The sequence below is a fragment of the Chlorobaculum sp. 24CR genome, assembly GCF_004118635.1.
GTDB lineage: Bacteria > Bacteroidota > Chlorobiia > Chlorobiales > Chlorobiaceae > Chlorobaculum.
Genome location: NZ_SDGU01000005.1, coordinates 92045 through 146246 on the forward strand (window position 1 = coordinate 92045; position 54202 = coordinate 146246).

49 protein-coding genes (1 of these 49 only partly in view) are annotated in these 54202 nt (G+C 59.2%); 24 read left to right on the top strand and 25 right to left on the bottom strand.

Annotated elements, in window-relative coordinates; translation table 11 throughout:
- The 3 genes in view from EST62_RS00865 to EST62_RS00875 are tightly spaced (each overlapping or abutting the next) and all read right to left on the bottom strand, a layout consistent with a single transcriptional unit that may run on beyond the window.
- Positions 1-487 carry the start of a tyrosine-type recombinase/integrase gene (locus EST62_RS00865; protein WP_129050227.1) on the bottom strand. The gene continues 524 nt to the left of window position 1, outside the view, so the window shows 487 of its 1011 coding nt (coding positions 1-487); it begins with the start codon at positions 485-487; its stop codon lies beyond the left edge, outside the window.
- Positions 484-1323 carry a DUF4905 domain-containing protein gene (locus EST62_RS00870; RefSeq protein WP_129050228.1) on the bottom strand — a complete coding sequence of 280 codons (840 nt, stop codon included), beginning with the start codon at positions 1321-1323 and terminating at the stop codon, positions 484-486. The genes EST62_RS00865 and EST62_RS00870 overlap by 4 nt, the downstream gene beginning before the upstream one ends.
- Positions 1320-2054, bottom strand: coding sequence for a methyltransferase (locus EST62_RS00875; protein WP_129050229.1), 735 nt, complete (start codon positions 2052-2054; stop codon positions 1320-1322). The genes EST62_RS00870 and EST62_RS00875 overlap by 4 nt, the downstream gene beginning before the upstream one ends.
- Positions 2055-2253: 199 nt before the next feature.
- On the opposite strand from EST62_RS00875, the gene queF reads away from it, so the two are divergent.
- Positions 2254-2607 (top strand): preQ(1) synthase, encoded by a 354-nt coding sequence (gene queF, locus EST62_RS00880; RefSeq protein ID WP_129050230.1) that lies wholly within the window; start codon positions 2254-2256, stop codon positions 2605-2607.
- 76 nt (positions 2608-2683) lie between these two features.
- Here queF and EST62_RS00885 read toward each other — a convergent pair whose 3' ends face one another.
- Positions 2684-3304: a photosystem P840 reaction-center cytochrome c-551 gene (locus EST62_RS00885; RefSeq protein WP_129050231.1), complete on the bottom strand. Its 621-nt coding sequence runs from the start codon at positions 3302-3304 to the stop codon at positions 2684-2686.
- 208 nt (positions 3305-3512) lie between these two features.
- Here EST62_RS00885 and EST62_RS00890 point away from each other — a divergent pair, with 208 nt between their 5' ends.
- Together EST62_RS00890 and EST62_RS13615 are read left to right on the top strand one after the other, a co-directional pair.
- A complete protein-coding gene (locus tag EST62_RS00890) occupies positions 3513-6278 on the top strand; it encodes a phosphoenolpyruvate carboxylase (RefSeq protein WP_129050232.1) in 2766 nt (921 codons plus the stop codon).
- A 139-nt stretch (positions 6279-6417) separates the two neighbouring features.
- Positions 6418-6573, top strand: coding sequence for a M15 family metallopeptidase (locus EST62_RS13615; RefSeq protein WP_245153381.1), 156 nt, complete (start codon positions 6418-6420; stop codon positions 6571-6573).
- A gap of 135 nt (positions 6574-6708) precedes the next feature.
- Here the strand turns inward: EST62_RS13615 and EST62_RS00900 are convergent, their stop codons facing one another.
- Positions 6709-7269 carry a hypothetical protein gene (locus EST62_RS00900; protein ID WP_129050233.1) on the bottom strand — a complete coding sequence of 187 codons (561 nt, stop codon included), beginning with the start codon at positions 7267-7269 and terminating at the stop codon, positions 6709-6711.
- Between the two features lie 503 nt (positions 7270-7772).
- Here EST62_RS00900 and EST62_RS00905 point away from each other — a divergent pair.
- Complete coding sequence (locus EST62_RS00905; protein WP_129050234.1) at positions 7773-9329, top strand: YifB family Mg chelatase-like AAA ATPase; 1557 nt, start codon at positions 7773-7775, stop codon at positions 9327-9329.
- 116 nt (positions 9330-9445) lie between these two features.
- Here the strand turns inward: EST62_RS00905 and sppA are convergent, their stop codons facing one another.
- Complete coding sequence (gene sppA, locus EST62_RS00910; RefSeq protein WP_129050235.1) at positions 9446-11254, bottom strand: signal peptide peptidase SppA; 1809 nt, start codon at positions 11252-11254, stop codon at positions 9446-9448.
- A gap of 16 nt (positions 11255-11270) precedes the next feature.
- The gene (locus EST62_RS00915) at positions 11271-12254 is read right to left on the bottom strand and encodes an ABC transporter ATP-binding protein (RefSeq protein ID WP_129050236.1); all 984 of its coding nucleotides are present in this window, start codon (positions 12252-12254) and stop codon (positions 11271-11273) included.
- Positions 12255-12354: 100 nt separating this feature from the next.
- Between EST62_RS00915 and rsmI the strand changes: the two genes are divergently transcribed.
- From rsmI to acs, 5 genes are all read left to right on the top strand, one after another.
- Complete coding sequence (gene rsmI / locus EST62_RS00920; protein WP_129050237.1) at positions 12355-13089, top strand: 16S rRNA (cytidine(1402)-2'-O)-methyltransferase; 735 nt, start codon at positions 12355-12357, stop codon at positions 13087-13089.
- On the top strand, positions 13073-13927 hold the full coding sequence (gene panC / locus EST62_RS00925) for a pantoate--beta-alanine ligase (RefSeq protein ID WP_129050238.1): 855 nt from the start codon (positions 13073-13075) through the stop codon (positions 13925-13927). Before rsmI ends, panC begins: the two co-directional genes overlap by 17 nt.
- A 205-nt stretch (positions 13928-14132) precedes the next feature.
- On the top strand, positions 14133-16346 hold the full coding sequence (locus tag EST62_RS00930; RefSeq protein WP_129050239.1) for a polyribonucleotide nucleotidyltransferase: 2214 nt from the start codon (positions 14133-14135) through the stop codon (positions 16344-16346).
- 116 nt (positions 16347-16462) lie between these two features.
- Entirely contained in the window at positions 16463-18883 is a 2421-nt protein-coding gene (gene leuS, locus EST62_RS00935; RefSeq protein WP_129050240.1) for a leucine--tRNA ligase, read from the top strand.
- Between the two features lie 157 nt (positions 18884-19040).
- On the top strand, positions 19041-21020 hold the full coding sequence (acs, locus tag EST62_RS00940; protein ID WP_129050241.1) for an acetate--CoA ligase: 1980 nt from the start codon (positions 19041-19043) through the stop codon (positions 21018-21020).
- Between the two features lie 104 nt (positions 21021-21124).
- Here acs and EST62_RS00945 read toward each other — a convergent pair whose 3' ends face one another.
- The 4 genes from EST62_RS00945 to EST62_RS00960 form a co-directional block, all read right to left on the bottom strand.
- Positions 21125-21280 carry a hypothetical protein gene (locus EST62_RS00945; protein ID WP_129050242.1) on the bottom strand — a complete coding sequence of 52 codons (156 nt, stop codon included), beginning with the start codon at positions 21278-21280 and terminating at the stop codon, positions 21125-21127.
- Positions 21281-21310: 30 nt separating this feature from the next.
- A complete protein-coding gene (locus EST62_RS00950; protein WP_129050243.1) occupies positions 21311-21601 on the bottom strand; it encodes a helix-turn-helix transcriptional regulator in 291 nt (96 codons plus the stop codon).
- 53 nt (positions 21602-21654) lie between these two features.
- Complete coding sequence (locus EST62_RS00955; protein WP_129050244.1) at positions 21655-21957, bottom strand: ferredoxin; 303 nt, start codon at positions 21955-21957, stop codon at positions 21655-21657.
- Positions 21958-22039: 82 nt separating this feature from the next.
- On the bottom strand, positions 22040-22576 hold the full coding sequence (locus EST62_RS00960; RefSeq protein WP_167599093.1) for a hypothetical protein: 537 nt from the start codon (positions 22574-22576) through the stop codon (positions 22040-22042).
- Between the two features lie 100 nt (positions 22577-22676).
- On the opposite strand from EST62_RS00960, the gene EST62_RS00965 reads away from it, so the two are divergent.
- Positions 22677-23228: a hypothetical protein gene (locus EST62_RS00965; RefSeq protein WP_129050246.1), complete on the top strand. Its 552-nt coding sequence runs from the start codon at positions 22677-22679 to the stop codon at positions 23226-23228.
- Positions 23229-23320: 92 nt separating this feature from the next.
- Here the strand turns inward: EST62_RS00965 and EST62_RS00970 are convergent, their stop codons facing one another.
- Positions 23321-23797, bottom strand: coding sequence for a TspO/MBR family protein (locus EST62_RS00970; protein WP_129050247.1), 477 nt, complete (start codon positions 23795-23797; stop codon positions 23321-23323).
- A gap of 227 nt (positions 23798-24024) precedes the next feature.
- Between EST62_RS00970 and EST62_RS00975 the strand changes: the two genes are divergently transcribed.
- Both EST62_RS00975 and EST62_RS00980 read left to right on the top strand, forming a co-directional pair.
- The gene (locus tag EST62_RS00975) at positions 24025-24834 is read left to right on the top strand and encodes an inositol monophosphatase family protein (RefSeq protein WP_129050248.1); all 810 of its coding nucleotides are present in this window, start codon (positions 24025-24027) and stop codon (positions 24832-24834) included.
- A gap of 397 nt (positions 24835-25231) precedes the next feature.
- On the top strand, positions 25232-26635 hold the full coding sequence (locus tag EST62_RS00980; RefSeq protein WP_129050249.1) for a bifunctional UDP-3-O-[3-hydroxymyristoyl] N-acetylglucosamine deacetylase/3-hydroxyacyl-ACP dehydratase: 1404 nt from the start codon (positions 25232-25234) through the stop codon (positions 26633-26635).
- A 306-nt stretch (positions 26636-26941) separates the two neighbouring features.
- Here the strand turns inward: EST62_RS00980 and EST62_RS00985 are convergent, their stop codons facing one another.
- The 3 genes from EST62_RS00985 to EST62_RS00995 are packed head-to-tail and all read right to left on the bottom strand — an operon-like array spanning position 26942 to position 28852.
- Positions 26942-27496 (bottom strand): CDP-alcohol phosphatidyltransferase family protein, encoded by a 555-nt coding sequence (locus tag EST62_RS00985; protein ID WP_129050250.1) that lies wholly within the window; start codon positions 27494-27496, stop codon positions 26942-26944.
- 30 nt (positions 27497-27526) lie between these two features.
- On the bottom strand, positions 27527-28093 hold the full coding sequence (gene ruvC, locus EST62_RS00990) for a crossover junction endodeoxyribonuclease RuvC (protein ID WP_129050251.1): 567 nt from the start codon (positions 28091-28093) through the stop codon (positions 27527-27529).
- Positions 28094-28096: 3 nt separating this feature from the next.
- A complete protein-coding gene (locus EST62_RS00995; RefSeq protein WP_129050252.1) occupies positions 28097-28852 on the bottom strand; it encodes a YebC/PmpR family DNA-binding transcriptional regulator in 756 nt (251 codons plus the stop codon).
- 194 nt (positions 28853-29046) lie between these two features.
- On the opposite strand from EST62_RS00995, the gene pheA reads away from it, so the two are divergent.
- From pheA to rpe, 5 genes are all read left to right on the top strand, one after another.
- A complete protein-coding gene (gene pheA, locus EST62_RS01000) occupies positions 29047-29889 on the top strand; it encodes a prephenate dehydratase (RefSeq protein ID WP_129050253.1) in 843 nt (280 codons plus the stop codon).
- Positions 29886-32759: a DNA polymerase I gene (polA, locus tag EST62_RS01005; RefSeq protein WP_129050254.1), complete on the top strand. Its 2874-nt coding sequence runs from the start codon at positions 29886-29888 to the stop codon at positions 32757-32759. Before pheA ends, polA begins: the two co-directional genes overlap by 4 nt.
- Positions 32760-32977: 218 nt before the next feature.
- The gene (locus EST62_RS01010; RefSeq protein ID WP_069808813.1) at positions 32978-33205 is read left to right on the top strand and encodes a DUF2795 domain-containing protein; all 228 of its coding nucleotides are present in this window, start codon (positions 32978-32980) and stop codon (positions 33203-33205) included.
- A 59-nt stretch (positions 33206-33264) separates the two neighbouring features.
- Positions 33265-35463 (top strand): BamA/TamA family outer membrane protein, encoded by a 2199-nt coding sequence (locus EST62_RS01015; protein WP_245153377.1) that lies wholly within the window; start codon positions 33265-33267, stop codon positions 35461-35463.
- A 33-nt stretch (positions 35464-35496) separates the two neighbouring features.
- Positions 35497-36159 (top strand): ribulose-phosphate 3-epimerase, encoded by a 663-nt coding sequence (gene rpe, locus EST62_RS01020; protein WP_129050255.1) that lies wholly within the window; start codon positions 35497-35499, stop codon positions 36157-36159.
- Between the two features lie 110 nt (positions 36160-36269).
- Here rpe and trpC read toward each other — a convergent pair whose 3' ends face one another.
- The 4 genes from trpC to purD form a co-directional block, all read right to left on the bottom strand.
- Positions 36270-37040 (bottom strand): indole-3-glycerol phosphate synthase TrpC, encoded by a 771-nt coding sequence (trpC, locus tag EST62_RS01025; protein ID WP_129050256.1) that lies wholly within the window; start codon positions 37038-37040, stop codon positions 36270-36272.
- A complete protein-coding gene (gene carB, locus EST62_RS01030; protein ID WP_129050257.1) occupies positions 37037-38521 on the bottom strand; it encodes a carbamoyl-phosphate synthase large subunit in 1485 nt (494 codons plus the stop codon). Before carB ends, trpC begins: the two co-directional genes overlap by 4 nt.
- A gap of 171 nt (positions 38522-38692) precedes the next feature.
- Positions 38693-39124, bottom strand: coding sequence for a Mov34/MPN/PAD-1 family protein (locus EST62_RS01035; RefSeq protein WP_129050258.1), 432 nt, complete (start codon positions 39122-39124; stop codon positions 38693-38695).
- A gap of 31 nt (positions 39125-39155) precedes the next feature.
- Positions 39156-40433 carry a phosphoribosylamine--glycine ligase gene (gene purD, locus EST62_RS01040; RefSeq protein WP_129050259.1) on the bottom strand — a complete coding sequence of 426 codons (1278 nt, stop codon included), beginning with the start codon at positions 40431-40433 and terminating at the stop codon, positions 39156-39158.
- Positions 40434-40615: 182 nt separating this feature from the next.
- Between purD and EST62_RS01045 the strand changes: the two genes are divergently transcribed.
- Positions 40616-41245 (top strand): DUF374 domain-containing protein, encoded by a 630-nt coding sequence (locus EST62_RS01045; RefSeq protein WP_129050260.1) that lies wholly within the window; start codon positions 40616-40618, stop codon positions 41243-41245.
- The gene (lpxK, locus tag EST62_RS01050) at positions 41238-42290 is read left to right on the top strand and encodes a tetraacyldisaccharide 4'-kinase (RefSeq protein ID WP_129050261.1); all 1053 of its coding nucleotides are present in this window, start codon (positions 41238-41240) and stop codon (positions 42288-42290) included. The genes EST62_RS01045 and lpxK overlap by 8 nt, the downstream gene beginning before the upstream one ends.
- Positions 42291-42576: 286 nt before the next feature.
- Here lpxK and EST62_RS01055 read toward each other — a convergent pair whose 3' ends face one another.
- Positions 42577-43122, bottom strand: coding sequence for a hydrolase (locus tag EST62_RS01055; RefSeq protein ID WP_129050262.1), 546 nt, complete (start codon positions 43120-43122; stop codon positions 42577-42579).
- A gap of 123 nt (positions 43123-43245) precedes the next feature.
- On the opposite strand from EST62_RS01055, the gene EST62_RS01060 reads away from it, so the two are divergent.
- The gene (locus tag EST62_RS01060) at positions 43246-43737 is read left to right on the top strand and encodes an isoprenylcysteine carboxylmethyltransferase family protein (protein WP_371414664.1); all 492 of its coding nucleotides are present in this window, start codon (positions 43246-43248) and stop codon (positions 43735-43737) included.
- Between the two features lie 48 nt (positions 43738-43785).
- On the opposite strand, the gene EST62_RS01065 is transcribed toward EST62_RS01060, so the two are convergent.
- A complete protein-coding gene (locus EST62_RS01065) occupies positions 43786-44367 on the bottom strand; it encodes a fibrobacter succinogenes major paralogous domain-containing protein (RefSeq protein ID WP_129050264.1) in 582 nt (193 codons plus the stop codon).
- Between the two features lie 170 nt (positions 44368-44537).
- Between EST62_RS01065 and elbB the strand changes: the two genes are divergently transcribed.
- Positions 44538-45194, top strand: coding sequence for an isoprenoid biosynthesis glyoxalase ElbB (elbB, locus tag EST62_RS01070; RefSeq protein WP_129050265.1), 657 nt, complete (start codon positions 44538-44540; stop codon positions 45192-45194).
- An 86-nt stretch (positions 45195-45280) separates the two neighbouring features.
- Here the strand turns inward: elbB and EST62_RS01075 are convergent, their stop codons facing one another.
- Positions 45281-46150 carry an ABC transporter permease gene (locus tag EST62_RS01075; RefSeq protein ID WP_129050266.1) on the bottom strand — a complete coding sequence of 290 codons (870 nt, stop codon included), beginning with the start codon at positions 46148-46150 and terminating at the stop codon, positions 45281-45283.
- A 137-nt stretch (positions 46151-46287) separates the two neighbouring features.
- Here EST62_RS01075 and ppdK point away from each other — a divergent pair, with 137 nt between their 5' ends.
- Positions 46288-49038 (top strand): pyruvate, phosphate dikinase, encoded by a 2751-nt coding sequence (gene ppdK, locus EST62_RS01080; protein WP_129050267.1) that lies wholly within the window; start codon positions 46288-46290, stop codon positions 49036-49038.
- A 208-nt stretch (positions 49039-49246) separates the two neighbouring features.
- On the opposite strand, the gene EST62_RS01085 is transcribed toward ppdK, so the two are convergent.
- Positions 49247-51856, bottom strand: a complete 2610-nt coding sequence (locus tag EST62_RS01085; RefSeq protein ID WP_129050268.1) for a plasma-membrane proton-efflux P-type ATPase — start codon at positions 51854-51856, stop codon at positions 49247-49249.
- A 289-nt stretch (positions 51857-52145) separates the two neighbouring features.
- Entirely contained in the window at positions 52146-52334 is a 189-nt protein-coding gene (locus EST62_RS01090) for a DUF2892 domain-containing protein (RefSeq protein ID WP_129050269.1), read from the bottom strand.
- A gap of 39 nt (positions 52335-52373) precedes the next feature.
- Here EST62_RS01090 and EST62_RS01095 point away from each other — a divergent pair, with 39 nt between their 5' ends.
- Positions 52374-52610 (top strand): hypothetical protein, encoded by a 237-nt coding sequence (locus EST62_RS01095; protein WP_129050270.1) that lies wholly within the window; start codon positions 52374-52376, stop codon positions 52608-52610.
- 50 nt (positions 52611-52660) lie between these two features.
- Positions 52661-53287, top strand: coding sequence for a metal-dependent hydrolase (locus tag EST62_RS01100; protein WP_129050271.1), 627 nt, complete (start codon positions 52661-52663; stop codon positions 53285-53287).
- A gap of 60 nt (positions 53288-53347) precedes the next feature.
- Here the strand turns inward: EST62_RS01100 and EST62_RS01105 are convergent, their stop codons facing one another.
- Complete coding sequence (locus EST62_RS01105) at positions 53348-53548, bottom strand: hypothetical protein (RefSeq protein WP_129050272.1); 201 nt, start codon at positions 53546-53548, stop codon at positions 53348-53350.
- Positions 53549-54202: the final 654 nt, after the last annotated feature.

The following is a 54202-nucleotide window of genomic DNA, read 5'->3' on the forward strand; positions in this document are numbered from 1 at the left end:
GCGCTTCACCCTTCTGTCCCTCTTCTCTGCCGACACTCTGTTGAGATGACGGCGGAGGCTGGTCAAAAAGCCTCGAAGCCTCGTCTTCGCTCAGAAAGTCGGGCATTTTCCGGTCGAGCCTCGGCGTCATGACCAGTGAAAGCGGCGAGCGCTCGATTCTGCCGGTGTCGAGCAGATATCGGTAAAAGCTTTTGATCGAGGCGAGCTTGCGCGCGATCGAACGAGGCTTGATGCCGCTGTCGAAGAGGTGGCCCATGAAACGCCTGACATCGGGGACTTCGACCAGCTCCGGATCGACGGCGGACATTGCTTCGAGCCCACTCTCCTGTTTCAGAAACCCGAAAAACTGGATAAGGTCGGTGGAGTAAGCCGTCACCGTTTTGGGGGAAACGTTGCGAGCCGATTGGAGATGCGCGAGAAACTCGTCGAGCCACCGGCAATCGGCGGAACTCTTTTGTGCGGATTGACTGGAACTGCTTCTCTTCATGAAACTTCGAGGCTGACGAGCACCTCTCGCTCTTTGATGTAATACAATCGTTTGTCCTTCATCAGAAAACCGTTGAAAACCGGCATCGGTTCCCCGGCGGCCATCACGGCCTCATGGACAAGGCGATCACCTGCGCGGACGCTCAGCGTAGCGACCCAGCCGGGAACACCCTCCGCGCCGCTCTTCATCCGATGGCGCACGGTGACGCTCGTCGCGCCGAGGGCGATGCGCTCGACGTGGCCTGCCTCGTCGAGCGCGGCATCGGGAAGCAGAATGCCCTGCCACGCCTCTTCGCTTTGCGCCGCGTCGCGGAGCTGGTTGGGGCGCTCGTGCGCCGTGCCGAAGTGTTCGAGTTCGCGCCCGGTCTCAGGATCGACGAGCCAGTAGTCCCGCTCCGGAAAACCCGCGAAGACGAGTGACCGATACGTGAGTAACGCATCGCCGAGATTTGCGGTGAAGACCAGATCGGGACGGCTCCACGCGACGCGGCCCGCAGCCAGATCAACCGCCCAGATGCCCTGATGCTCCGGGCTGCCCGGCTGGTAGGTGTGACAGAAAAGCAGGCCACCGTGAACCGTTTCGAGTCCGATCATCCAGCCGTCTCCAACCAGAACCTCGTCTTCGCCACTCTTGTGAGTCAGCACGAAATCGTCGCACAGCACGCGGCCCGTGGACGCTTCGAGGCAAAAGAGCGAGGCCTTGCGCTGCTCCGGAAAGCGCTTGATGCCCATCACCGTATCGTTGCCGAACATCAGTTGCCAGACAAGAGCGCCGTTGCCGCCGCTCCACGACCACTGCTTTCCGGCTTCTGGCTGCCCTGAAACTTCAGTGTTCATACCTTCGCCCGTTGCAGTTTGTAAATCGTCACGGCCACGGTCTGGTCGCCATCGGCGTCGAACATGCGCGTCTCTGCGACTTCGAATCCATTCTCGTGCACCAGTTCGAGAAACTGATCGGCAAGCCGCCGCCTCGGATCGGCGATGTACGCCGAGCCGCCCGGAGCCAGCAGGGCGTTGATGGCCGTAACGATGGGCAGCAGATTGAGCCGCTCGTAGAGCACGTCGGCAGCAATGACGGCATCGAACTTCTCGTCCCCCTTGACCAGACGCCAGTCGAGGCGGCAGGTATCGAGCTGCACGCGATTTTTCAGCGCGTTGAAGGCGACGAACTTCAGCGCCTCGGTCGAGTAATCGGTGCAGAGCACACGCGCGCCGGTTTTGGCGGCGGCGATGCTCGCCATGCCGACCCCGGCTCCGAGTTCGAGCACCGACTTTCCCGCCAGCTCCCCGGTCTGTACGATCTGGCGGGAGAGCGTCACGGCAGCGGGCCAGATTTCCGCCCAGTAGGGCATCTGTTCATCCTTCACGAACGCTGCAGGATCAATGCGATCAAGGAGTGCGTAACTGTCGAGCACGGAGAGAAAGGTAAAATCGCTCTGGCCGAAGCGGTGCGAGACCTCCCGCAGATCGTACTCGGCGACAAGCTCCGCTCGCAGGCGGGCCAGTTCATCGTCGATAGCCGCATCCAGGCGACCCATCACCGGCACGGTATATCTTTCAAAAGGCATGGATTGTACTCAAAATTGCAAAGATTGAGACGAAGCTAAAAACTTGCCGGACACCCCGATTGCCGCGTTCTCCCGGCAACTGTCGGGACTCACTCGAACCGCTCAAGACACTTTTTAGAGTCGCCCTGTCATGAAAGTCACTTCCGTTTTCTATTTTGCAGCGCTATCGCGAACCACTTCAACCCACACCGCAAAACCCATGAACAAAGAGATCATCGAAGTTTTCGACAACACCTGGCCCGGCAGGGACTACACCATCGAGATCGTCAACCCCGAATTCACCTCGGTCTGCCCCAAAACCGGCCTGCCGGACTTCGGCACGATCACGATCAACTACGTACCCGACAAAAGCTGCATCGAGTTGAAGTCACTCAAATACTACTTCCTCGAATTCCGCAACGCCGGAATCTTCTACGAAAATATCACCAACAGGATTCTCGACGACCTGGTCGAAGCCTGCCAGCCAAAGAGGATGACCGTCAAAACCGACTGGAACGCCAGGGGCGGCATCACCGAAACGGTCACCGTAAGCTACAGCAAAAGCGAAGAGTAACCCCCACCAATGCAGAACGCCCCGGAAATCCGGGGCGCTGCTGAGATGAAACCTCTGTTCTGAATTCCGCAGGGAATCAGTACTTCTCCTGAAGCCAGGTTCCGATGGTATTGATTTCTTCCGCGGTTATGCCAGAACCAGGGAACTCCTGCATTCTCTTGACGATAAGCCTGACCTGACCAGTTTTCTTGAACTTGGTGCGAAAAGCGTCAGCGACAGAACCAAGGGTATGGCACTTGTTGCACTTTGCATCGGTCAGCTTCTCGGCTGCGGCGAAATCGAAATCAGCCGGAACCGGAGGGAGATCGCTCGTTGCAGCCGGCTTGTTGAGGAATTCGCTGAGTTGCTCGACGCTGCGGATGGACTTTCCGTCCAACGTAGTGGTACGTCCTCCCTCCCAGTAAAACCTGAGGCTGAAGAACATCACCATGACGATCACGAAAATGCTCAGTGGGAAGCTCAGGAACCACTTGTCGCTGATGGCTCCGGACATCTTGCCAAGACCCATGATAATGAGAGAAGCGCAGAAAATGAGGAGGAACCATCCCATGAATGACTTCAGCGGAACCAGAGCAGGAATAGAATTCGGCGCCGGAATATAGCCGGTCAGGAAAGAAACAGCAAAAAACAAGGTTCCCATTAAGACAGCCCCGATTATTGCCAAAGCAATAAGCTTACCGTTTGACTTTTTGTCCATGACAGGTAATGGATTAGGTGTTAGCCGCTTTCAAGATTTATTGAGAAAGATAAACATTATTGACAAAGAGGACAAACATTTAAACCTAAAAAGCGTCAAACATTATCGAGCATCCCGCCCGTCGTGAATTTGGCATTTTGCTTGCAGCCGCGCGATACGTAAGTTTCATGGCAGTCTTCGCCATTGACCAACCAGGATCCCCCGTACCATGATCACCTCAACGACCAGCGTCGTCGATTTCGACAAAGCCGCACTCGATTTCCGTTACCTGCTCGACTGCTTCATCGAGGTGCTGAACAGTCTCGGCCAGGAGGCGCTCGCCCAACACATCGGCGGCGAGAGCAACGCGCCGATCAGGGAGTTCAGCCAGGCCGAACGCGCCATCCAGGCCTGGTCGATCGTGTTCCAGCTCCTCAACATGGCCGAGGAAAACTCCGCGTCGCAATACCGCCGCCGCCTCGAATCGACCGAGGGGGTCGAGTCACTCAGCGGCCTCTGGGGCGAGGCGTTGCGCCACCTGAAAAACCTCGGCGTCACCGAAGCCGAGATCGCCGCCGAGCTTCCCGAAATCGAGGTCGAGCCAACCCTCACGGCGCATCCGACCGAAGCCAAGCGCCGCACCGTGCTCGAACAGCACCGCGAGCTGTACCTGTTGCTCGTCAAGCGCGAGAACCGCATGTGGACGCCCGCCGAGCGCGACAAAATCCGCGCCGACATCAAGGTGGTGCTCGAACGGCTCTGGCGCACCGGCGAAATCCTGTTCGAAAAACCCGAAGTGAGCACCGAGCGGCAGAACGTGCTGCACTACCTGCACACCATCTTTCCCGACATTCTGCCCATTCTCGACAGCCGCCTCGAAAAGGCGTGGGCCGTGGCGGGATTCGACCCGGCAATCACCGCCGATCCGCGCAACCTGCCGCGCCTGAGCTTCGGAAGCTGGGTCGGCGGCGACCGCGACGGCCATCCGCTCGTCACCGCCGAAACCACGCGAGAGACGCTCCGGGAGATGCGCCGCCATGCCATTGTGCTCGTTCGCAGCCAGCTCGAATGGCTCGCCTCCATGCTCAGCCTATCGGGCCGCTTCCAGTCCCCCTCCGGAGCTATGGAGGAACGCATGGAGACGATGCGCCACAAACTCGGCGATGACGGGTTGACGGCCTTCGAGCGGAACCTGCACGAGCCGTGGCGGCAGTTCGTCAATCTCATGATCGAGGCTCTTCCCGACGAGAGGGCGACGCCGCTCGACGGAACAACGGAATCCGGGCGCTACTGTTACCACCGCCACGCCGAGCTGCTCGCCGACCTGGAGCTGATGATGAGTTCGCTCACGGCCATCGACGCGCGGAACATCGCGCTTGGCGACGTCGCGCCGGTCTATCGCATCGTGCAGACCTTCGGCTTTCACCTCGGACGGCTCGACATCCGCCAGAACAGCCGCTTCCACGACCTGGCCCTTTCGCAGCTCATGACGGCGGCGGGCCTCGACGGCAAGGGCTTTCCCGAATGGAGCGAAGAGGTGCGTCTCGCGTTCCTCGACCGGGAACTGCTCTCGCCTCGCCCCTTCACCCACCCCGACATGCACACCGGCCCGGAGGCCGAAACCGTGCTTGCCTGCTACCGGGTACTCTTCGACCACTACCGGCAGTTCGGCCCCGACGGCATCGGCTCGCTGATCGTCAGCATGACGCGCAACCTCTCCGACCTGCTGGTCGTTTATCTCTTCGCCCGCGAGGTCGGCCTCATGACGCCGCACGGCGACGGCGACGCCTGCCCGATTCCGGTGGTGCCGCTCTTCGAGACCATCGACGACCTCGAACGCAGCCACGACATCCTCGACCGCTTCCTCGCGCACCCGGTCACCCGTCGCAGCATCGCCTTGCAACAGGAGCTGCACGGACGAAAGAAGCCGGTGCAGCAGGTGATGGTCGGCTACAGCGACAGCAACAAAGACGGCGGCATCGTCACCAGCCTCTGGAGCCTCTACCGCTCCGAGGAGCGGCTGATCGAAGCGGGCCGCAAGCACGGCGTCGATGTGCTCTTCTTCCACGGACGAGGCGGCAGCATCAGCCGCGGGGCCGGGCCGACCCACCGCTTCATCCGGGCGCAGCCGCACGGCTCACTCGACGCCGGACTCCGCGTCACCGAGCAGGGCGAAACCATTTCGCAAAAGTACGCCAACCGCATCAGCGCGGCGTATAATCTCGAACTCTTCCTGGCAGGAGTCGCCGAAGCGCGGCTCGACCACCGCAAGGAGGGCTACCGCCCGCACCCGCTCGAAAAGGTGATGGACACGCTCGCCCACAGCAGCAACAAAGCCTACCGGCAGCTCATCGAAGCCGACGGGCTGATCGACTTCTTCCGCCAGGCCACGCCGATCGACATCATCGAATCGAGCCGCATCGGCTCGCGCCCCGCCCGTCGCACCGGGCGGCAAAGCCTCGAAGACCTCCGCGCCATTCCGTGGGTCTTCAGCTGGAACCAGGCCCGCTTCGGCATCTCCGGATGGTACGGCGCAGGCACGGCGCTCGAAGAGCTTCGCGCCACCGATCCCGAAACCTTCGAGGTGATGCGCAAAAGCGACTTCTCCTGGGCGCCGTTCCACTATATTATAAACAACATCGCCACCAGCATATTGTCGGTCGATCCGTGGATCATGGAGCAATACGCCGCGCTGGTGGAGGATCGAGCCATCCGCGAAAACCTGCTCGGCATGATCCAGGCCGAATACCTCCGCACGATGCGCCTGATCGAGCTGATCTACGGCGGCCCGCTCAGGGAGAAGCACTTCAACGTTTACCGCTTCATCGAAACCCGCCAGGAGGGCCTCGGCAAACTGCACCGCTTGCAAATCGACCTGCTCAAAAGCTGGCGAGCCGCCAAAGCCAGCGGCGACGAAGAGCTGGCCGATTCGCTGCTCCCCGAACTGCTGCTCACGGTGAACGCCATATCGGGAGGATTGCGGACGACGGGGTGAAAAGAGCCTTGCCGGGCAAGCATTGAGCAATCCGGATACTCCAACCACAACTTCGGCATCGCCTTCGACATTGGCGTATTCGAGGGAAACAAATATCTGCCGGACTCGCCCAAATCACAAGGCCGTCGGCACGTTGGGAGTGGACTTGGGACTCGAATGGGGAGGAAACTGGAAAACCATCGTTGACCAGCCCCACTATCAGCTCCGGCCCGACTGGGCGAAAGAGATGCCCGAAAAGCAGATGCTCGCCGAACTGCGCAACAGGCACAATAGCGGAGGCGGCGATTACGTATAGCTGAACCGAGCGTCAAGCTGTCCGGCCAGCTCGGTGGGTTGGCCAAGACAGGTTGGCGGAAAGGTGGGAGGGGGGGGAACTGGCCGCTGGATCGCCCACAAACTCAACTCTTGGGCGATCAGACTGACTGAAAGATTATGTCTGACTCGAAAACCCCAAGTCTTTGAATAGAGCATTGATAGATTCAGTGATTCGATTTATGACAGCCATATAGCCCTCACTTTTCGATGCAAGCACTTCAGGTGCAGGATCATCAGACGCAAGCCAAAGTTCCATGTTCGAGCCCAGAGATAGTTGATAGCACAAGCGTTCAAAGACTGCGCGGGACGTCTCGGAGAGAAAGATCAGGTTTTCATCCAATAACGTTTCGATTTCGTTCCAGTGGCTGTTTATGGACTTGTTGTCGTTTGCATCAAGCTGATCTGGACGAGGAGAAAACTCACCTCCTTGTTCTGCACTCACGTGAGCATTGCAATATCGCTGAAGAGAAACCAGACGCTTTTGGATCAATTTGAAGGCGGCAAGTCGCTCCGAATATAGGATGTCAGTACGTTTCCATTCTGACTTGACCTCTTCAAGCTTTTTGTCATACTCGTGCTTGATGGAACCTTCAATACGTGACTTTGCCCAGTAACCAAAAACGGAATTCACTGCCGCAACAACAGCACCAATTGATAGAAGGTCGGAGATGTCCATAAAACCTTACAATATTTAGACTGATCTGCCTATTTCAGGAAATGAAGAAAGGCTCTTTCTGCATAAGACAACCTCAAAATCATAATCGCAAATCAGCCATTTAATTTATAAACAACTTAAATGGATTAACAACCACTTATTAATCCAGCAGTCATCCCACCACCAAAATCATTGACACCTGCTCCGTATCGACCCAATACCAGTATCTTTCCATGAACATGTGTCAGTTTATCGCCATTTTACTTCGTTTAATACCATTGAATAACCGTCGTTGCTCTTTCGTAAGAGGACGGCCACAAGAGCCGTCCCTACAGTTATGAACGACAGATTTTGCCGAAGAAAATCATGTTCATTATCCGTGTGCGGTATCGATCCTGATACAGGAGGCTCGCAAAGCGGAATTCACCGTATTTTTCCGTATAATCAGGCAAGAGCGGCGGTTATCCCCTTACCCTTTGTGACCGGCGCTGGCAGTGAATCAACCCCTACTCATTGTCTCATATATGCTTACCAAACTCTGCGCGGCTGCGCTGCTGGGCATCGATGCCCTGAAGGTCGAGATTGAAACTAATGTTTCCGGCGGCTTGCCCGCCTTCACGGTGGTCGGATTGCCGGACAGCGCGATCAAGGAGAGCCGGGAGCGGATTCTGACGGCTATCCGTAACTCTGGCTTCGAGTTACCGTCGAAGAAAATAACGGTCAACCTTGCGCCTGCGGACGTCAAAAAAGAGGGCACGTCGTTCGATCTTGGCATCGCCGTCGGGCTGCTCGGCTCGCTTGGCGAGATCAAGGGGCAGTTCGAGGAGACCATCGTGCTCGGCGAGTTGGCGCTCGACGGCTCGGTGCGGCGCATCAGCGGTACGCTGCCGATGGCCGTGATGGCCGCGAAGGAGAATATCCGCTGGATGATCGTGCCGAAGATGAACGCGGCGGAGGCGGCGGTGGCCATTTCGGCGACCGGCGCGGCGACGCAGGTGTTCGGCGTCGAAACGCTCGTCGAGGCCGCCGGGCTGCTCAACGGCTCCATCACGCCCGAACCGGTGAGCGTGAACGTTGCGGAGCTGTTCGACTGCGAGCCGGAGTACCCGGTCGATTTCGCCGAAATCAAGGGGCAGCTCGCCGCCAAAAAAGCGATCGAAATCTCGGCGGCAGGCGGGCACAACCTGCTCATGATCGGCCCGCCCGGCAGCGGCAAAACGCTGCTGGCCAAGGCGATTCCGGGCATTCTGCCGCCGCTCGGCTTTGAGGAGTCGCTCGAAACGACCAAGATTTACTCGGTCTCAAGCCTGCTCGAACGCAATCGTCCGCTCATGATCACGCGCCCCTTCCGCAACCCGCACCATACGAGCAGCAACGTCGCCCTGATCGGCGGCGGAGCGCAGGCCAAACCGGGCGAGGTGAGCCTGGCGCACAACGGTGTGCTCTTTCTCGACGAGCTGCCGGAGTTCACGCGCAGCGCGCTCGAAGTGCTGCGCCAGCCGCTCGAAGACCGCGAAGTGACCGTCTCGCGCGCGGCGCTGACGACGCGCTACCCGGCGGGCTTCATGCTTGTGGCCGCGATGAACCCCAGCCCCGCCGGGCCGCTCAAGGATCGCGACGGCCTACCGACCGCCTCGCCGGAGCAGATCCGGCGCTACCTCTCCAAAATCTCCGGCCCGCTGCTCGACCGCATCGACATCCACATCGACGTGCCGAAGGTCGAAAACATCGAGCTGTTCTCGAACAATCTGGCCGAAAGCTCCAGCGCTATCCGCAAGCGGGTGATCGCGGCCCGGGCCGTGCAGCACGAGCGCTTCGCCGCGCTGGCGTCGCCGCGCATTTTTACCAACGCGCAGATGAACTCGAAGCTGATCCGCAAGTTCTGCAAGCTCGACCAGCAGAGCGCCGAAAAGCTGATGGACGCCATGAACCGCCTGAACCTCTCAGCCAGAGCGCACGACCGCATTTTAAAAGTAAGCCGCACCATCGCCGACCTCGACGGCGCGGAGCATATCGAAATGAAGCACCTCGTGCAAGGCATCCAGTACCGAAGCCTCGACCGCGAGTTCTGGAGTTTTTGAGGGGGAGGGAATCAGACGGATCGGACTGGTTGGACCGATCTGTCAGAAAAAGATTTTGCGGAGCTGTGCGCCATTCCGCAGGGCGGCCACAAGAGCCGCCTCTACATTATCCATTATCATTTAATCTCCACTTCGACCGGGTCGAGCGCCAGCACTTGAGGCTCTTCGGCGCGGAGGAGGTAGCGGGCGGTTTTTGTGCCGGGCAGGTTGGCGAGCGGTTGCAGCTCGCCGAGCGATTGCAGCTCGCCGAGCGATTGCCGGAGCGCTCCGGCGGTCAGCGCCGAGGTCAGTTGCGATGCGTCGCCCGCGAGCAGATATTCGAGCCAGGTTTTGCGGGCGGGCAGGTAGAGCAGCTCCGGCTTGACTTTGGCGCCCATCTTCGCGAGTTTTTGGGCCTCCTGCACGGCCTCGTCGAGGCCGCCGATGCGGTCGATGAGGCCCACTTCGAGCGCACGCTTGCCTGTCCACACCCGGCCTCCGGCCACGGCATCGACCTCGGCGGGAGTCATGTGGCGACTGCGCGACACCTTGCCGATGAAATCGTCATAAATCACGCCGGTGGTCTCGACGAACTTGCGGAACGAGGCGTCGTCAAACGCCTTGAAGGGCGTGTAGGCGTCGGCGAAACGTCCGCGCGTCAGCACTTCGCGGTGGATGCCGGTTTTTTCGAGCAGACCGCCGAAGTCCGGCTTGAGCGAAAAGACGCCAATCGAGCCGGTCACGGTCATCGGCTCGGCGTAGATTTTGCTACCCGCGAGCGCCACCATGTAGCCGCCCGAAGCCGCCACGCCGGACATCGAGGCCACGATCGGCTTCCTCGCTTTCGCCTCGTCGAGCAGTTCGAGCATCGTCGAGGCTGCAAGCGCATCGCCGCCGGGGCTGTCGATGCGCAGCACGATAGCCTTGACCTTCGGGTCGTCGAGCGCGGTCTGGAGCGCCTGCTTCACGGTGGAGACGTCGGTTCCTTCGCCGTCGCCCATGCCCTTCGCGCCGTCGCTGACGATCATGCCGGTGATGGCGACCACGGCGATCCGGTCGCCGCCGCCCTGCGGCCTCATGCCGCCAGTCGCATCGAGATACTCCCGTCCGCCCACGAACAGCTCTCCGACGGGCTTGCCGAGCCGCTCTTCGTACTCCTTTTCAAGCTCGCGCTCGGTGGCCACCCGGTCGATCAGTCGCAGCGCGAGCGCTTTTTCAGGCGTCAGCACGGCGAGCGAATCGATCACATTCCTGAAAGCCTCCTTGCCGATTTTTCGCTGCCGCGACACGGAATCGAGATAATCGGCCCAGGCGTCGTCGAGCAGCGCATTGGTCTCTTCGAGGCTCTCCGGGCTTGGCGAACTCCGGGTAAAGGACTCGACGGCGCTCTTGTACTTTTTCCACTGCGCCGCCTGGAAACTCACGCCGAGCTTTTTGAGCGGATCGGCAAAAAAGAACATCTCGGCCTTCAGACCGTCGAGCGTCATCCACGACCCATTCCGGACGATGACTGAATCGCAGGCGGCGGCGAGCCGGTAATCTTTGTCTTCGGGCGTGTTCAGCAAAGCGGTCACCTTTTTGCCCGATTTCCGCAGCAGGGCTATGGAGCGTTCAAGCTCCTGAACCTTCGCCGCCGGAGCGCTGAGAGCGTCGATTTCGAGCAGCACCGACTCGACGCGCTTGTCGGTTCTGGCCCGGTCGAGCATACTCAGCAGCTCTTCGAGCGAAAGTTGCTGGCCTCCTCCGGCGAACGGAAACGAAGTCGCAGCCGAGGTACGCTCGTCGATAACGCCGTTCACCGGCACCCGGAGCACAAAGCTGCCCGGAAGCCGGTTGCCCCAGTGATGCGCGAGCCACCCCAATCCGGCGAGCAGCAGCACGGCGACAACCGCCGTCAGGCATCCGGCGCGGAAACATCCGCCTTTTTTTCTGTTCGTATCGGCCATATTGTGTTCAATGAATTCACTGATAAAGAATGCAGCTCACCTTGTGCGACAGGTCATCCTCGAGCGGCAGCAGCTCCGGCTCGCGCTTCCGGCACTCCTCTTTGGCGAAGGGGCAGCGGGGGTGGAAGTTGCACCCCTCCGGAATCGAGAGCGGCCCCGGAAGATCGCCATTCAGCACGATGCGCTCGCGCTTGCCGCCAAGCTCCGGCATCGGAATGGCCGAGAGCAGCGCCTGGGTGTAGGGGTGCTTCGGATTGGCGTAGAGCGCTTCGGCTTCGGCGATTTCGACGATCTTGCCGAGGTACATCACCGCAACGCGATCCGAGATGTACTCGACCACCGAGAGGTCGTGCGCGATAAAAAGATAGGTCAGCCCCAGCTCGCGCTGCAAATCCTTGAGCAAATTGATGATCTGCGACTGGATCGAGACGTCGAGCGCCGAGACCGGTTCGTCGCAGATGATGAACGACGGGTTCACGGCCAGCGCCCTGGCGATGCCGACGCGCTGGCGCTGGCCGCCGGAGAACTCGTGCGGATAGCGGCTGGCGTAGTCGCGGTTGAGGCCCACCGTGTCGAGGAGCTGGTCGATTTTCCTGGCGGTGGCCGACGCGCCTTTGGTGATGCCGTGCACCTTGAGCACCTCGCCGAGCGTCTGCCCGATGGTCAGGCGCGGGTTGAGCGAGCCAAAGGGATCCTGGAAAATCATCTGCATCTCCGTGCGCAGCGGCCTGAACTCCCGGTTGCCAAGGTCGGTGATGTCGCGGCCACGAAAAACGATTTTGCCCCCTTTCGAGGGCTGCACGAGCCGGATGATCGCCCTGCCAAGCGTGGTCTTGCCGCAGCCCGACTCGCCGACCAGGCCGAGCGTTTCGCCCCGGAACACCTCGAACGACACGCCGTTGACCGCTTTGGCCACCTGCCTGCCGCCGGAAAGTCCGGCGCTCCTGACCGGAAAATGCACCTTCAGGCCGCTGACCGACAGTATCTGTTCACGCTGCATGGGCTTGCATCAATCTGTTTCTCATATTTTTTACTATAATGCCGGAGACAATATACAAGCTTCCCGAATAAAGGCCACCGACGATAATCTGGTGCAACCCTTGACACATTCCCGCGACGAACATAAAGGCGCGCTCTCCGTGGTGGCCACCCCGCTCGGCAACCTCGACGACATGACTTTCCGCGCGGTCAAAACGCTGCGCGACGCGGGCGCGATTGCCTGCGAGGATACCCGGCGCACCTCGATTCTGCTCAAGCACTTCGGCATCGAGGGCAAGCGGCTGGTGAGCTACCACAGCTTCAACGAAGAGCGCGCCGTCCGGCAGGTGATCGAGCTGCTCGAAGCGGGCGAGGACGTGGCGCTCGTGACCGACGCGGGCACGCCCGCCATCAGCGATCCCGGCTACACGATGGCGAGCGCCGCGCACTCGGCGGGCTTGCCGGTGGTGCCGGTGCCGGGCGCGAGCGCCCTGACGGCGGCGCTCTCGGTTTGCCCGCTGCCGTCGAGCAGCTTCTTCTTCGCCGGGTTCCTGCCGCACAAAAAGGGGCGCAAAAGCCGCCTCGAATTCCTCGCCTCGCTCGACAGCACCGTCGTGCTGTACGAATCGCCGCACCGGATCGGCAGGCTGATGGAGGAGGTAAAGGAATATTTCTCCGACGCGCAGGTGTTCGCCGCGCGTGAAATCACCAAGATGCACGAAGAGTACGTCACCGGCGCGCCCGACGAGCTGGCGGCCCACTTCACCGGCCAGAAGCAGCGGGGCGAGTTCGTCGTAGTCGTCCATCCGGCAGACAAACGTTCAAAAAAGAGACAGGAACATGCAGATCATCACTGACCCCGCCGAAATGCAGAAGATCGCCGAAAAGCTGCGCCTCCAGCACCAGTACATCGGCGTCGTCATGACGATGGGCGCTCTGCACGAGGGGCACCTGAGTCTGGTGAAACTCGCAAAGGCCCATGCCGGAACGGTCATCATGACCATCTTCGTCAACCCGACGCAGTTCGGCCCGGAGGAGGATTTCCACCGCTATCCGAGGCCTTTCGAGCAGGACGCGGCGCTCGCCCGGTCGGCGGGCGTTGACTACCTCTTCGCGCCGTCGGCGGAGGCGATCTACCCGGAGGGATACGCGACGATGATCGATCCCGGCCCGATAGCGACGCGCTTCGAGGGCGCTTCGCGCCCCGGCCACTTCAGCGGCGTGGCCACGGTGGTGGTCAAGCTGCTCGGCATCACGCGCCCGCACCTCGCCATCTTCGGCGAAAAGGACGCCCAGCAGCTCACGGTCATCCGGCGGGTGGTAGCCGACCTGAATATCGCCGTCACGATTCTCGGCGCTCCTGTCGCCCGCGAAAGCGACGGACTGGCCACCAGCTCGCGCAACATCTTCCTCTCCTCGGACGAGCGCCAGCAGGCGGCGGTGCTCTACCGCGCCATCCGGTACGCCGCCGAGCAGATCGAACAGGGCCGCGCCGACCTCGACGCCATCGCCTCGGAAGCCGAAGCGCTGGTGCGCTCCGAGCCGGACGCCGAGCCGGACTATCTCAGCTTCGTCGATGACGCCACCTTCGAGCCGCTCACGCAAGCCGCGCCCGGCAAAGCCTGCCGCCTCGTCATGGCCGTGCGCATCGGCTCGACCCGGCTGATCGACAACTGGAGATTTGAGTGCGCGTGATGCTTTTTTTAGTGATGACAGCGGTAGCACGAAAGCACGTCCAGCACTGGAAGGCAACAAATTTATAGTATATTACTTGACTTTTTAAATTTTTGAATTGGCTTCGACCTCGACCGGCATCCAGAGTCCTGATTTTTCCGGCGACATGGCATCGCCGCGAAGGTCAACCGAAGAGGTTCATCACTACTAACCACAACAGATTTACATGTTTATCAAAAAAGAGATCGATCTTGGACAGGGGAAGGTAATCACGATCGAAACCGGTAAAATGGCCAAACAGGCCGACGGCTCGGCGGTCGTTTCGCTGAACGACACCATGGTGCTCGCCACGGTGGTATCGAGCAAAACGCCTCCATCGCCAAATCAGGACTTCTTTCCGCTCCAGGTCGAGTACCGCGAGAAATATTCCGCGGCAGGCAAGTTCCCAGGCGGCTTCTTCAAGCGCGAAGGCCGCCCGTCAGAAAAGGAGATTCTCTCCGCCCGCCTGATCGACCGCGCCCTGCGCCCGCTCTTCCCTGACGGCTACTACCACGAAACCCAGATCATCATTTCGGTCATCTCCTCCGACACGATCAACGACGCCGACGTGCTCGGCGGCATCGCCGCTTCGGCTGCCATCATGGTCTCCGACATTCCGTTCCAGAACCCGATGTCCGAAGTTCGCGTCGGTCGCGTCAACGGGTTCTTCCTCGTCAACCCCGACATCAACGAGCTGTCGCAGAGCGATATGGACATCTGCATCGGCGGCACCGAGGACACCATCTGCATGCTCGAAGGCGAGATGAAGGAGATCTCCGAAGTCGAAATGCTCGACGCCATCCGCTTCGGCCACGAAGCCATCAAGAAAATCTGCGCCCTCCAGCGCGAGCTCGCCACCGAGGTCGCCAAAGCCAAGCGTCCCTTCGCGCCCACGCTGCCACCGGCTGACCTGGTTGCCGTCGTGGAGGCCAACTGCGCCGCCGAGCTGAAAGCGCTCGCCTACACGCCACTCGCCAAAGAGGAGCGCGCCGAGCAAACCAAGGCGATCTACAAGGAGACTTTAAAGAAGACCCTTGCGCACTTTGAGTCCATCATCGACAAGGGCGTCCTCGAAAACGCCATGATCGAAGGTGATCATTCAAGGGCGCTCTGCATGAACGAGCACATGATCGAAGAGTGCATCCACTCGGTCGAAAAGAAGGTGATGCGTCACATGATTCTCGACGATAGCAAACGCCTCGATGGCCGCTCGCTCGACCAGGTTCGCCCGATCAGCATCGAGCTGGGTCTGATTCCGAGGGCTCACGGTTCGGCGCTCTTCACCCGCGGCGAAACGCAGGCGCTCGTCACGCTGACGCTCGGCACCAAAAAGGACGCCCAGTCGGTCGATACGCTCACCGACGACAAGGACAAGCGCTTCATGCTGCACTACAACTTCCCGCCCTTCTCGGTTGGCGAAACCGGCAGGGTCGGCGGCACCGGACGGCGCGAGATCGGTCACGGCAACCTCGCCGAGCGCTCCATCAGAATGGTGATGCCTCCGGAACAGGAGTTCCCCTACACGGTGCGCCTTGTGTCGGACATCCTCGAATCGAACGGTTCGTCGTCGATGGCCTCGGTCTGCGGCGGCACGCTCGCCGCGATGGACGGCGGCATCCCGCTCCGTAAGCCGGTCTCCGGCATCGCGATGGGCCTCATCAAGGAGGGCGACCACTACGCCGTGCTCTCCGACATTCTCGGCAACGAGGATCATCTCGGCGACATGGACTTCAAGGTGGCTGGCACCCGCGACGGCATCACCGCCTGCCAGATGGACATCAAGATCGACGGCCTCGACTACCACATCCTCGAAACCGCGCTCGAACAGGCGCGTCACGGACGCCTGCACATCCTCGACATTATGACCGAGGCCCTTCCCGAATCACGCGAAGACATCGGCAGGTACGCGCCGCGCCTCACAAGCATCCAGATTCCGGTCGATGCCATCGGCATGGTGATCGGCAAGGGCGGCGAAACCATCCGCAGCATCACCGAGGAGACCGGCGCGGAGATCAACATCGAAGACGACGGCACGGTGACGATCGCCTGCTCCAGCCCCGAAGGCACCAAGGCGGCTGTCGAGACCATCAAGACCCTCGTCTCCAAACCCGAAGTCGGCACGGTCTATATGGGCAAGGTTCGCGACATCCGCGACGAGCTTGGCGCCTTCGTCGAGTTCCTGCCGAAAACCGATGGTCTGGTGCACATCTCGGAAATCTCGAAGCAGCGCATCGCCAAGGTGAGCGACGTGCTCAAGGTGGGTGACCGGATCAAGGTGAAGCTGATCGACGTGCGCAAGGATCCGCGCACCGGCAAGACCAAGTTCGCCCTCTCCATCAGGGCGCTGCTCGACGAAGAGGGCGCCGAGAGCAACGGAACGCCAAAAGAACAGCAGGGCTGAGCATAGCGAAACTGAATCAAAGGCAGTGCAGGAGAACGAAGAATTCTGCGCTGCCTTTTTTCATTACCGGCGCGGGATTATCTTCCCTGCACCTTTTTGAACATGACCGGAGAATCATGAAATACGACTTTTCAGCACTGGAGAAAAAGTGGCAGGCCCGGTGGGCGAGCGAACAGACCTTCGCCTCCTCCGACGACCAAGAGAAGCCCAAATATTACGTGCTTGACATGTTCCCCTATCCAAGCGGATCGGGCTTGCATGTCGGCCACCTCGAAGGGTACACCGCCACCGACATCGTCGCCCGCTACAAGCGCTGCCGCGGCCACAACGTGCTGCACCCGATGGGGTGGGACGCCTTCGGCCTGCCCGCCGAACAGTTCGCCATCAAAACCGGCACGCACCCGCGCCTGACCACCGAAAAGAACGTCACGAGCTTCCGCGAGACCCTCAAGAGCATGGGCTTCTCCTACGACTGGAGCCGCGAAATCAACACCACCGATCCGAACTACTTCAAGTGGACGCAGTGGATTTTCCTGAAACTCTACGAAAAAGGGCTGGCCTACATCTCGGAGGTCGATGTCAACTGGTGCGAGGAGCTGAAGGTGGTGCTGGCCAACGAGGAGGTGGATGAGAAGCTCGCCGACGGCTACACGGTGGTGCGCCGCCCGCTGCGCCAGTGGGTGCTGAAGATCACCGCCTACGCCGAGCGGCTGCTCGAAGAGCTCGATGAGGTGGACTGGCCGGAGAACGTCAAGCAGATGCAGCGCAACTGGATCGGACGTTCCGAGGGGGTCGAGATCGACTTCGAGCTGCGCTGCCACCGCACCAACCTGCGGGTTTACACCACCCGGCCCGACACGCTCTTCGGCACGACCTACCTCGTCATTTCGCCGGAGCACCCGATGGCCGAGAAGCTCGCCATCGCCCAGCAGCTCGTGGAGGTCAAGCGCTACATCGAGCAGGCCAGGCTCAAAACCGAGCTTGAGCGCACCGGCTTGCAGAAGGACAAAACCGGCGTCTTCACCGGCTCCTACGCCATCAACCCGGCCACGGGCGAAGCGCTGCCGGTCTGGATTTCGGACTTCGTGCTCACCAGCTACGGCACCGGCGCGATCATGAGCGTCCCGGCGCACGACAGCCGCGACTGGGAGTTCGCCAAAAAATTCGGCCTGCCGATCCGCGAAGTCATCAAAAGCCCGCACGACGTCGAGGAGGAGGTGTTCGACGGCAAGGAGAGCCTCTGCGTGAACTCCTCGAACGACGAGATCAGCATCGACGGCCTCGATTTCAAAACCGCCTTCGAGCGCATGGCCACCTGGCTGGAGTCGAAGGGCAAGGGCAAACGCAAGGTGAACTACAAGCTGCGCGACTGGGTCTTCAGCCGCCAGCGCTACTGGGGCGAGCCGATCCCGATCAAGCACTACGACGACGGCTCGATGCGCCCCGAAACCGCGCTGCCGCTCACGCTGCCGGAGGTCGAGGCCTACCACCCGACTTCGACCGGCGAGTCGCCCTTGGCCAACATCGAGGAGTGGCTTTACGGCGAGGACGAGCACGGCGCGTTCCGCCGCGAGACCAACACCATGCCGCAATGGGCCGGAAGCTGCTGGTACTACCTGCGCTTCATCGACCCCGAAAACAGCGAGGCGCTCGTCGATCCTTCGCGCGAAAAATACTGGATGAACGTCGATCTCTACATCGGCGGCGCGGAGCACGCGGTCTTGCACCTGCTCTACTCGCGCTTCTGGCACAAGGTACTCTACGACCTCGGCGTCGTCAGCACCAAGGAGCCGTTCCAGCGCCTCTTCAACCAGGGGATGATTCTCGGGGAAGATGGGGAGAAGATGTCCAAGTCACGCGGCAACGTCATTCCCGCCGACCACGTGCTCAACAGCTACGGCGCGGACGCGGTGCGGCTCTACGAAATGTTCCTCGGCCCGCTCGAACAGGTCAAGCCCTGGAACACCCACGGCATCGAGGGGATCAGCCGCTTCCTCAACAAGGTGTGGCGCCTGGTCTGGCCGGAGAACGCCGAAGAGCCGAGAGTGAGCGACGACAAACCGTCGGATACCCTCCTCAAGCGGATGCACAAGGCGATCAAAAAAGTGAGCGAGGATACCGAGCAGCTCAAGTTCAACACGGCCATCTCGGAGATGATGGTGCTCGTCAACGAGCTGACCAGAGCCGGATGCTACAGCCGCGAGGCGGTCGAGACCGTGCTCGTGCTGCTCTCGCCCTTCGCGCCGCACCTGGCCGAAGAGCTTTGGCAGACGCTCGGCCACTCGGAATCGATCAGCGGAACCGCATGGCCGGAGTTCGACGCGAAGCTCGCAGCGGACGACGTCGTCACCATCGCCGTGCAGGTCAACGGCAAGCTGCGCGGCGCCTTCGAGGCTCCGGCGGGCTGCTCGAAAGAGGAGATGATCGAGGCGGCCCGAAAGGTCGAGAGCGTCGCAAAGTTCCTCGAAGGGCAGAGTATCGTCAAGGAGATCGCCGTGCCGGGCAAGCTGGTCAATTTTGCCGTAAAGCTCCAGTGAGGGAACAAAATGATGCGTGGCATCATCTGTTTTTTTCTGTAACTTTTTGGACTCAATTAAATAAAGGGTATCCGGCCAGCCCTGACCAATCCGGCCGACCGGTCAGCGCCCTTTCAAGGGGCGATGACATTTTTTTCAATACAAAACTGTGTTACCAATGGCTACCGAGCAAACAACAGGCCAGTCCTCTGAATCTATCAGTTCGGTTCTTTCAGAACGGAGGAAATTTCCGCCGCCGGATGTGTTCTCTTCCACAGCGCACGTCTCAAGCATGGAGCAGTATGAACAGCTCTATGCCGATGCAGCCGCCGATCCCGACAAGTACTGGGGCGGCCTTGCGGAACAGTTCCACTGGTTCAAAAAATGGGACTCGGTACTTGAATGGAGTGCTCCGTACGCCAAATGGTTCAATGGCGGTACCACCAACATCGCCTACAACGCCCTCGACGTGCACGTCGGCAGTTGGCGCAAAAACAAGGCGGCCATCATGTGGGAAGGTGAAGAGGGCGACGAGCGCATCCTCACCTACGGCGAGTTGCACCGTCAGGTCAGCAAGTTCGCCAACGTCCTGAAAATCGCCGGTATCAAACCGGGTGACCGCGTGGCCATCTACATGGGCATGGTGCCCGAACTGGTTATCGCCGTGCTCGCCTGCGCACGGGTCGGCGCGGTGCACAACGTGATCTTCGCCGGATTCTCGGCCCACTCCATCTCCGAGCGCGTCAACGACTCCCAGGCCAAGCTGGTCATCTGCGCCGACGGCACCCGCCGCCGCGGAGGCACCATCAACCTCAAGAACATCGTTGACGAAGCAATCGTCAACACCCCATCGGTGCGCAACGTCATTGTCCTCAAGGTGACCGGCGAAACGATCCACATGCACGACGGCATGGATCACTGGTGGCACGACCTGATGGGTCTGGCCGACGACGTGTGCGAACCTGCCCAGCTCGAATCGGAGCACCCGCTCTTCCTGCTCTACACCAGCGGCTCGACCGGTAAACCGAAAGGCATCCTGCACACCACCGCCGGCTACATGGTGCACGCAGCCTCGTCGTTCAAATATGTGTTCGACATCAAGGATGAGGATATTTACTTCTGCACGGCTGACGTCGGCTGGATCACCGGCCACAGCTACATGGTTTACGGCCCGCTGCTCAACGGCGCGACCGTCTTCATGTACGAAGGCGCTCCGAACTACCCGCAGTGGGATCGCTTCTGGGACATCATCAACCGCCACAAGATCACCATTTTCTACACCGCGCCGACGGCCATCCGCGCCTTCATCCGCGCCGGTAACGAGTGGGTCACCAAGCACGACCTCCGTTCGCTCAGGCTGCTCGGCACGGTCGGCGAGCCGATCAACCCCGAAGCCTGGATGTGGTACCACAAGTACGTCGGTCAGGAGAAGTGCCCGATTGTGGATACCTGGTGGCAGACCGAAACCGGCGGCATCATGGTCTCCCCAATGCCGGGCGCAACCCCGACCAAGCCGGGCACGGCCACCCGCCCGCTGCCGGGCATCATGGTCGATGTGGTGCGCAAGGACGGCACTCCGTGCAACGCCAACGAGGGTGGCTACCTGGTCGTCAAACACCCGTGGCCCTCGATGCTCCGCACGATTTATGGCGACAACGAGCGCTACGAAAAGACCTACTGGTCGGAGTTCCCCGGCATGTACTTCACCGGTGACGGCGCCCGCAAGGATGATGACGGTTATATCTGGATCATGGGCCGCGTCGATGACGTGGTCAACGTCTCCGGCCACCGCCTCGGCACCAGCGAAGTCGAAAGCGCTCTCGTCTCGCACGAAGCGGTCGCCGAAGCCGCCGTGGTCAGCCGTCCGGACGACATCAAGGGCAACGCGCTGGTCGCATTCGTGACGCTCAAGGACGGCTACGAAGGCGACGCCAAGCTGCGCGATTCGCTCGGCAAGCACGTCCAGAAGGAGATCGGCGCCATCGCCAAGCCGGATGAAATCCGCTGGGCCAAAGGCCTGCCGAAGACCCGCAGCGGCAAAATCATGCGCCGCCTGCTTCGCGAACTCGCCACCTCCAACGAGATCAAAGGCGACGTCACCACGCTCGAAGACCTCGGCGTCATCGAGAACCTCCGCGAAAAAGAGGACGAAGCATAAGCTGAAACCAGCACCAAAACGAAACAAGCCCCGGCCATAAAAACCGGGGCTTGTTTGTTTCCAGTAGAATCGTCTTAAACTCTTCTCTTATAAGACCTATAAAATCACTCTTTTCCCTCAACCTTCTTCTCGCCCTCCGGAACACAAGGGTGTGACGGCTGGTCGCCGTGGCACTGCTTGATGGTTTCGGGTGAGCACTTTTCGGGAGTGCCTTTCAGCATTTCGGGCTTCTGGCAGCAGCAGGATTTTTCTTCACTCATGATTTAACTCCGGTTGGATTGATAATGCTTTCACTCATTTTCATTCGTGACGCCGAGCAACGCTGACGCAATCCCGTTCCATTCGGCAAGCACCCCCTTGTCCACGCGGTAATGCACCGAATAACCGCGCCGTTCAGGAAGCACGACTTCCGCATCGCGCAAAACCCGAAGATGCTGCGAAACCGCCGCCGGGGTGATATCAAGGGCCTTGGCCAGCGCGTTGACGCACAACGACCGCTCCTTCAGCAGCTCGACGATCCGAACCCTGGAACCCACGGAAAGCACCTTGAAAATCCGGGCCATGTTGTCAGCGTTACTCATCAAATCAATTTAATTAAGTGAACGCGCATACACTAAAACATTTTCAAACAAGCTCAGGTCTCGTTCATCAAACGCTCTATCGCTGACAAAATTTCCTCCACATCATCCGGAGTGACACCGGAAAACCAGAGCTTCTTCGGATAGATCATCACATTTGGCCCCTCGCCGCAAACCCCCAGGCACCCGGACGTCGAAACCCGCACCTTCCCTTTCCACCCTTTGGCATCAACAGCCTCCTTCAATTTCGCTTTCACAAGCAGGCTGTCACCATCCACACAAGATTTCCGCTCCCCTTTGCGGTCGTTGGTGCAGACAAAGACATGCGCGATGAATGGCGTTTCGTTTTGAGTAAGCATGATAGAATATCTCCGTAGTGTAATATTTAGTCTAATGTTGCCCACAAGCTGTGCCGATTTTCAGCGTCGACTTGATGTTTTTTTAGCTGTCTTTTCTCAGATAGAAAATATTGGCTTTCAGGTGTGGTTTGTACTTGGCACAGTAACGAATTATCTCCTCGTCCAATCCCAGCGTGCCTAGCGATGTTTCTGCCCCCTCTATAAAATGTCCGATAGGGCTGTTTCTTTGGTTCTTTATGTAGACCTCGACGTCCCCCTGTACTTCACAGTCGGCTTCATCAGCCCAACAACCGTAGCTCATCCTCTTTACATACACTAAGCAATCAACTGACGTTTCGGCTTTTTCCAGCACACTCAACAAACACACACCGTCAATAACAAAGCATTCTAATTCAGACGCGTTCTGTTTAATAGCTTCATATTTCAGATAATCTCGAAATCCACCACGACCTTTATCCAGATAGTTATCAAGATTTATGTGGCTCAGACCCAATAATCTCGCCAATGATGCCGCCAATGTTGACTTGCCTACGCCACTCATCCCATCGACGCCAATACGGTAATAACCGTTGTCACGAATATGTGCTGCCAATTGATTGACATCATCCATTTCCATCATCCTTTAACTGGTAACATTAATTTGCGCCATCATCACCTCACATAAAAATTCCCTACTTTTCAAGGTAATCTTTCCACCGAAAATAAAATCACTTCACACCATGCGACCAGCACACATCATCCGGATTTTTCCGCTCTGCACAGTCCTGCTTTTCGCAGGATGCGGCGGCAACTCGTCTCAGCAATCTGAACCCGGCGGCGGCAATGCGGCGGTTCAACAGCAGGCCTCGAAAATCATCGAACCCTGCCAGCTCATTTCGCAGGAGGAGGCCGCCAAGCTGCTTGGGGAAGCGGTCAAGCCTGCGGAGAAAAGTGAACAGCAGGTGGTGGGCATGAAGCTCTGCCTGTACAACCCGGCCAGCGGCGAACCGATACCCTTCTTGCAGGTCTCGCTGACCCAAGACGCATTCTTCCCGCCCGGCGGCGTCGGCGCGGCGTCGATCTACAAGAGCCTCAAGGATAATTTCAAGGATATGAGAACCGACATCGAAGGCGTAGGCGACGAAGCGTTCATCACAACCGGCGGCATTTACATTATGGCTGACGGCTACTACATCCAGATCGGAGCCGGAAACACCAGCAATGCTGCCATCCGGCAAAGGCTGATCGAAGCCGGAAAAATGGCCGTCGCGAAGCTGAAAACACTGGAGTAGAGCTATTCAAACAAAAGTTCTCCTGTACGACTTATAAGTCCTATAGGTCGTATGTGACTTATAGGACTTATAAGCCCCCCCGGCCTGCTCTTTCACGGATTCAGTTGCAAAATGGTGAAGTTCAGGAAAGAGGCGAAGCTCACCCAAGCGAGATAGGGCGCAAGCAGCAGTGAGGCCGGTTTCGAGACTTTGGCGAAGGCCAGCATGGTCAGGACGATGAAAATCCAGAGTAGCGCGATGACGACCAGCGCCTGCATCGGTGATTGCATTCCGAAAAACGACGCCGACCAACCGAGGTTCAGCATCAATTGAACCGCGAACAGCGCAACGCCCGCTTTGACCTCGTTCTTCTGCCACCCCGCGCCGAGCACCTTGGCGAGCGCCGTGCCCATCATGATGAACAGCACGGTCCAGACGGGCGCAAAGAGCTGGTCCGGTGGATTCCATTCCGGCTTGTTGAGCGTGGTGTAATACCAGGAACCCGGCTCCGGCGTGAAGGTGCTTCCGGCAAAGCCGACCGCAAGGCAAAGGCCGATGCAGAGCGCGAGGGTGAGAATTCGTTGTGACATAACCGGGGATTGTTTGATGAAGCCAGAGTTTCACACTACACAAGCTCGATGGCGGGCAGTTAATTCCCGGCGCGGACTCTTCTTGCGGATCGTCGTACAATGGCGGGCGGGCCAAATGGACAACGTGGCGACGAAGGAGGCTCTTTTTTCCGCCAGTACTGTTTGTTTCGCGGCTCAATATTCTTTTCATTCATCATTCATAATTCATCACTCATCATTCGCACTCCATGTCCCTCGAACTCCAGACGGCTGTCAAAGCAGCCAAAGCCGCAGGCGCTATCACCCTTTCACGATTCGGCGAACTCTCCCAGCGGGAGATCGTCGCCAAGGAGTACAAGGATTTCGTGACCGAGGTTGACAAGCAGTGCGAGGCCACCATTGCGGCCACCATCGCCGAGGCGTTTCCGGAAGACGGGCTGCTCTGCGAGGAGGGCACGAGCGGCAAGGGCGCGTCCGGGCGCACCTGGATCGTCGATCCGCTCGACGGCACGCTGAACTTCATCCACTCGTTTCCGCTCTTCGGCATCAGCATCGCCATGCGCGACGCTTCGGGCGAACTCGCGGTCGGCGTTGTCTATCAGCCGGTGCTCGACGAGCTGTTCACCGCCGTCCGGGGCGAGGGCGCGCTCCTGAACGGCGAGCGCATCGGCGTTTCAACTCGCGATGAAAACGGGAGTTACCTGTTCGCCACCGGGCTGCCTTTCAGGGATTACGACCACTACATCGACGGCTACATCGGCTTGCTGCGGGATGTCATCGCCGATTCGGCGGGCATCCGGCGCGCCGGTTCGGCCTCCATCGACCTGGCCTACACCGCCGCCGGTCGGTTCGACGGCTTCTTCGAGTACCGGCTCTTTCCGTGGGATTTCTCGGCGGGCGTGCTGCTGGTGCGCGAGGCGGGCGGCATCGTGACCGGCTTCAGCGGCTCCGACGACGTGTTCGCCCACACGAGCATCATCGCCGGAAGCCCCGTCACCCATCCGCTGCTGCTGGAAAAGGCGCGGAGGCAGTTCGGGGGAAAGCCGGGCAATCCCTGACAACGATTTGCATGAATTGCGACAAAAGAAATTGGGCTAAAGCCCAGGTATTTTTTCTGACTGACTCTCCCCGGCTTGAAAGCCGGGGCAATTTGAATGTAAGACAACTGAATGTCCGACGGGCTAAAGCCCGTCTGAGTACAAGATGGATTGCGGCGTGCCTGAGCGAGCTGGGTATGCTCCTCAGCAATTGCCCCGGACTTCAGTCCGGGGTATATGCGGTTTAAAAAATCCAGGCTTCAGCCTAATTTCTTTTTCAATTTTCCCTGAACAGATACACACTGTTCAAGGTATGGATGCGGTAGGCAGCCAGAAAATTGCTCGTCACAACCCCGATTTGAAGAGTTAGCGACGCTTTCGTATCTTTGGAATTTTCCATCGCAAGCTCACGTCATCCATGCTCATTCATCAGCGCACCCTCCAGAACGAAATTTCGCTCACGGGGATCGGCCTTCACACTGGCCGGGAATGCACGATTACTTTCAAGCCCGCGCCGGTCAACACCGGCTATATTTTTGTCAGAAACGACATCGATGATTGCCCGGAAATTCCGGCGCTGATCGACCACGTCGTCGATGTGCTGCGCGGCACCACCATCGGCATCGGCGAGGTCAAGGTGCACACCACCGAGCATGTGCTCGCCGCGCTGTACGGCTTGCAGATCGACAACTGCCGCATCGAACTGAGCGGCCCCGAACCGCCGGTGCTCGACGGCAGCTCCCGTCCCTTCGCCGAAGCGCTGCTTTCGGCGGGCATCGCCGAGCAGGACGAGCCGAAAAATTACCTCGTCATCGACGAGACCATCGAGTACCACAATGCCGAAAAGGGCGTGGACATCGTCGCCCTGCCGCTCGACGGCTTCCGCGCGACGGTGATGGTCGATTACAAAAACCCGGCGCTCGGCTCGCAGCACTCCGGCCTGTTCGACCTCGACAAGGAGTTTCTCGACGAATTCTCACCGTGCCGCACCTTCTGCTTCCTCTCCGAGGTCGAGGCGCTGGCCAACCAGGGCATCATCAAGGGCGCGGACATCGACAACGCCATCGTGATCGTTGACAAGCAGCTCGACGAGTCGCAGATTCAGGGGCTTGCGGGCAAGGTCGGCGTGGACGCTTCGCACCTCGTGCTCGGCGAGAACGGCATTCTGAACAACCGCGAGTTGCGCTTCACCAACGAACCGGCCCGCCACAAGCTGCTCGACCTGCTCGGCGACCTGGCGCTGCTCGGAATGCCGGTGAAGGCGCAGATACTCGCCGCCCGCCCCGGTCACGCCTCGAACGTGGAGTTCGTCAAGCAGCTCAAGAAGTACGCCGACCGCAACAAGCTGGCCCGCCAGTTCCAGCACGAAAAGAAGGCTGGCGTGATCTTCGACATCAACGCGATCATGAAGATTCTGCCGCACCGCTACCCGTTCCTGCTGATCGACAAGATCGTCGAGTTCAAGCTCGACGAAAAGATCGTGGCGATCAAGAACGTCACGATGAACGAGCCGTTCTTCCAGGGCCACTTCCCCGGCAATCCGGTGATGCCTGGCGTGCTCATCATCGAAGCGATGGCGCAGACCGGCGGCATCATCATGCTCAACGGCAACGAAAACATTCAGGAGTCGGTGGTCTTCTTTATGGGCATCGACAAGGCCCGATTCCGCAAGCCGGTGCTACCGGGCGACACGCTGGTCATCGAAGCGATCATGACCAACAAGCGCCGCTCGGTCTGCCAGTTCGACGCCAAGGCCTACGTGCGCGGCGAGCTGGTCTGCGAAGCTTCGCTGATGGCCACCGTCATGAGCAAAAAGAGCTGAGGCGACACGAGAAAATACGTCATATCAAAAAACCCCGGAATTCCGGGGTTTTTTGATGATTTCCACACCCATCCACACCTTGCCCACAGCCCAGCCAACAGGTTGCCAACAAGTTATCCACATTTTCAACACTATCGGAAAAAGTGCGTAAACAGTTCACATCTCATTGAAATGAGAGTACTTAACAGCTCTGTCATATACTTTTGGGTGTTACGTGTACGCACTTATCCATATTGAGGGCGTTAATGTATGGATAACATCCCGCATTGAAAGAGATTAGGGGAAAAACGGGTTCGAGAGAGGAGGTCAGGCCTTCAATTCGGCCCCTTTCTGGATTCTGTAGAACCTGATGCAGTATTCTACAAACGAGTAGAAAAGCATGGCGGCGGACAGATACATGAAGAACTCCTTCACCGGCCACTGCCGGAACAGGGGAAGCGGCCAGACCATCGTGATGAACATCATCGAAACGAAGCCCACCGCCCATTTGCCGGGCCAGAGCGAGGTGGTCAATACGTTATGCCGGTGACGTATCCACGCGGCGCCAAAAAAGATCACCAGGTCGCGAAGCACCACGAACGTCACGAACCAGAGCGGCAACTCCCCTTTCCAGAGGTAGTAGAGCGCAACGCTTGCCAGGCAGAGCTTGTCGGCCAAGGGGTCGAGAATCTTGCCCATGTCTGAAACCTCGTTGGTCCACCGGGCCGTCTGGCCGTCGAACCAGTCGCTGAGCAGCGCGACAAACATGATGATGATGGCGGTTTGCGTGTCACCCGCATCGAGGCTGTAAATAAACCAGGGAATCAGGAGAATCCTCAGGAAACTCAGCGAATTGGGAAGATTGAAAATATGTCCCTGCACGATCGGTCTTGTTTTGTTCCAGGAAAATTCTCAGGCCACCAGCTCCGGGTGGTCGGTCACGAAGGCCGCCCACCCCCGGCTCCGGCTGTTCCCGCTTTTCTTTGTTCCGCCTTCAGGCCAAATGGCCGACGCGCCCCGCGCCAGATCGCAATACGCGATGCCAAGCGCGTCGGTGACGTCGAGCGGCTTCGGCTCAAGGCCAAATTCGAGCAGCCGCGACAGCATCGCCGCCACCTGCTCCTTTCGCGCCGAACCGGTGCCGGTGACGGCAAGCTTGATCTCGCGCGGCGCGTATTCGCGCACGGGCAAGCCGTGCTTCAAGACCGTGGCGAGCATCGCGCCCCGCACCTGGCCGAGAATCAGGGCGCTCCTGACGTTGCGCCCCACGAAGGCCGTTTCGAGCGCCACCGCTTCGGGCCTCAGCCGCACGACCACCTCGTCGATGCCAAGGCAGAGCTGGGCGATCCGCTCATGCAGCGTGGCCGAGGCGCGAGGGCGGACAAGTCCGCACCCCACGACGCGATAGCCTGCCGCCGTTCCGGCAATGACGCCATAGCCGGTCTTGCGGCTGCCCGGATCGATGCCCAGCACAATCATAAATTATTCTTCGTCAAGAGCATTCATCACGCTTTCGCTGATGTCCATGTTGCTATAGACCGCCTGGGCGTCGTCGCTGTTTTCGAGCGCGTCGATCAGCTTGAGCGCCTTGCGGGCGTCCTCGATGTCGAGTTCGACATAGTTGCCCGGAATCATGTCCATCTTGGCGTTCTGGAACGGAATCTTTGCATCTTCGAGCGCCTTCTTGACCGGCTCCAGATCCTTCACGTCGCTCAGGACGGTGTAGTACTGTTCGTCGTCGCTCTCCAGCTCTTCGAGGCCCGCGTCGAGCAGCAGCTCCATCAGGTCGTCCTCGGAGATGGCCGATTTCGGCACCTCGACGGAACCCTTGCGACTGAACATCCAGCCAACGCTGCCGCTCTCGCCGAGCGAACCGCCGCTGCGGCTCATCAGGTGGCGGATGTCGGCCACGGTGCGGTTGCGGTTGTCGGTCGCCGTCTCGATGATGATCGCGATGCCGCCGGGGCCGTAGCCCTCGTAGGTGATCTCTTCGTAAGTCGCGCCTTCGAGTTCACCGGTGCCCTTCTTGATGGCGCGCTGGATGTTGTCCATCGGCATCGAGTTGGCCCGCGCCGTATCGATGGCGAGCCGCAGACGCGGGTTGCCCGACGGATCGCCGCCGCCCATTTTGGCCGCGATGGTGATCTCCTTGACGAGCTTGGTGAACAGGTTTCCTCTCTTCTGGTCGGTGACGGCCTTTTTGCGCTTGATGGTCGCCCATTTACTGTGTCCTGACATAGATTACAAACCGATGATTGATGGTATTCCGGAAATGACGCGGTTATGAAAAGATTTCTTTTACTTTAAGAAAAGCAAATTCCGCAGGGTATAAAATTAAAAGCGCCTCTGAAAATCGCCACGGTTCCCGACAATTGCCGGGCCGGGTCGGCAAGGTTTCAAAGGCGTCCTTAAATTAAATACAAGAACGAAGAATGACAAACTGGTTGATCGCTTATCAGGGAGAACCCGGCGCGTACAGTGAAATTGCAGCGCTACGGTTCGGCGAACCGCTGCCTTGTGAAAGCTTCGACGATGTGTTCGCCGCCGTGACCGACGGAAAGGCGGACTACGCCGCCATTCCCATCGAGAACTCTCTCGGCGGCAGCATCCACCAGAACTACGACCTCCTGCTCCGCCGTCCGGTGGTGATTCTCGCCGAGACCTTCGTCAAGGTGGAGCACTGCCTGCTCGGCCTCGTCGGCGCATCGGTGGAGACGGCGACCAAAGCGATGTCGCACCCGCAGGCGCTGGCGCAGTGCCACAACTTTTTCGCCACGCATCCGAACATCAAAGCCGAAGCGGCCTACGACACGGCGGGAAGCGCCAAGATAGTGGCTGAGAATGGCGACAAGTCGGCGCTCGCCATCGCCTCGAAGCGGGCGGGCGAGCTGTACGGACTCGACATTCTCCGCGAAAATCTCGCCGATGAGGAGTGGAACTTCACCCGCTTCTTCTGCATCGCTCGCGAGAACAAACCCGACACGGCGCATCTCAAAGTCCAGCCCGACACGGCGCGACCGAAGACCTCGATTGTCTTCGCGCTCCCCAACGAGCAGGGATCGCTCTTCCGGGCGCTGGCCACCTTTGCGCTGCGGGGTATCGATTTGACCAAGATCGAGTCGCGCCCGTCGCGCAAAAAGGCGTTCGAGTACCTCTTCTACGCCGACTTCATCGGCCACCGGGAGGACGAGAACGTTCACAACGCGCTCGAAAATCTCCGGGAGTTCGCCACGATGGTGCGGGTACTCGGCAGCTACGGGGTGGTGAACGCATGACGAGCGACAACCAGATCGGCCTGTTCGACGCGCCCGCGACCGAAACGCAGCCTCAGCCAGACCCGGTTCCAGACAAGAATCCCGATAACGCAATACAGGGCGGGCAAAAACCGGGCCTCTTTCTGCTCGACGGCATGGCGATGGTCTATCGCGCCTTCTACGCCTTGCAGCAGGCGCGGATGAGCACCCGCGACGGCGCTCCGACCGGCGCGGTGTTCGGTTTCGTTTCGAGCCTCTTCAGAATCATCGAGGAGTACCGCCCGGAGTACCTGGCCGTCACCTTCGACAGCCCCGAAAAGACCTTCCGGCACGAAAAGTACGAGGCGTACAAGGCCAACCGCCCCGCCCCGCCGGATGACCTTATCAGCCAGCTCGGCGACATCCGCGAGCTGATCCGGGCGTGCGGCATTCCGCTGGTCATCATGCCCGGCTTCGAGGCGGACGACCTCATCGGCACGGCGGCGCGAAAGTTCGAGGAGAGCTGCCGGGTCTTCATCGTCACGCCGGACAAGGATATGTCGCAACTGGTGCACGACGGCGTACGCATCCTCAAGCCCGGCAAGAAGCAGAACGAGTTCGAGCTGGTCGGCAGCGCCGAGGTGGCCTCGCAGTTCGGCGCGCCGCCGGAGCAGTTCATCGACCTGTTGACGCTCACCGGCGACACCTCCGACAATATCCCTGGCGCGAAGGGGATCGGCCCGAAAACCGCCTCCAGCCTGCTCGAAAAGTACGGCTCGCTCGAAGGCATCTACGCCAACCTCGACAAACTCACGCCAAAGACGCGCCAAAGCCTCGAAGCGTTCCGCGAAATGATGCCGCTGGTTCGGGAGCTGGTAACGATCCGCACCGATCTCGACCTGCCGCTCACCCTCGAAGCGCTGCACGCCAGCAAGCCCGACGCCGAAGCGCTCTTCGCGCTGCTCGCCCGGCTGGAGCTGAAGAGCATCGCCGCGCGCGCCCCCGCCGTGTTGCGCATCGACGCACCCGCCGCAACACCAGCCGCTTCCGCCGCGATCGCTCCGGCGGCGGCAAGTGCGGACGATCCCGGCGATCCGCCGCTCACTCCGGCAGGCGAAGGCTCCGAGTACCACCTCGTGGACAGCGAGGAGGCGTTCGACGCGCTTCTCGAAAAGCTCGAAAGCTCTGGTGGATTCGCCGTCGATACCGAAACCACGAGCCTCGACACCTTCGAGGCGGAGCTGGCGGGCATCTCCTTTTCGATCAAGCCCGGCGAAGCGTGGTTCGTCTATTTTGGTACGCCGGGGCTGGACGCAAAAACGACCGTCGCCCGGCTCAAGCCGCTGCTTGAAAATCCGGCCATCGGCAAGACGGGCCAGAACCTGAAGTACGACATGCTCGTGCTGAAGAACTATGGCGTCGAGCTTCAGCCGGTCGAGTTCGACACCATGCTCGCCAGCTACGTGCTCGATCCGGAGGCGCGGCACAACCTCGACGACCTGGCCGCGCTGCACCTCGGACGCCAGACCGTGAAGTACGCGGAGCTGGTCGGCGCGGGCAAAGCGGCCATCGGCATCTTCGAGGTCGAGCCGCAAAAGCTCTCGGACTACGGCTGCCAGGACGCCGACATAGCCCTCAAGCTCCGTCACGCGCTCGAAGAGCGGCTCGAACAAACCCCGGAGCTGTTCGACCTCTGTCGCCAGCTCGAATTCCCGCTGGTCAGCGTGCTGGCTGACATGGAGCACGAGGGGGTCTCGATCGACACCGCGCACCTCGCCAGGCTCGCCGTCAAGGTCAACGAGGAGCTGGTCGGGCTGACCGAGCGGATTTATGAAGCCACCGGCGAAACCTTCAACATCGACTCGCCGAAGCAACTCGGCCACATCCTGTTCGACGTCCTGAAGCTGCCCGCCAGAAAAGCGACCAAAACCGGCTACTCCACCAACGTGCAGGTGCTCGAAGAGCTGGCGATGCTCAATCCCGTCGCCTCCGACGTGCTGGAGTACCGGAGCCTGCAAAAGCTGAAAGGAACCTACATCGAGGCACTGCCGAAGATCATCAACCCGCGAACGGGTCGGCTGCACACCTCGTTCAACCAGTCGATCACCGCTACCGGGCGGCTCTCGTCGTCAAACCCGAATTTGCAGAACATCCCGATCCGCACGGCGCTCGGCAAGGAGATTCGCCGCGCCTTCATTCCGTCGAATCCGGAGAACCTCCTGCTCTCGGCGGACTACTCGCAGATCGAGCTGCGCATCGCCGCAGAGCTGTCGGGCGACCCGATGCTCATCGAGGCGTTCCGCAACCGCGAGGACATCCACGCCGCCACGGCGCGGGTGATCTTCGACACGGCGGAGGTGACGGCGGACATGCGGCGCAAGGCCAAGGAGGTCAACTTCGGCGTGCTCTATGGCATCCAGCCCTTCGGCCTCTCGCAGCGCCTCGGCATCGGCCAGAAGGAGGCGCGAGAGATCATCGACACCTACATGTCGAAATATCCCGGCATGTTCTCGTCGCTCCAGACGATCATCGAACAGGCGCGGACGCGCGGTTACGTCACCACGCTCATGGGCCGCCGCCGCTACGTGCCCGACCTCAACAGCCCGAACGCCAACATCCGCAAGGCCGCCGAGCGCGTCGCGATGAATACGCCGATCCAGGGCACAGCGGCGGACATCATCAAGCAGGCCATGTGCTCGGTCAGCCGCGAGCTGAAAAACGGAAGCTTCCGCTCGGTGATGCTCTTGCAGGTGCACGACGAACTGCTTTTCGAGACGCCGCCGGATGAAGAGGCTCTTCTGGTCGAGATGATCGAGCGGAACATGGTCGAAGCCGCCGCGAAATGCGGCGTGAAACGGGTGCCGGTGGAGGTGGATACCGGCTCCGGAAAAAACTGGCTGGAGGCCCATTAGCCGTTGACTATTCAAAAAATCTTTTTATATATTTCGTGAGCTTATTCGGAACCACGCTGTTATTTGCGAACCACTGCCTCAAAACCTTTTGCGACAATGGGTTGCCGTTTTTTATCGGGAGCGGTGGAAGCTGCGAATCCGAAACGGCTGACTCCGGAACATGAGCGTTTTCGTGACGCTCTTTTCCCCATCACAGAATCAACCATTTAACCGTCAGTATGTACTGGAATCTCGATCTTGCCCGATATATTGCCGATGCACCCTGGCCTGTCACCAAGGATGAACTGATCGACTACGCCAACAGAACGGGAGCGCCACAGCAGGTGATCGAAAACCTTGAAGATCTTCCCGACAGCGACGAGCTGTACGAAACGCTCGAAGAGATCTGGCCCGACTATCCCACTGACGAAGATTTCGGTTACAGCGACGAAGAACCGCTAAACTGAGGAGACCGGAGAACGATGTTTTTTTTTTAAGAAATATCTCGCGCCGCTTCGGAGCAGGAGTGACACTCCTGCTCTTCGTTATGCTCTCCATGCCGGGAGTAGTGCGGGCTGAACAGAGCCCGTCCCTCGCGAATGGCAAATCCGAAGAACTCCCGCAGGTCAAAAGCATCAAAATCACCGGCAACAAAGCCGTGACGACCGAAGAGATCAGGGGCATCATGTCCACCTCCATGCGCGACTCCTTCCTTGGTACCGGACTGTTCGCAGGCGCTAAACGGCCCTTCATCCCCGAAGATTTCGAAAAAGACATCGACCTCATCCGCAAGCTTTACACCTTCAAAGGCTACTTCTTCGCCAGCGTCGAACCCACCGTCAAACGCGGCAAGAACGGCGATGCGAACATCGTCATCCGGATCAAAGAGAACCAGCCGACCCTTGTCGATTCACTCAGCTACGCGGGTCTGGACGACATATCTGAAGATATTCGAGCACGTTACCTGAGACGAAGCCGCTTGAAGCTCCAGCAGATTTTCTCCGTCGAAAACCTGATCGCGGAACGTGATCGCACTCTCGACTATTTCCGGGAGTACGGCTACACCTTTTTCAATCCAGACAGCATCAGAATCACGGTCGATACCCTCGGTCTGTACGCCGGATTGCGGTTCAACATCAATCTTCCCAAACGCTACGCATACGGGCCGGTCAAGGTGTTCGTGCACGATCCCCTGAAAAAAGACAACCCGGCGACCGCGAAGACATTCGAGCGGGACAACGTCTCCGTCACCATTTACGGACGCCAGAAATTCTCGCCGAAAGTGTTCTCGTCGGCCATCGCCTGGAAGCAGGGTGCGCTGACCCGTCAGTCACGTGAACAGAGAACGCTTGAAAATTTTGGCTCGACCTCTCTTTTCTCATCCATCTCGATGCAAAAAGATTCCGCGCACGCCGGAGCGATCCCCATGACCATCGATCTCGATCCGGCCCCCAAGCACCAGATCGAGCCGAAGCTGCTGGTTGACAATCGCTATGGCTCACTATTTGTCGGCGGCGCACTCTCTTACGAAAACCGGAACCTCTTCGGCGCTGGCCAGCAACTGAAACTTTCAACCAACTACGGCACCCAGCTTTCGTCGAACACCAACGTGCTCTCCAGCCTCAGCCCTGACCAGTACGACAAAATCGTCCCCTATGAGTTCGACATCAAGGCGGATATGACTATTCCGAGGCTCGGCAAACAGGGATCGTACTACAGCGGAACCGTCGAGTATGCGCGCTCGAAACTGCCGGTACTGCTCGATAGCCGGAGGCAAATCATGAGGGCCACCTACAGTACGCGGCTAACCAGAAAGTCGAAGCTCGATTTCGATTTCTTCGAACTCGAAGTCGCGCGCAAGGATTCGCTGCGCGGTTTCAAGCAACTGTTCAAAAACGATCTGGCTCAAAACATCGGCATCGATCCCGCCGATCCGGTGGCGGTGAACCGTGGCCTCGACAGCCTGCTCCAGACCCGCCTGAACCAGACCTTCAGGCTTCGATACAACTATTCAAACCGGGACAACGCCTCGCGGCGCAGGAAACCGACAACATGGAACTTCTCGGTGATGGCCGAGGAGTCGGGCAGCCTGTTGTGGCTGATCGACAAATACGTCGATAAAAAGTCGTACGACGGCTTCACCGACTCGGATCCGCAGATTTTCGGCACTCCCTACAACCAGTACGTCAAGCTCGAAACGCAACTTGCCGTCACCAAAAATCTTTCGCCAAAACGGCAGGTGGCGGCAAGAATGGCACTCGGATGGATGAGCCCGTACGGCAAGGCCAATACAACGCCAGACGATCACCGCTTCTACGCGGGAGGATCGAACAGCATGAGAGGCTGGGTTTTCGGAACGCTCGGCCCCGGAAGCTGCCCGAACGAGGCAATCTCCAATTTCGGCGCGGACATCAGGGCTGAACTCGGCCTCGAATACCGAATGCAGCTTTTCAAGGTGTTCGGGCAGGAGTCGGGCATCACGCTGTTCAGCGACGCGGGTAACATCTGGGACAGAACCGGCCCCTACGCCTTCTCGTTCCGGTCACTGACCCGTGACTTCGCCTGGGACTGGGGCGCGGGACTGCGCATCGGTTCGCCCATCGGCCCGTTCAGATTCGACTTCGCCTGGAAGCTGCACGACCCCGCCAATCCAGACCCCTGGCGCTTCTCACAGACGAAACTGTCCGATTTCACCTTTAACTTCGGAATCGGAGAAACGTTTTAACTGTTTTCATTCACGCTTAATTATCTGAACCATATGCCTGGAAAAACCACACTGCTGGCTCCATCGATTCTCTCGGCGGACTTCACCAACCTGAAAGCCTCGGTTGAACTTGCTGAAAAAGCTGGCGCTGACTGGATGCACTGCGATGTGATGGACGGCGTTTTCGTGCCCAACATCACCTTCGGCCCATTCATCGTGCAGGCGATCAAAAAGTGCACTGACATGGTGATCGATACCCACCTGATGATTGTTGATCCCGACAAGTATATCGAAGAGTTCGCCAGGGCCGGTTCCGACCAGATCACCGTGCACCTCGAAGCCTGCCCGCACCTGCACCGCACGATCCAGTTCATCAAGAGCCTCGGCGTGAAAGCGGGCGTGTCGATCAACCCGGCCACGCCGGTTTCGCTGCTCGAACCGGTGCTGGCCGACCTCGACCTGGTGCTCCTGATGTCGGTCAACCCCGGCTTTGGCGGCCAGAAATTCATCCCCGGCGCAATCAAAAAGATCATGCAGCTCGACGCCATGCGCATGGAGATGAATCCGGAAATGGTGATCGCCGTCGATGGAGGCGTCACCGAAGAGAATTGCGCTGATGTGGTCGCCGCCGGAGCCGACGCGCTGATCGCAGGCACGGCGTTCTTCAAAGCCGCCGACCCGGCGAAAGCCGCGAGAAAGCTGAAAGGGGTTGAGTAAAAAAAGAAGAGGACTTATAGGTCTTATAAGACCTATAAGTCTTATGGGAGAAAAGCCAAAGAGAGAAGTGATTCCGCAGTTTTACCTGTCCACAAAGTCCACCGCTACACTTACCCCCACGCGAACTTCCGCAGCTCTTCGCTTACCAGCAAACCCTCTCCGATGAGCGCGGCATCGAAGCCGGCTTGCTGCATGAGCAGCACATCGTCGCGGCGTTTCAGGCCGCTTTCGGCGACGGCAAGTACGCCTTCCGGGTACTCCCGCTTGAGGTTGACCGAAGTCATGAGATCAACGGTGAAGTCGCGCAGGTCGCGGTTGTTGACGCCGACAATCGTGGAACCCTGTTCGAGGGCAGTATCGAGTTCGCACCGGTCGTGCACCTCGACCAGCGCGTACAGGCCGAGTTCGGCGAAGAGCTGGAGGTAATCCCGCAACTGCGACGGCGCGAGCGCCGCCACGATCAGGAGCGCCGCGTCGGCCCCCATCAGGCGGGTTTCGTAAATCTGGCTTTCGTCGATGATGAACTCTTTGCGGAGCACGGGAATGGAGAAGTGCTGCGTAATCGCTTTCAGATAGTCGGGCGATCCCTGAAAGTAGTGGCGGTCGGTCAGCACGGAGAAGGCCGACGCACCAAGTTCCGCGTAGCGTTGTGCGATGTCGAGCGGGCGGAAATCCTCGACAAGCACGCCGCGCGATGGCGATGCCTTCTTGACCTCGGCGATGAGATTGATCCCGCCATCGCGGCTCGTGATTGCCGAACGGAAATCGCGCGTCGCCGGAAGTTCGCCGCGCACCTCGCGATAGCGACGCTCCGGCTCCTCTTTTTTCAGTTCGGCGACCTCTCCCCTCTTGGTTTCGAGAATCCGGGTAAGATAGGTCATGCCTCGCTTTCGGCTGCCATCTGACGAAGCTCATCCTCGAACTCAACGATCTGGCGGATGTTGTCGAGGAACCACGGATCGATGCCGGTGGACTGGTAAATTTCATCGACGGTCGCCCCGGCCTGGAAGGCGTAGCGCAGGTAGAACATGCGGTCGGCCTTCGGAATCTTGATTTTTTCGAGCAAATCCTCTTTGGCGAACTGGCGCTGCTGCTGGGTCATGTCGATGACGTTCATGATATCCTTGCCATCACAGCCCAGCCCGGCGCGCCCGATTTCGAGGCCGCGCAGCGACTTCTGCAACGCCTCGCGGAAGTTGCGCCCGAAGGCCATCACCTCGCCGACCGACTTCATCTGCACACCGAGGCGGGCATCGACATTCTTGAACTTCTCGAAGTCCCAGCGCGGCACCTTGACCACGCAGTAGTCGATGGAAGGCTCGAAGCTGGCCGGGGTGCTTTTGGTGATGTCGTTGGTGATCTCGTCGAGCGTGTAGCCCACGGCGAGCTTTGCGGCCACCTTGGCGATGGGGAAGCCGGTCGCCTTCGAGGCCAGCGCGGAGCTGCGCGACACGCGCGGGTTCATCTCGATGATAACGATGCGCCCATCTTCCGGATTGATCGCAAACTGGATGTTGCTGCCGCCGGTCTCGACGCCGATTTCGCGGATGATCCGGATCGAGGCGTCACGCAACTCCTGGTACTGGCGGTCGGTGAGAGTCTGGGCAGGCGCGACCGTGATGCTGTCGCCGGTGTGCACGCCCATCGGATCGACGTTTTCGATGGAGCAGACGATGATAACGTTGTCGGCCAGGTCGCGGATCACTTCGAGTTCGTACTCCTTCCAGCCGGTCAGGCACTCCTCGACCAGCACCTCGCCAATCGGGCTTTCGGCCAGGCCGCGCCTGACGGCATCGTAGTAGTCGGCCTTGGATTCGGCGAAACCTCCGCCCGTGCCGCCAAGCGTGAATGAGGGGCGAATGACAATCGGCAGGCCGATTTCATCGAGCGCCTCTTTGGCCTCCTTCTCATTGCGCACGAAGAAGCCCTTGGCCATTTCGAGGCCGAGCTTCCGCATCGCATCGCCGAAGAACTCTCGATTCTCGGCCTTGCGAATGGCGCGGAGCTTCGCGCCAATCAGCTCGACGCCGTGGCGCTCCAGCACACCAGACTCGGCGAGCTTGACGGCCGTGTTCAGCGCGGTCTGGCCGCCCATCGTCGGCAAGAGCGCGTCCGGTTTTTCTTTTTCGATGATCTTGCGGACATAGTCCGGCGTGATCGGTTCGATATAGGTCGCGTCGGCCAGCTCGATGTCGGTCATGATCGTAGCCGGATTGCTGTTGACGAGGATGACGCGGTAGCCATCCTCCTTGAGCGCCCGACACGCCTGGGTGCCCGAATAATCAAATTCACACGCCTGCCCGATAACAATCGGCCCGGCTCCAATCACCAATATGGACTTGATGTCCTCGCGTTTTGGCACGTCTCTTCCGCTTTAAATCTTGAGGTAAACTGTCAGTTGCGCAATGTACAAAATTTTCCGGTGTTCTGAGCGGCTGGGAAGGCTTAAAGGCTTCCTGTCGCTCAGGCATTTTTCCCGGCTTTTCACCTATAGGACTTATACGACCTATAAGACCTATAGGTCGTATAGGATTTAAGCTAAAACCTTGATCTGCTCCTGGTGAAATCCTCCAGCGTCGCGGCGGAGCCATGAAGTGACCTCTCTGGGTACGCCGCCGTAAAGAGAGATGATGAGCATCGAGTGGCCTGCGCTGGCGAAGTCGATGTCGTTGCGCGAGGGCACGGCAGTCGAGTTGATGTGCGAGTGGTAGGAGCCGACGACAACCAAGCCAAGACTGCTCGCTTCGCGCTCCACGTCGATGAATTCGTTATAGGCGATTTCAAAGCCGTTCTCCTTGCCATAATAGAGCGCGTTGTGGCACGGGGCGACTTCGAGCACGATGTTGTCGATATTTCCGCGATGATCGACGACCTTCCGGCCCACGAGCAGGCCGCAGCACTCATAGGGCAAATCCCTGACGGCGTGCTCCTGGATGATCTCAAACTTGCGACGAGGTAATTTCATTACAAACCACTACGATAATGTACCGGATGCTTCAGAGCGCCTTTGCGCCAATGTCCCGGCGGCAGTACGCCCCCTCGAATCCGATGGCCTTCACCGCGCCGTAGGCCCGGTCGAGCGCCTCTTTCAGCAAACCGGCCCGCGCCGTCACCGAAAGAACGCGGCCACCGGAGGTCACGAGCGTTTCGCCCTCGCGGCGCGTTCCGGCATGGAAAACCAGCACTCCCTCCATTTCGTTCACCGAAGGGTCGATCAAGATCGCCTTGCCGGTTTCGTATGCATCCGGATAGCCCGCCGAGGCCATGACGACCGTCGCTGCGGCGCCCGCCTGCATCTCGAACGGCACCGCTTCGAGGCCGCCATCCACGCTGGCGAGAAGCGCCTCGAACAGATCGCTCTTCAGCATCGGCAGCACAACCTGCGTCTCCGGATCGCCGAGGCGGGCGTTGTACTCGACCACCGATAGCGCGCCGTTGTCGATCATGAGACCAACGTAGAGAAAGCCGGTGTAGGCGTATCCGTCGGCCTTCATTCCGGCGAGGGTCGGGCGGATGACCTCCTCCTCGACCCGCCGCATCACCTCCGGCGTCACGAGCGGCGCGGGGGCATACGCGCCCATGCCGCCGGTGTTCTTGCCGGTATCGCCCTCGCCGATGCGCTTGTGATCCTGCGCGGAAAGGAAAAGCTGGTAATTCTCGCCATCGGTCAGGGCGAACACGCTCGCCTCCTGGCCGGTGAGGAACGCTTCGATCACCACCTCGTCGGCAGCCTCGCCGAAGATGCGCGACTCGAAAAACTCATGGATCGCCGCCAGCGACTCCTCGCGGTTCATCGCAACGACGACCCCCTTGCCCGCGCAGAGGCCGCTGGCCTTGATGACCTGCGGGAACGACGCGCACGATTCGAGGAACGCTCTGGCGGAAGCGTAGTCACGGAACACCTCGTAACTGGCGGTCGGAATGTCGTGGCGCTTCATGAACTCCTTGGCGAACACCTTGCTCGTTTCGAGACACGCCGCCTCGGCGGTCGGGCCGACCACCTTCAGCCCCGCCTCGCGGAACCGGTTGACAATGCCCGCTTCGAGCGGCTGCTCCGGGCCGACCACCGTCAGGCCAATCGACTCTTTCGCAACGAGGTCGAGCAGCGCATCGATGTCGGTCGCCTTGACGGCGACGTTGCGAACCTTGCCGCCCATCGTGGCCGTGCCGCCATTGCCGGGAGCCACGAAAACCGTTGAAACCTTGCTGCTGCGCGCGACGGCCCAAGCCATGGCATGTTCCCTGGCGCCGCTTCCGATAATCAGAACGTTCATGTTTGCGTAATACGATGGCCTCAAATCACCCTGTGGTTTGTCGGCGTGGATTGTTAAATTGCCCCCGGCTGAGCGGGGCAAGCCAAACGCATGTATATAACGCATCGACGCTCACAAAAACAATAAAAAAATCCGCCCTGAAAACCTCGCCTCTATTTCCAGACACACCGTTGACCCACTGAATGGCTTTCGTGAAGCACATCCTTTTGAAGAGCGCCACCCACCTGCTCCCCCACGTTCTCAAACTGCTTTTCGGCACACTGAAGATCGACATCGAGCACACCGGAGAACGAATGCCAGAGGATGACCGGGGCGTGATGTTCGCCTTCTGGCATGGCAAGATGATCGCCGGATGGCTGCTGGCGAGGCGTCTGTTTCCCGGACGCGACATTTCAGCGGTCGTCAGCCTCTCCGGTGACGGGCAGATTCTGTCGGACGCGCTCGACCGGCTCCGCTTCCGGCTGATTCGCGGATCGAGTTCACGGGGCAAGGAGGTGGTCAAGCGCAACATCGGCGTCGCCCTGAGCAGTCGCGGCGTGGTGGCCGTGACGCCCGACGGCCCGCGCGGCCCGCACCAGCGCTTCAAGTACGGCACGCTGCGGCTCGCCGCGCTGCACCACGCGCCGGTGGTGTTCGCCGAAATCCGTTACAGCAACGCGCGAAGCCTCAAAAGTTGGGACAGGTTTGAAATCCCGATGCCCTTCAGCCGTGTGCAGGTCACGCTTCGCGTCGTGCAGGTGCCGGAATTTCGGGACGAAGCGGCCTTCCGCGCCTGGGCCGACAAGCTTTCCGGCGGATTCGACGATGAGTAGCGCCGCTATCCTCCTGCGCCCCGCCGCAGCGCTGTACGGCATGGTGACGGGCCTGCGCAACCGGCTCTACGACCGGGGCATTTTCAAAAGCTGGCGCTCGCCGATTCCGGTGGTTTCGGTCGGCAACATCACCACCGGCGGCACCGGCAAAACCCCGCTCGTGGACTGGATCGTCAAATTCTACGAGGCGTCCGGCATCGCAACAGCCATCGTCTCGCGAGGCTACGGACGCCGGACGAAGGGCGTGCAGCTCGTCTCGGATGGCCGTCGCCGCCTCGTCGGCAGCCGCGACGCGGGCGACGAAACCGCGATGCTCGCCGCGCGAAATCCCGGCACCATTGTCGTCGTCGCCGAAAAGCGCGTCGAAGGAGTGCAATTTCTGATGCGCCAGTTCGCCGACCGCCTGCCCGGCGTGATCGTGCTCGACGACGCCTTCCAGCACCGCAAAATCGCGCGAGACCTCGACATCGTCGTCGTCAACGCCGGAGCGCCGGAGGAAATCGACGCTATGCTCCCCGCCGGACGCCTGCGCGAACCGCTGCAGGGACTGCTGCGAGCTGACGTGATTATCCTCAGCAAAATCACAGACGAAGCCAAAGCCGCGCCGCTGCTCGCCAGGCTCGAACGGACGGGAAAGCCGGTGCTCCGCTCGAAGATCAAACCGGGAAAACTGATGCAGGTGGATGGAAGGAAAACCGAGACGAATGAATCCGTCAAGGCGCTCGCCTTCGCCGGAATCGGCGCTCCGGCGGGATTTCTGCACAGTCTGGAAGATGCGGGGGTAAAGGTCGGGGTGACAAAGTTCTTCCGCGACCACGAACCCTACACGGAGGCCGCGATCCGCTCGATTGTCGAGGAATCAGCCCGGAAAGGAGTCGTGCCGGTCACGACCGAGAAAGACTGGTTCCGCATCGCCGATGATCCGGAACTCGCCGGACTGCTGGCGAACGCCGGATGCCGCTATCTGACGATTGAGCCAGAGTTTCCGGACGGCGCAACGGAGCTGGAGAGAAGGCTGATGGGGGTGGTGAAACGAGGGGCGTGACGGACACAAGGCAGGTAGAGCGCAAAAACCGGAAAATTCTGTAGGGGCAATCCCTTGCGGTTGCCCTTCCCTGATGAAATCAACATCGAGGCATACCAAAGGGCAGGCGCAAGGCCTGCCCCTACGATGATTACGAAGAGATGCTTCGATTGCGATTGTGAGATAAAAAACATCGTTTGATCGTTGTGATCGGGCATAAAGAGGACGGGCATAAAGAGGACGGGCATAAAACCCGTCCCTACCATTCACCAATTGATGCGATTCCGATTCGAGGAAAAAATAATCGTCAATCCTCCTTGACGATTTTCGATATTGCCTTGAACGTATCCCCTTCGGCGACTCGCAACAGCTCGAAAATCGCCATCTCGGTGCTGGTGAGCGCGGCTCCGGCGCGTTCGATGCAGCGGATGCCGAGTGCGCGGTTCTCCTCGCTTCTCGACGAAACGCCGTCGGTCACCAGATGCACGTTGTAGCCAAATTCGAGCAGATCGACAGAGGTCTGATAGACGCACACATGAGTCTCCATGCCGGTCACGAGAATGTCATTGCGGCCAAGCGAGCGCAGATGCTTCATGAAATCGTCGTTGCCGCAGCAACTGAACGAAAGCTTCTCGAACGGTGTTTCTTCACCGATCAGCTCTTTCAGCTCATCGACCGTGCGGCCAAGTCCTTTCGGGTACTGCTCGGTATGAACCACCGGTACGCCAAGCAGCTTGCTCGCCCGGATCAGTTTTCCGGTATTTTTTATGACGCTATCTGACTGAAAAACGGCGGGCGCGAGTTTTTCCTGAATATCGATAACAAGCAGCAAGGTCTCTTTCGGAATGATCATGGGGGTCGGCGATAAGGATGTTGATCGGGTTGCGGGGGACATTTCCTACAATTTTGAAATTTTTGAAGATAGGGCAATTTGAACGATTCTCAAGCGAGCAGTATGGAAAAGGAATATGGCAAATTGAAACACTTTGGAGCAAAGGGAGAGCACCTGGTCGTCATCCAGATAGCGCTCGTGGCGCTCTATTTTTTCACTCCCGTCTGGCCCGATCTGCGGGGCGGAGAACTCTGGCGGCAATTTGCGATTCTGCGCTGGGGCACCCTCGTCATTGGCGTACTCGCCGGAGCCGCGCTCGGCATCGGCGGTTCGCTGAATATCCGTCGGTACCTCACACCGCTCCCCTACCCGGTCGATCACAGCAAGCTGGTCGATACCGGCGTTTACGCGCTGGTGCGTCATCCACTCTACAGCGCCCAGCTCCTGGCCGCCGCCGGATGGGCGGTATTTTCGCTGAGCCTTTCTCACCTGTTGGTAACAGCGCTGGCCCTCGCGTTTTTCAACTACAAAGCCTCGAAAGAGGAAGCCTGGCTCACCGAGCGCCACCCCGATTACGGCAGCTACGCCGCCAAAGTTGGCAAGTTCGCGCCAGGGTTGGGAAAGCTGAAAAAGTAAGGCGGCTTGCGGTTCCCCCGATCAGTCGGACAGGACCGATCGGGCCGATCATTTTTCACGATTTTTCACGCAGCGCACCGACAGGCCCAGGCCTTTGGCTACGCGGACTCGTTGCAGCTTGCCGCTGCCCTCGCTGATTTCGCGGTTCCAGGCGTCGAACTCGCCGGATGGCGTGGCCGTCCAGAAAAAGGCGCTGCTGCCCTTGCCAAAGAAAATGCCGAGGCAGTTGCGACTTCCGGTGAAGGCGGTCTCGAAGCCCCGACCACCAGTCACTGCTTCGAGTTCACGCCATTCGGCATCGGTGGGCACATGCCACCCTTCGGGAGCCAGACCGCGCGGGTCTGCGACGGCGAACCAGTTATAGAGCCGCCCGTTTGCAGGTTGGTTGCCGTAGTCGCACCATGCCCCCTCGTGCCTGGAGATCGCATCGTTCCACTCCTCGACGCTTCTGGCATGGCAAATCGGGTCGCCGTTGCTGTAGCGGTCAATAGCAAGATTTTCCGCCATCCAGATTTGCTTGCCGATGGCGATGCTCCGGACGCTCTGGTCGGGCTTCGCGCAGCCAGACGCCAGCAGCAGCACAACGGCGAGCAGCAAGCGCAGGCGGTATGTCGGCTTGTAGCGTTTCATGTTAAAAGAATAGGACTTAGAGAACTTATGGGACAGATGGGACAAATAGGAAAAGAAGCTCGGAGCATCTTGCCGGTGTATTGTGTAGCTCGTCACTTTTTTTAAAAGCTCCGCCTTTTTTATACCATACCATGAAAAGCTTTTCCTCGCAAACACTAATCCGGAACACCATGAAAAAGATCGGAGTCATCCTTTCGGGGTGCGGCGTCTATGACGGAACGGAAATCCATGAAGCGGTGCTCACGCTTCTTTCGCTCGACAAGGCCCAGGCCGAGGCGGTCTGCTTTGCCCCCGACATTGCGCAGCGCCACGTCGTCAACCATCTCACCGGCGAGGCGTCGGAGGGTGAAACCCGCAACGTGCTGGTCGAATCGGCCCGCATCGCGCGTGGTTCGATCCGGAACCTGCGGGACATCGACACGATGATCCTCGACGGCCTCATCATCCCCGGCGGTTACGGCGCGGCCAAGAACCTGAGCGATTACGCCGTCGCCGGAGCGAAATGCGAAGTGCTTCCCGAAGTGGCCGACGCGGTCATGCGGTTCCGTAAAAGCGGCAAACCGGTCGGATTTCTCTGCATCGCGCCGGTCATCGCGGCAAAGCTGTTTGGCCCGGAAGGCGTTGAAGTGACCATCGGCAACGACCAGCAGACGGCGGCGGACATCGCGGCGATGGGCGCGAAGCATATCGCCTCTCCGGTCGAGGAGATCGTCGTCAGCCCCGGCTCGAAGATCGTCACCACCCCGGCCTACATGCTCGGCCCCGGCATCAGCGACATCGCCAAAGGCATCGACAAACTGGTCGCCAAAGTGCTCGAACTGGCGTGAGCGTCACCGGAGAAGGTATCCGTCAGATTTGTCGAACCGACCGATCATTATCAACCGTCGCCAGAGGGCAACCGCAAGGGTTGCCCCTACAGTGGTTGGTACGGCACACCGACCTCTTTCGGCGGCGTGGCCTTGCCGACGAAACCGGCGAGCACGAGTAGCGTAATAACATACGGCAGCGACTGCGCGAGCTGCGAGGGGAGCCAGCCTGACGGCAGCCACATCGACATCGCTTCGGCGGCGGCGAACAACAGGCTCGCCAGCGCGGCTCCGGCGGGCGACCACTTGCCGATAATCATCGCGGCCAAGGCGATATAGCCGCGCCCGGCGGACATGTTGTCCGTGAAGCTGTGCTGCTGGAAGACGAGGAACGCGCCGCCAAGCGCCGACAGCGCGCCGGAAATGAGCACGCCGGAGTAGCGCAGTTTCCGCACGTCGAGACCCGCCGTCTCCACCGCCTCGGCGCTCTCGCCCGCCGCGCGGAGCCGCAGGCCGTAAGGCGTCCGGAACAGCACGAACTGCGCCGCCACGACCGAGAGGATGGCGATGACGAGCAGCGGGTCGAAGAGCGGCACCGACACCTCCATCCCGGCGATGCGGGCCGAGTTCATCGCGCTGCCGAAAAGGAGGCCGAGCGCGAAGCGGGTCGCGCCCATGACGAGAATGTTGATGGCGATGCCGCTGACGATCTGGTCAGCCCGGAGCGTGACGGTCACGAAGGCGTGCAGAAGCGAAACGACGAGGCCCAGCAAGATTGCCAAAGCGACGCCTGCCCACGCCGATCCGGTCAGGTACTGACCGAGCATCGCGCCGAACGCGCCCGCGAGAATCAAGCCTTCGAGGGCCAGATTGATGACCCCGCCCCGCTCCGAAAAAACCGCTCCCACCGAAGCGAACAGATAGGGTACCGAAATCCTGAGCACCTGCAGAATGAAAACAACTGCCAAACTCTCCATGAAACTGACGATTTGGTGGCTATTCCGGGTTTTTCCGGACGTTTTTTTCTGTTAAATTGACGACTCGGAAAAGTAGTTTTCCGAACACAATTTCCATGAAATTTTTTGTTTTTTCGGGTCAACCAACCAACAGGAACATGCCGAATTCGCACGCTAACGAAGAATCAGCCGCAGCCAAACAGTACATTTACAGTTTTTCTGGCGGCACCGCAGAAGGGGATGCCTCAATGAAAAACCTCCTCGGAGGCAAAGGCGCAAACCTGGCTGAAATGGCCAACATCGGACTGCCCGTCCCTCCGGGCTTCACCCTGTCCACCGAGGTCTGCACCTACTACTACGATCACCAGAAAACCTACCCCGCGAACCTCTTCGAAAGCGACATTCCGGCGGCTCTCAAGAAAATCGAGGAGTATCTCGGCAAGAAGTTCGGCGACCCCGAAAACCCGCTGCTCGTCTCCGTCCGCTCAGGCGCTCGCGCCTCGATGCCGGGCATGATGGACACCATCCTCAACCTCGGTCTCAACGACACGACCGTCGAAGGCCTGGCCCGCAAATCGGGCAACCCCCGTTTCGCCTGGGACTGCTACCGCCGCTTCGTGTCGATGTACGGCGACGTGGTGCTCGACCTCAAACCGGCTGACAAAAAGCAGATCGATCCTTTCGAGGAGATTCTCGAACAGAAAAAGCACGAGCTTGGCATTCACCTCGACACCGAGTTCCAGGTCGAAGACCTCAAAGACCTCGTGGCCCGCTACAAAAAAGCGATCCTCGACAAGACCGGCAAAACCTTCCCCGAAAATCCGACCGAACAGCTCCTGGGCGCCATCGGCGCGGTGTTCAACAGTTGGAACAACGAACGCGCCATCGTTTATCGCAAGCTGAATCACATCCCCGGTTACTGGGGCACGGCCTGCAACGTGCAGGCGATGGTGTTCGGCAACATGGGCGAGAATTGCGGCACCGGCGTGGCTTTCACCCGCGACGCCGCCGCTGGCGACAACATTTTCTATGGCGAGTTCCTCATGAACGCGCAGGGCGAGGATGTGGTGGCCGGAACCCGTACGCCGCTGAAAATCGCGCAGCTCGCCGAGGGCAAGCCGGAGATGTACAACCAGCTCGAAGAGATTCGCTCGATCCTTGAAAAGCACTATCGCGACATGATGGACATCGAGTTCACCATCGAGAACGACAAGCTCTTCATGCTCCAGTGCCGCGTCGGCAAGCGCACCGGCTTCGCCGCCATCAAGATCGCCGTTGACATGTTCAACGAAGGCCTGATCGACGAAAAAGAGGTGCTGCGCCGCATCGAACCGGAGCAGCTCAACCAGCTTCTCCGCCCGGTCTTCGACCTCAACGAGAAGAAAGCCGCCATCGACGGCGGACGCCTCTTGGCCACCGGCCTGAACGCCGGCCCCGGCGCTGCCTGCGGACGCATCTACTTCAACGCCGATGACGCCATCGAAGCCTCCGAGCGTGGCGAAGAGGTGATTCTCGTCAGAATCGAGACCTCGCCCGAAGACATCAAGGGCATGGACGCCTCCGAAGGCATCCTCACCGAACGCGGAGGCATGACCTCGCACGCCGCGCTCGTCGCCCGCCAGATGGGCAAGGTGTGCGTGGCCGGTTGCGGCGCGCTCCGCATCGACTACAAGACCGGCGAAATGCGGGTCAACGGCAGCGACATTGTGCTGAAAGAGGGCGATTACCTCTCCATCGACGGCAGCACCGGCGAAGTGATCGCGGGCGAAGTCAAGACCAAGAACTCCGAAATCCTCGAAGTGCTGATCGACAAGACGCTCGCTCCTGAGGACGCGCCGACCTTCAAGATTTACGACCAGCTCATGCAGTGGGCCGACAAGTATCGCAAGCTCAACATCCGCACCAACGCCGACCAGCCCGACCAGGCCGAAATCGCCATCACCTTTGGCGCGGAAGGCATTGGCCTGTGCCGCACCGAGCACATGTTCTTCGGCGGCGACCGCATCGACGCCATGCGCGAGATGATTCTGGCCGACGACATCGCTGGCCGCAAGGTGGCGCTCGACAAGCTGCTGCCCTACCAGCGCGACGACTTCTTTGGCCTCTTCAAGGCAATGGGTTCACGCCCGGTTACCGTCCGCCTCCTCGATCCGCCGCTGCACGAGTTCCTGCCGCACACCGACGCCGAAATCGACGACCTGGCCGGCAAGATCGGCAAGTCGAGCGCCGAAATCAAGGCCCGCATCGAAAGCCTGCACGAGTTCAACCCGATGCTCGGTCTGCGCGGTTGCCGCCTCGGCATCCTGCATCCGGAGATTATCGTCATGCAGGTACGCGCCATCATCGAAGCCGCCTGCCGCATCAAGCAGGAGGAGAAGCTCGACATCATCCCCGAAATCATGGTGCCGCTGGTCAGCACCGTCAAGGAGCTCGAAATCACCAGCGAAGTGATCCACAAAACCGCCCGCAGCGTCATTTCCGAGCAGGGCGTCGGCGTGAAGTACCTGGTTGGCACCATGATCGAAGTGCCGCGCGCGGCCATCACCTCCGACCAGATCGCCCAGGCCGCCGACTTCTTCAGCTACGGCACCAACGATTTGACGCAGATGGGCCTCGGCATGAGCCGTGACGACTCCGGCCAGTTCCTGCCGATCTACCAGCAGCAGGAGATCTTCGCTCGCAACCCGTTCGAGAGCATCGACATCGATGGCGTTGGCCGCCTGGTCAGCATCTCGGCCAAAGAGGGTCGCTCGGTCAAACCCGATCTCAAGCTCGGCATCTGCGGCGAGCACGGCGGCGATCCGGCCACGATCGAGTTCTGCCACAAGACCGGCTTGAACTACGTTTCGTGCAGCCCGTACCGCGTACCGGTCGCCCGCCTGGCGGCAGCCCGCGCGGCCCTGCTCTGACAAAGCGGACAGCGATAATGGACAACAAAAAGGCGGCTCACGATGGGCCGCCTTTTTTTGTTTGCTGACGTTGGGCAATAACGAAAACACCTCACCATTCCGCAGTGCAGACACGCAGGTCTGCCCCTGCAATGCCCGCAACAATTTGGCAATTCAGCGACAGCGCCTCCGATCCGTCCGCTCCGTCTGATCCATCCAATCCATCCGGTCAGGCGCGGTTGCGTTGCAGAAACACGCGCTTGACGATCACCTTCACCACATCGTTGACCATGAACCAGGCAAGAGCATAGGCCCAGACCAGCAGCGCATAACTCCATCCGATTGGCGTCACGAAAAGGCCGTAAACCGCAAGGATGGTGCCGAGAATTTCGGTGCCGAAGGTCGCGCCGAACAGCAGCGGCGATGGCCACGGGCGCTCCCAGAACCACCCCTCCGATCTCGTGACGTAGAGCGTACTGTGCCCGGCTATGATGAGTTTGAGAAACAGGAAGGTGCGAATCATATCTTCTGAAAAACCATACTGCCGCAACAGAAAAAAGAGCAGGAACGAAGCGATGACCCCGAAAATCCCCAGTGTGCTGGCCACGATCAGAAGCTCTTGCATTTTCCAGCGCACCGGCGTCTGGTGAATCTTTCCGTGGTCGTACGCGATGGCGAGGATAGGAATATCGTTGAGCATGGCCAGCAGAATAATCATCAGCGCGGTGATCGGGTAGAAATTGAACACCACGATCGAGAGCGTCATGAAGAGAATGATGCGGATCGTTTCGGCAATGCGGAAGGTGGCGTAGCTTTTCATGCGGGCGAAGGTGAGCCGCGCTTGCTGCATCGCTTCGTTGATGACCGACAGGCCGGGCGCGGTGAGCACGATGTCCGCCGCCGCGCGAGCCGCGTCGGTGGCGTTGGAGACCGCGATGCCGCAGTCGGCCTTCTTGAGCGCGGGCGCGTCGTTGACGCCATCGCCGGTCATCGAGACGATGTGGCCACCCTTTTGCAGCGTATCGACGATGCGGAACTTGTCCTCCGGCACCACCTCGGCGAAAATATCGACATCCTCGATCATCTCGACAATCGCCGATTCGTGCGTGTGGATAAACTCGCGTTCGAGCAACCGGGTGTCGTAGAGTTTGCCGACCTCCGCCATGACCTCCGACGCGAACGCTTTGGCTTCGCGCAGCGGCGCGTCGCCCTTGAGCTTGCGGTAGATCGCCAGCGTCAGCGTTTCGAGCAGCCCCATCAGCTCGTTTGCCGACGCACCGGAGAGCTGCGCCGAGCGGATCGTCTTCTGCGCGAGGCCGAGAATGCCGCCTATCTCGCGGGCGATGGCGGCATTGTCACCCGTCACCATCTTCACCTTGACCCCGAACCGGCGCATCTCGTCGATCACCTGCTGCGAATCCTCGCGCGGCGGATCGTAGAGCGGAATCAGCCCGATCATCCGGAACGGCGCGTCACCCTCCTTCAGGCCGACGCCGAGGGTGCGATAGCCCTTCGAGGCAAGTGCGTTGACCGAATCGTTAACCTTGCGACTCGCTACTTCGTCAAGCCCGGCCATCTCGATCACTACCTGCGGCGCGCCCTTGACCACGCGCACCGTCCGGCCATCCTTTTCGGCGTTCGCTTCCGTGCGTTTACTGACCGGATCGAAGGGCGTAAAGCTCGTCTGTTTCCACGACTTCCAGTCAACGCCGGGCAACCTGGTATCGAGATAGCTGAAGATCGGCATCTCGACGGGATCGTTGTTTTCGAGGCGCGAGGCGAGCGCGGCGTAAAGAAAGAGTTCTTCTTCGGTGAAGCCTTCGAGAACTTCGGGCCTCGACACCTCCATCTGGTTTTTGGTGAGCGTACCGGTCTTGTCGGTGCAGAAAATATCGACCCCGGCCAGCTCCTCGATGGCCGTCAGGCGCGAGACGATCGCCTGCCGTTTGGCGAGGTTCATCGCGCCGACGGCCATCGTGACCGAGAGCACGGCGGGCAGGGCGACGGGAATGGCCGCCACGCTCAAGACGAGCGCGAAGCGGATAATGTCGATCAGCGGCTCGTGGCGGAAGAGCGACACGGTCACGATCAGCATCACCAGCACGAGCGTCACCAGAATGAGGAAGTTGCCGATCTGGATCACCATCTTCTGGAAGTGGCTGCGCTCCTCGCGCTGCGCTTCGGCGACGAGGGCGACGACGGAGGAGAAACTCGTGTTCATGCCGGTGTTGAGCACCACGACGAGCATCTCGCCCTGCTTGACGATGGTGTTGGCGAACGCCACCGCGCCGCTCTTGCGCGTCACCGGCAGCGACTCGCCGGTGAGCGCCGACTGGTCGATGAGCAGGTAGTCGCCGTCGAGCAACTGCACGTCGGCGGGCACGATGTCGCCGATGCGGATTTTCACGATGTCGCCCGGCACCAGCTCGCGCACCGGAACGCGCGTGAACTGGCCGTTGCGCCGCACCGTCACCTCCTTGGAGAGCCGCTGCTTGAGCGCCTTCAGCGCATTGAGCGCCCGGTGCTCCTGCATGAAATCGAGACCGGCGTTGACCAGCAGCATGACAAAGATGATGCTGAAATCCTCCCACTTCTGCACCGCAGCGGACAGGATCGCCGCCGCCTCGATCATCCACGGAATCGGCCCCCGGAAACGCCGGAAAATCCGGTGCCACAGCGCCTCCTCCTTCTCCTCGATTTCGTTGAACCCGTACCGGCTCCGGCGCTCCGCAACCGCCTTGTCATCCAGCCCGGCATTCCGGTCAACCCTCAGCCCGGCGAGCGTCTCGTCAACCGGTGTGTTCTCGTACTCCCTGCTCTTCCTCTCTTGCCTGTCCATGCTGCTTCGTATCAAAAGTTAACAGTCATTCAATCCCGATTCTCTTGTACGCAAACACGATAAGGGGGTTGGAGCGCCCAAGCACAAAAAATGAAAAGCCGATCGTTGCAGAAAAGTTTCTCCAGATTCAGTCGGGAAGCGAAAAGAAAGGTCGGTACAGCAGAAGGGCTGCCGGGAACGGCAGTTGCGGAAGGGGACAAAAAAAGGGGGAGACCGGAACCGATCTCCCCGAAACATCGAACGCCTTGCAAGGCTTTTCCGGATCAGAAAAAACCGGATGACGAAAGCTTCAGTCGGCGTATTTGTTGGAGGTAACCCCGAGCACCTCATAAAGCGGGCAGTAGCCGATGATTGCCGTGACAATGGGAATCAGGCCGACAAGGCCGACAAGGTTCTGGAAAACAATGCCATACAACAGCATGGCCACGCCCAGGATAGCACGAACGGCACGATCTTTTTGCCCCATATTTTTCTTCATGGCTGCTCCGTCAAGGTTAGTGATAAGGATTGAAAATTTTTGTCAGACCGCATCGAATCTTCCGTTTCACCCCACGCAAACTGCCTGAACGCGATGGTCATCGAGACGCCGGAAGATCACGGCTTTCTGAACTTGCAATTCATTAAATATACAAAAAGATCGTCCAGAAAAACGACACAGGCCGAACCTTATAGCGTCATCGACAGTCCAGGAATTATCGGCCAGCGCCGGGCGGCGCAACCCGAAAACAGGCACGGGATTACACAAGCCGCGTAATTGTCCTTATATTCGCGAAGGTTTTTTCGAGGAGACAACGAAACAGCGGCATGTCGCCACGAAATAACGTCCTCAAATCATTCAGACAAAGAGGGTCGCAAAACGTATTTTATCGGGAGTTTGCTATCACCTACGCGCATTTACCGGCAGGCTATATCGTCGGCAAGCTTCTTTCCGACAAGTTTGAGCGACGAATCAAATCGTATCCGCTCTACTGGTTCTGGGGACTGCTTGGCTCGGTCGCTCCCGATTTTGACTACCTTTATCTTGAGCTGTTCGATACCCGAACCTGGGATCACCACTATTACCTAACGCACTTCCCCATGTTCTGGGCTATACTGCTGTTCGGATCGCTGCTCTGGCTCTACTCAAAACCGAAAAGCCAGAGTCCGGTTTTTGCGTTCATGTTCACGCTGAACGGATTCATTCACATGATTCTGGACAGCGTCCCGAACCCTATGTATTGGCTGGCGCCCTTCTCCTACCGTGGCTTCGACGTGAATTTGCTCCTGAAAAAAATTGCGCCGTGGATAGTCTATGACTATCCTTTCTGGAGCTACTCCATCGAAGCGCTCATCATCGTTCTTGCCCTGAACCTTTTTCTGAAAAGAGGAATCGCCGACACTGAAACGGCAAAAAACCTGCGGGCCAGGAATTCCGGCTCCAGCCAGCCGTGATCTTTCGGGTCAAAACTCCAACTGACGTTCAACTGCCCGCCTCCGGCCATCATCGCGCATTCACTCCTCAAGCAGCCATACCGTCGCTTCAGCACGATTCATGAAGGCTTTCAGAGTGAAGGTCAACGTCAACTGCCCGGCCTCCTGGCAAAAAAGCTGCGCCATGGCATGATGCAGGCTTGTCGAGGTCACGATAGCGGTTTTTTTTCTTGTCGCCTCCTTGGGGTAGTACGCCCTGACCATCTGAAGCAGATCAAACATGCTGATACTCGAAAAATCACACTCACACCCTTCAAAAACCCACATCGAGTTCTTGAATGGATATTCCGGATGCATAAATATTTCTTTCAATGCCCGGAAAAGCTGCATTTGATCGACAGCTCCTGAAAAGAGCACACTGAGATAAATATCTCCGGTTTCAATAACATGCATGGATCAAGGGGTTTGGGGAAGGGCCGGGCCGTTTTACTGAATAATTTTCGTCTTATAGATAACAATAACGTGAAGATAAGATTTTTCCTCGGCACAATATCGAAGCTCTGATACAAGACTCTGAATATCGTCAGCGAAGTATAATCAACTACCCCGTAGCTCTGCTGCGGGTATGAATTCATCTTTGATCTCAGCGTCCAAAAATCGAGCTTCGGGGAATTGGATTCATAGAGACTAATAATAAGTTCTTTATAAAAGAAATCAAATCATCCGATGTAACATTTTTCAGGATGAAGCCGCCGGTTTAAACCGTCAGGTTGCCTTCAGGACAGCATTGATGCCTGAAACCCATCGTCAAATCATCGATACCTGCAAAAAAATTTAAAAAAAATAAAGGATCCTCGAAGCAGAGCTTCGAGGTATTTAGAAGAGTTGGAGCTGCTGTGAATGCAACTTTTTATACTCAATTTCTCGACCTTGACT

Excerpts from the sequence above, each read along its gene's own strand:
- EST62_RS00870 (WP_129050228.1), bottom strand. The coding sequence starts at position 1,323 with ATGAACACTGAAGTTTCAGGGCAGCCAGAAGCCGGAAAGCAGTGGTCG.
- EST62_RS00875 (WP_129050229.1), bottom strand. The coding sequence starts at position 2,054 with ATGCCTTTTGAAAGATATACCGTGCCGGTGATGGGTCGCCTGGATGCG.
- queF (WP_129050230.1), top strand. The coding sequence starts at position 2,254 with ATGAACAAAGAGATCATCGAAGTTTTCGACAACACCTGGCCCGGCAGG.
- EST62_RS00885 (WP_129050231.1), bottom strand. The coding sequence starts at position 3,304 with ATGGACAAAAAGTCAAACGGTAAGCTTATTGCTTTGGCAATAATCGGG.
- EST62_RS00890 (WP_129050232.1), top strand. The coding sequence starts at position 3,513 with ATGATCACCTCAACGACCAGCGTCGTCGATTTCGACAAAGCCGCACTC.
- EST62_RS00900 (WP_129050233.1), bottom strand. The coding sequence starts at position 7,269 with ATGGACATCTCCGACCTTCTATCAATTGGTGCTGTTGTTGCGGCAGTG.
- EST62_RS00905 (WP_129050234.1), top strand. The coding sequence starts at position 7,773 with ATGCTTACCAAACTCTGCGCGGCTGCGCTGCTGGGCATCGATGCCCTG.
- sppA (WP_129050235.1), bottom strand. The coding sequence starts at position 11,254 with ATGGCCGATACGAACAGAAAAAAAGGCGGATGTTTCCGCGCCGGATGC.
- EST62_RS00915 (WP_129050236.1), bottom strand. The coding sequence starts at position 12,254 with ATGCAGCGTGAACAGATACTGTCGGTCAGCGGCCTGAAGGTGCATTTT.
- panC (WP_129050238.1), top strand. The coding sequence starts at position 13,073 with ATGCAGATCATCACTGACCCCGCCGAAATGCAGAAGATCGCCGAAAAG.
- EST62_RS00930 (WP_129050239.1), top strand. The coding sequence starts at position 14,133 with ATGTTTATCAAAAAAGAGATCGATCTTGGACAGGGGAAGGTAATCACG.
- leuS (WP_129050240.1), top strand. The coding sequence starts at position 16,463 with ATGAAATACGACTTTTCAGCACTGGAGAAAAAGTGGCAGGCCCGGTGG.
- acs (WP_129050241.1), top strand. The coding sequence starts at position 19,041 with ATGGCTACCGAGCAAACAACAGGCCAGTCCTCTGAATCTATCAGTTCG.
- EST62_RS00945 (WP_129050242.1), bottom strand. The coding sequence starts at position 21,280 with ATGAGTGAAGAAAAATCCTGCTGCTGCCAGAAGCCCGAAATGCTGAAA.
- EST62_RS00950 (WP_129050243.1), bottom strand. The coding sequence starts at position 21,601 with ATGAGTAACGCTGACAACATGGCCCGGATTTTCAAGGTGCTTTCCGTG.
- EST62_RS00955 (WP_129050244.1), bottom strand. The coding sequence starts at position 21,957 with ATGCTTACTCAAAACGAAACGCCATTCATCGCGCATGTCTTTGTCTGC.
- EST62_RS00960 (WP_167599093.1), bottom strand. The coding sequence starts at position 22,576 with ATGATGGAAATGGATGATGTCAATCAATTGGCAGCACATATTCGTGAC.
- EST62_RS00965 (WP_129050246.1), top strand. The coding sequence starts at position 22,677 with ATGCGACCAGCACACATCATCCGGATTTTTCCGCTCTGCACAGTCCTG.
- EST62_RS00970 (WP_129050247.1), bottom strand. The coding sequence starts at position 23,797 with ATGTCACAACGAATTCTCACCCTCGCGCTCTGCATCGGCCTTTGCCTT.
- EST62_RS00975 (WP_129050248.1), top strand. The coding sequence starts at position 24,025 with ATGTCCCTCGAACTCCAGACGGCTGTCAAAGCAGCCAAAGCCGCAGGC.
- EST62_RS00980 (WP_129050249.1), top strand. The coding sequence starts at position 25,232 with ATGCTCATTCATCAGCGCACCCTCCAGAACGAAATTTCGCTCACGGGG.
- ruvC (WP_129050251.1), bottom strand. The coding sequence starts at position 28,093 with ATGATTGTGCTGGGCATCGATCCGGGCAGCCGCAAGACCGGCTATGGC.
- EST62_RS00995 (WP_129050252.1), bottom strand. The coding sequence starts at position 28,852 with ATGTCAGGACACAGTAAATGGGCGACCATCAAGCGCAAAAAGGCCGTC.
- pheA (WP_129050253.1), top strand. The coding sequence starts at position 29,047 with ATGACAAACTGGTTGATCGCTTATCAGGGAGAACCCGGCGCGTACAGT.
- polA (WP_129050254.1), top strand. The coding sequence starts at position 29,886 with ATGACGAGCGACAACCAGATCGGCCTGTTCGACGCGCCCGCGACCGAA.
- EST62_RS01010 (WP_069808813.1), top strand. The coding sequence starts at position 32,978 with ATGTACTGGAATCTCGATCTTGCCCGATATATTGCCGATGCACCCTGG.
- rpe (WP_129050255.1), top strand. The coding sequence starts at position 35,497 with ATGCCTGGAAAAACCACACTGCTGGCTCCATCGATTCTCTCGGCGGAC.
- trpC (WP_129050256.1), bottom strand. The coding sequence starts at position 37,040 with ATGACCTATCTTACCCGGATTCTCGAAACCAAGAGGGGAGAGGTCGCC.
- EST62_RS01035 (WP_129050258.1), bottom strand. The coding sequence starts at position 39,124 with ATGAAATTACCTCGTCGCAAGTTTGAGATCATCCAGGAGCACGCCGTC.
- purD (WP_129050259.1), bottom strand. The coding sequence starts at position 40,433 with ATGAACGTTCTGATTATCGGAAGCGGCGCCAGGGAACATGCCATGGCT.
- EST62_RS01045 (WP_129050260.1), top strand. The coding sequence starts at position 40,616 with ATGGCTTTCGTGAAGCACATCCTTTTGAAGAGCGCCACCCACCTGCTC.
- lpxK (WP_129050261.1), top strand. The coding sequence starts at position 41,238 with ATGAGTAGCGCCGCTATCCTCCTGCGCCCCGCCGCAGCGCTGTACGGC.
- EST62_RS01055 (WP_129050262.1), bottom strand. The coding sequence starts at position 43,122 with ATGATCATTCCGAAAGAGACCTTGCTGCTTGTTATCGATATTCAGGAA.
- EST62_RS01065 (WP_129050264.1), bottom strand. The coding sequence starts at position 44,367 with ATGAAACGCTACAAGCCGACATACCGCCTGCGCTTGCTGCTCGCCGTT.
- elbB (WP_129050265.1), top strand. The coding sequence starts at position 44,538 with ATGAAAAAGATCGGAGTCATCCTTTCGGGGTGCGGCGTCTATGACGGA.
- EST62_RS01075 (WP_129050266.1), bottom strand. The coding sequence starts at position 46,150 with ATGGAGAGTTTGGCAGTTGTTTTCATTCTGCAGGTGCTCAGGATTTCG.
- ppdK (WP_129050267.1), top strand. The coding sequence starts at position 46,288 with ATGCCGAATTCGCACGCTAACGAAGAATCAGCCGCAGCCAAACAGTAC.
- EST62_RS01085 (WP_129050268.1), bottom strand. The coding sequence starts at position 51,856 with ATGGACAGGCAAGAGAGGAAGAGCAGGGAGTACGAGAACACACCGGTT.
- EST62_RS01090 (WP_129050269.1), bottom strand. The coding sequence starts at position 52,334 with ATGAAGAAAAATATGGGGCAAAAAGATCGTGCCGTTCGTGCTATCCTG.
- EST62_RS01100 (WP_129050271.1), top strand. The coding sequence starts at position 52,661 with ATGTCGCCACGAAATAACGTCCTCAAATCATTCAGACAAAGAGGGTCG.
- EST62_RS01105 (WP_129050272.1), bottom strand. The coding sequence starts at position 53,548 with ATGTTTGATCTGCTTCAGATGGTCAGGGCGTACTACCCCAAGGAGGCG.